A 56,552-nucleotide genomic window follows, 5' to 3' on the forward strand; every position below is an offset into this window, starting at 1 on the left:
CTATAGTAATAGGCGATCGCGCCGGGAGTGGGATCTTGGTAACCGCTTCCATCGAAGACATAGACCCAGACCCTGCCGGTTTTTGTCTTGCCCCGTCCGGGGTCGAGAACATCGACCGGGGTATCGTCCGTATGTATTCGGTCGACCGCGGCGATATGGGCTCTGATCAGCAAGATAAGAGGAGCCAGTAGAACGGAGACGCGGCCGACCCAGTCCGCCATGACAGAGCGGGAGATGTCTATGCCCAACCGGTCGTACATCTCGGACAGGCGGTAGAGGGGGATGTGATCGTCGAACTTGGCGACCATGATATGGGCCAGCAATCCCGGTCCGGGTTTGCCGCGCTCGATCGGCAGGGTCGGCATCTCGCCAGCCACTGTCGTATCGCATTCCCTGCAGATCATGCGCTTTTCGACATGGCGGACAATCTTCACCGACGCCGGCACGTGCTCCAGCACCTGGACCACCCTGTCGGCCGCCTTCAGGAACGAGGTGCCACCACAGGTCGGGCAATTGCAGGGCGCCGCATAGACCAGCTCTTCAGTGGCGAGACCATCTGGCAATGGCTTGCGCTTCGGCTTGTCCGACGCGTCATCCAACTCCGGCAGAGGAGCTTTCCCGGAGCGCATCTCAGCCTCGGCACGGGAGGCCTCGATCTCCTCCAGCATCAGCTCAAACTGCTCGATCTTCCGGTCGATCTTTTCCGAAGAAGCGCCATGCTGCCGATGGCGGAGCAGCTCCAGTTGCGCGCGCAGGAGCCCGATAATGGAGTCGCGCTTGCTGACTTCGGCTTCCTGGCTCTCAAGTTTCGCCGCCTGTTCCGCGACGAGTGCGCGCAAAACAGATAGCTCGTTCTGACTGTCCAGCGGCGTTGTTTCCATGCCCCTAAACGTAGCAGATTTGCCTCTGGAGCGCCAGAATTTTGCCCCGGATCTCCCTGCAAAATATAGCTTTTATCCCGTTCGACCGGGAGCGGAAGTCCACGCCGGGGGGCGCCAGTCGATCCCTTCCACAAGCATCGAAAGCTGCGCTTGCGTCAGGTGCGCAACGCCTTCCTTCGCCGTCGGCCAGGGAAAGTATCCGCGCTCCAGCACCTTGTAAAACAGGCAGAACCCTTGGCCATCCCACCATAAAAGTTTGATCCGGTCGGCGCGCTTCCCACGGAAGCCGAAGATCGCACCCGAGCCCGGTGCCTCCTTAACCGCCGTCTCGACCAGCGCCGATAGACCATCAATGCCACGCCGCATGTCGGTCACTCCGCAGGCCAAATAGACCCGCACATTCCCAGAAGGCCCGATCATGCCGCCTCCACGCAAGCGATCAACGACCCGAGCATTCTTAGCTCCACGTCAGCCGGAACCCTCAAACACCGACCGTTTCGTAGCGAGATCTCGATGACCGCTGGCGTCGGTGGCGTGTCAGGTGCTTGGGTAGCGCTCGCCTCCTCGGTGATTTCCACCGGAAGGAACATCGCTGGTCGACCGACATAGCTGAAGGACTGCCGCCACAAACGGATTTGGCCAGGATGAATGTCATGCCGGCGAGCCACATCACCAATGCGAACACCACGTTGATCCGCTTCTGCCAATATCCTCAGTTTCGCCTCGTCCGACCAACGCCTTCTGCGCTCAGTCCCGGACATGATCTCAATTCGAGCCATGAAACCTCTTTGATCTGGAATTAATGTCAGCACTAATGCTGGTTCTAATGCCAGAACATCGCCTGATTTGGCCGATCAGAGAAATCTGCTCGCCGGACGCTTACGTTTGATCGTGGCTCGCGCGAGGCTCAGGCTTGAAGGATCTCCAGCCCGGCTTCGCGATAAAGCGAGAGTGTCGTGTCGTCGATATCGGCGGAAACCACAAGACCGGTCAGGTCGGCAAGCGGCAGGATGCGGTGCGGCGACACCGCGCCGAGCTTGTCGCCTGCCGCAAGGATGAAGGTTTCCGCGGACTGGCGGGCGATGGCGCGCTTGATCGCGGCCTCCTCGAAATCGCCCGTGGTGGCGCCATGCGTTGGATGAAGGGCGGTTGCGCCGAGGAAGAACAGGTCGAAACGCATCGTCTCGATGGCAGCAAGCGCTGCCGATCCGGTGGCTACCATCGAGTGCTTGTAGAGCCGGCCGCCGATCAGGATCACCTCGGCATCGTGGCCGGCGAGCGCTGCGGCGATTGTCGGGCTGTGCGTGGCGATGGTGATCCGCAGATCGCGGGGCAGGGCCCGGGCCAGCGTCTCGTTCGTGCTGCCGCCGTCGAGGAAGACGAACTGGCCCGCGGCGATCCGCTCGACCGCCCGCAGCGCGAGTGCGTGCTTCGTCGCCTTGGCGGTCTGCGTTCGCGCGCCGAGATCGGGCAAGGGCGGGGCCACCGGCAGGGCGCCGCCATGGACGCGCTGCAGCTTGCCGGCGCCCGCCAGCTCCCGCAAATCGCGGCGGATCGTGTCCTCCGACAGGCCGAGTTCACCGGCAAGGGCGGTCGCGACGATCTGCCCGTCGCGGCGTAGGCGATCGAGGATGAGGGCGTGCCGCTGGCTGGTGAGCATCGAAATCTCCTTCTTGACTCTTCTGGATACTACGTGATCAAACAAGAATTAGCAAGAAAATACCAGCAGAACCATGAAGGCGTTTCCCATGTTGATTTTGATTGCCGGCCCCTATCGTTCCGGTACGAATGACGATCCTGCGAAGATGGCAGCCAATCTGAAGGTGCTCGAGGCGCCGTCGCACGCGTTGTTTCAGGCAGGGCATGTGCCGATGATCGGGGAGTGGGTGGCGCTGCCGATCTGGCATGCGGCTGGCGGAAAGACGGTTGGGGATGCGCTCTATGAGGAGATCTTCCACCCGGTCGCCGGCCGGCTGCTCGCGCTCTGCGATGCCGTGCTCCGCCTGCCCGGCGCCTCGAAAGGGGCCGACAATGACGTGCGGATCGCGCGCGAGCGCGGCATTCCGGTCTATGAGAGGCTGGAGGATGTGCCGGGCTGCGCAGCCTTCGCGAAGGGCGCGCTCCCGGCCTGATCCTGTATCGGCTCCCGCCTTTAGGCGGGCTCGGCTTCACGCACTCGCATCATCTCGCGGAACGCCGGGCGCGACTGGCAACGCTCGATCCAGGCCTTGATGCCAGGATGCCTGTCGAACAGGGCCGTCTGGCTCTGGGCGTAGCGGAGCACTTCCGCAAGGTTGAGGTCTGCCACGGTGAAACGGTCGCCGACAACGTGGGCATGTTGCGAAAGGCGGGTTTCCAGAACGCCGAAGCGCGTTTCCAGTGCCTGTGTCGCGGCGTCCACGATGGCCCGGCCGCGCGCCGGGCCGTTCGGTTCGGCGTCATAGGCCAGCACGATCTTGACCGCGTGGGGCTCGATTTCCGTTGCGGCCCACAGCGTCCAGTCGAGGATCTGCCCTTCCTCGGCGGCATCCGCGCCGGCGAGCGGCCCGCCATATGTGCGCGCAAGATAAAGGTTGTTGGCAAGCGAATCCGCCAGCACCAGCCCGTTATCCTCGATCGCGGGGATCTTGCCCCGGGGATTGATGGCAAGGAAGGCCGGCGACTGCGTGTTGAGCGGCGCCGTCTTCGCCAGCGGGTCGACCAGCCGGCGCGCCTGTATGACCGGCACAGCGCGGAACGCTATGCCGAGTTCGCCGGCCATCCAGTAATTGCGCGATGCCCGCGACCGATAGACCCCGTAGATGGTCAGCATGATAGTCTCCAGACCTTGATGTTGCAGACGAGCCTTAACGTTTCGGCCGGGGGATGGAAGACCGGCGCGCTGATGCAAGGCATGAAGTTTGCTGATGGTTTGCGCGTCACACGCGGCGGTTTCCCGTCACCGTCAGATGCGGGAACGCTTCCGCCGTTCCGTCCACGAGGTCTGCGCTGGCCTTCTCCGTCCAGCGGTAGCCGAGGATGGCGTCTCCGACGTTTTCGAAGAGATTGTCGGTGATGAAGGCCGTGCCGGCGCCTTCCGCAACAGACACGCCGCAACCGAGTTGGGCGACGCGGATGATGTTGCCGGTGACGGAAACGTTGCGTAGATACGGCCCCCAACCCAGCACCAGTGCCCAGCGCGCCACCTGCTCGATGACGTTGCCGGTCACGACCGTGTCGGCCTCGGCCGAAATGCCGAAACCGAAGCCCGCGCCGTCGGAGACATAGGGAGCGATGCCGGTGATGTTGCGGATGACGTTCTGCCCCACCGTCGCGAGCCTTCCGCCGACGTCGAAATTGACGATGGAAATGCCGTTGGCGGCAGTGTCGATGACGTTGCCGGTGACGATGGCGCCCTGAAAGCCGAATTCGGAGTAGATGGCGGTCTCGCCGGAGCGCAGGCACTGGTTGGCCGAGATTAGCACGTTGTTTGCGGCATTGGCGCGGATGGCGGACAGGGCGCAATCGGATACGTGGTTGCCGGAGACCATGACGTCGCCGGCGCGAAAGATGTTGATGCCGTTGCCGTTCTGACCGGTTCCGCCATCGCGGGAAGCAATGCGGGAGATGCGATTGCCCGAGACCAGCGTTCCGTCGGAGCCCGCTTCCGACCTGTGAACGAGGATGCCGCCATTGCCGCAGTCGGCGACGGTGTTGCCCGTGATCGAGAGGCCTCGGCTATCGACGGCGAAGATGCCGACACCCTGGGCGCCCGAAATGTCGTTGTCGCGGATGCGGCCACTGCTGCGCCTGAGGTTCAGGCCATGACCTGCCGTGCGGCCCGATATCACGCAGTTGTCGATCGTCAGCCGCTCGATGCCGTCGAGGTCCACGAGACCGCGGCCGGGGTCGCTCGTCTGTCCGTCGCCGTCGAGGGTCAGTCCGGTCAGCGTGAGCCGGGCCAGGTTTTCGGCTGTCAGGAGCGGGCCTTCACCCGAGGCGATCAGCCGTGTCGCGCCGGGCGTGCCGGCCAGCGTCAGGCCGTCGGGCAGGGTGATCCCGGAGAGCCTGTAGTCGCCGGGTGGCAGCATGACGGGCAGGCGGCGGTCGACGGCCTCGGCAAGGAGAGCCCGGAACGCCTTCGACTGGTTGGCACGCCTGCCGGGCCGGACGCCGAAGTCGGCCGCGTCGAGCGCGCCGCGAAAGCCGTCCGGCAGGGACGCCGCGCTTGTCTGCCTGCTGCCGAGGGCAACCGGCAGGCTCGCCAGGGCGAAAAGAAGGGTGCGGCGGGTCGTCATGTCGTGTTCGCTGAAGGGGGCTGGTGATCGGGCATCTTTAGGGAAGAATAACTTCTTTCCGTTAGCACTTCGTATCGGACAGCGCACGCCAATGACTGGCGGGAGAAAGCCTTGAGCAAAACGACCCCACGCGGACGTAGCACGATCTCCGAAAGTTCTTCGGGCAGCGACCACACGCAGCGCCTGATCGAGGCGACGCGCCGGCTCGCCAGTGAAGCCGCCCGCCTCTACGGCCCGCGCACCGACATCGCCGAACGCCATTACTGGCTGGAAACGATGGTCAACCATATTCCGGATTACATCTACGCCAAGGATCTGCAAGGCCGGTTTCTCATCGCCAACGAGGCGACCGTGCGGGACAACGGCTTTGCCGAGATGCACCAGATCGTCGGGCTGACCGATTTCGATCTGCACGACGAGGCGGTCGCCGCCCGGATCACCGAGGGCGAACGGCAGGTCATTGCGAGCGGTGAGCCGATCATCGGAATGGAAGAGCGCGCGGCTGTCGAGAAGGGTTGCGAGCGCTGGCTGATGACGTCGAAGGTGCCGCTGCGCGACAAGCTCGGCCGGACGATCGGCACCGTCGGCGTCTCCCGCGATATCACCGACCGCAAGCGTGCCGAACAGCTGATGATCGGGCAGACGCGTGTGCTGGAGATGATCGCCAAGGACACGCCGCTGCCGGATCTCTTCCACGAGCTGATCCTGATGATCGAGGCGCATGTGCCGGGCGTGCAGGGCGCCGTATACATGCTGACCGAGGACGGGCAGCGGCTCCTGAAGGGCGTGGCGCCCGGTCTTGATCCCACCTATGCGGCCGCGCTCGAAGGCTTTCCGATCGGACCGAACAACGGTTCCTGCGGCACCGCCGCTTTTCTCGGCGAGTCCGTCTTCGTCGGCGATATCCTGAACGACCCGCTATGGGCGCCCTATGTCGATTTCGTGAGGCCTTTCGGGTATCGCGCCTGCTGGGCGGCGCCGCTTCTGTCGTTCCATGGCAAGGTGCTCGGCACCTTCGCGCTCTATTCGAAGACGGTCGGCCTGCCGGCAGATCCAGTCCGTGACCTCATCGCCATGGCCGCGCGTCTGGCCGGGATCGCGATCGAGCGTCGCGAGGCGGCCGAACGCATCCATTTCATGGCGCATCACGATGCTTTGACCGGATTGCCGAACCGCATCATGCTCGACGGGCACATGGAAAAGGCCATGACGGATGCGCGGGAGAAAGGCGAGTGGGTGGCGCTTGCCTTCCTCGATCTCGACAATTTCAAGCTCGTCAATGACAGCCTCGGCCACAATGCCGGAGACGAACTGCTGCGCAACGTCGCGCAGCGCATGAGCCTGTGCGTGCGCAAGGGCGACATGATCATCCGCGTCGGCGGCGACGAGTTCATCATTCTTCTTACCGGCCTCCAGGCCGACCGGGAGGTCGTGCTCGCGCGCTTCGAAGGCATCCGCAGCGCGATCGCCCGCCCGATGACGCTGGCCGGGCAGACCTTGCAGGTCACCTGCAGCATGGGCGTCGTGTGCTATCCGGAGCAGGGGGAAAGCACCGGCGAGCTGCTCGCCAATGCGGATGCTGCCATGTACCGGGCCAAGGCGCTCGGGCGCAACAACCTCAAGCTCTTCTCGTCCGAGATGGCGGATGCCGCGCATGCGAAGCTGCTTCGGGTCGAGGCCCTGCGGAAGGCGCTGGAACAGAACGAATTCGTGCTTCACTACCAGCCGCAGCTCAATCTTGCATCGGGCCGCATCTTTGCGGCCGAGGCGCTGCTGCGCTGGAACCATCCCCAGCAGGGTCTGATATCTCCGTGCGAATTCGTGCCGCTCGCGGAAGAGACGGGGCTGATCGTGGAGATCGGCGAATGGGTGCTGGATGCCGCCTGTCGCCAGAACCGGGCATGGCAGGATGCCGGGTTGCCGAGCCTGATCGTCAGCGTCAACGTGTCGGCGCGCCAGTTCGCGGAGAAGGCCTGGGTCTCCCGCGTGGCCCGGACGCTGACAGAGACCGGCCTCGACCCGCAGTTTCTGGAGCTCGAGCTGACCGAAAGCCTGATCATGCAGGACGTGCCGCAGGCGATCGCCACCATGCACGAGCTGGAAGCACTCGGCGTACGGCTCGCCATCGACGATTTCGGCACCGGCTATTCCAGCCTCAGCGCGCTCAAGCGCTTTCCCGTCCGCCGCCTGAAGATCGATCGCTCCTTCGTCAAGGACATCCCGGATGACGAGGACGACATGGCGATCACGGCGGCGATCATCTCGCTGGCGCAGAAGCTCAAGCTCGATGTGATCGCCGAGGGCGTCGAGACGCAGGAACAGCTCGATTTCCTGCGCGATGCCGGCTGTAACGAGATCCAGGGCTACTGGGTCAGCCGTCCGCTGCCGCCGGCCGCGTTCGTGACGCAGCTCGACAGGGGCAGGATTCTCGACGCCGTGTGTGCCTGATCCGGCAATCGACCTGATGCCGGTTGCTCCGCCATACTCCCGTCGCGCGGCAAGCCTCGCGCCAGCACGTCTCTGCCATAAAGGGTGACAACCGCCGGCAGCGGATGGATGCAAAGTTGCAACGGTCGTCAAAAACCCGGTGGAGCCTGCTTTTCCTCCGTTTGCCGCGCACTAGCTTGGCTGTTGTGCTCGTTGAAGCCGAATGCGCGGGCCCGTCCTTCCAACGGACCGGCGCGATCGGCAAAACGGATCATGATCGTCGCGTCAACCGGAAGTCCGCCCCTTATGAGCCCGCTCAAGCCTCCGACGTCCCCTCTGTCTCGCCGTCAGTTTCTGAACCTGACCGGCGTGGCCGCCGCAACGGCTGCGCTGTCGGCCTGCAACAGCACGTCCAACACCCCCAGCTTCAATTCCGAAACCCGGCCCTATTTCCGCAACCCGGAATTCGACAACCGCTTTGCGCCGGCCAACGGCAGCTATCCGCCCTTCGGTCAGCCGCAGAACGCCGCCTATATGACCGGCCTGCCGCCGCGCTCGGCCTATGCCGCCAGCATTTACGGCCCGGTCGTCGATGGTGGCTATGCCATTCCCGCCGTGCCCTTTCAGGAGATCGATCCGCGCTTCTACCGCCAGGAAGTCGCCGATCCCTTCGGCGAAGCGCCTGGCACGATCATCGTGGATACGCAGGACCGGTTTCTCTATCTGACCGAGCCGGGCGGACGTGCCATGCGCTACGGCGTCGGCATCGGCCGCGAAGGCTTTGCCTGGTCCGGCCGGGGCGTCATCCAGTGGAAGCAGAAATGGCCGCGGTGGAAGCCGCCGAACGAGATGGTCGCGCGCCAGCCGCATCTCGCCGCCTATTCCATCGAGAACGGCGGCATGGAACCGGGCCTGTCAAACCCGCTCGGCGCGCGCGCCATGTACATCTTCAAGGACGGGCAGGACACGCTCTACCGCCTGCACGGCTCGCCGGAATGGCAGTCGATCGGCAAGGCGGTATCGTCAGGCTGCGTCCGCCTGATCAATCAGGACGTCATCGATCTCTACGATCGTGTGCGGACGAAGTCGCCGATCCTCGTCGTCTGACATTCGACGGATGTCTTGCGAAAAGCATGGCCGGCGGTTTCCGCCGGCTTTTTGCTGTGCGTCGGTGCCAGATGTCAGTGCCGGCCTGTCTCGATGATCTCGGCCAGCGCTTTCAGATTGTCCGATGTCAGCGGCTTTTCGAAATAACGCTTCACGAAATCATATTGCAGCGCCTTGCGCCGGTCGGCGCCGAGGTGCGAGCTGGTGAGCATGACGACCAGCGGGACGGGATCGCTGAATTGGCGGGCGAAATCGCGGGCGTAGCTTTCGAGAAATTCGAAGCCGTTCATGACCGGCATGTTGATGTCGAGAATGATCGCGTCCGGCCGCTCCCGGCGCAGCATATCCAGGCCCTCGCGGCCGTTCAGCGCCTGCACGACCTTGATGTCGGGGTCGAAGCGCTGGATGGTATAGCCGCAGATGAAGAGATCCGTCTCATCGTCGTCGATGATCAGGAGTGAGCCGATGGTCATGCGTCGTTCCTCTGGGGCAAGCGTATGACGAACCGGCTGCCCTTGTCGAGCCGAACGTAAGCCACGGTGCCGCCGAGATGCTCGACGCTCGTCTTGACGATGTAGAGACCGAGGCCGCTACTATCGGCCTTTGACGGGTGGAAGCGCTTGAACATCTGAAACAGGCCGCTTTCGTCACCCTGTCCGAGACCGAGGCCATTGTCGGACACGCAAAGTTCCAGCCATCCGTCGCCGGTAAGCGCGGCATCCACGATCACACGGCGCGTCTCCTCGTCGGGATCGGCATATTTGATGGCGTTCGAGATGAGATTGTCGAGGATCATCCGGAGACGGGCCGGCTTGGTCCGGATGACGAGCGTTTCGGGAATGTCGACCGCTAAGGAGACCTGCCGTCCCGGGTCGATGAAGCGCAGTCGCTCGATGGTCTCCTGCACCGTGGAGGCCAGCGGTACGGAGGTCGTCGCCTCGTCCAGCAGGCGGCTGCGTTTCAGCTGGATGATGTTCTCGATCAGCCCGTCGAGCTTCTGCAGCCCGCGTTCGAGCCGTCCGATGACAGGGACGAGCTGCGTCGTGGGGGCCTGCAGGCCGATCATGTCGCGCATGATGGCGGTGAGGCCGATGGAGGACGCGATGGGCGCGCGCAGGTCGTGGGAGGTGCGCCAGGCGAATTCTTCGAGTTCCGCATTGACGTCCAGGATCTCCTGCTCGTGCTGCTTTCGCTGGGAGATATCGCGGATGATGCCACTGTAGAGCACGGTGTGGTCGAGTTCGATCCGGGCGACGGAGAGGTCGAGGGGAAAGCGGATGCCGTTGCGGCGCGTGCCTTCGACCTCCCGCGCGGCGCAGGCGATGTCCGCGATGTGATCGTCGTTTCCCGCTGCCGGCAGAAGGTCCGGAATGAGCGTGCTGACGTCGCGTCCGAGCATGTCCTCGCTGCGATAGCCGAAGATCGTTTCCATGGCGCGGTTTGCCGAGAGAATCGTGCCGCGGGCATCGATGGTGACGATCCCGTCCGCCGCGGTGTCGATGATCGCACTCATGCGTTCCTGGCTCTCGCGCAGCTGCAGGGCGATGGCGCGAGAGCGCTGTGCGCTGCGAAAGGCGTAGACGATGAGGCCGGCATAGACGATGCCGGAGACCACGAGCAGGCCGGCGAGGATCGCCTGCGATGCCGGCTTGCCGTCTGGATCGATGCTGACCGGGGGGCTGCTGCCCTCGAAGGCGTTCTGCAGGTCGAGCAGCGTGAGAGCCAGGAGCAGGAGATAGCTTGCGGCACCGAGCATGGCGGCGATGGTCGAGGCGTCGTAGTCCAGCTCCTCCACGCGCAGGAAGATCAGGGGGAGGGCGAGTGCCGCAAAACAAAGGGCGGTGTGCGGCGACATGTGTCCGTAGCGCGGCCAGTCGCTCTCCGCGACGAGTTGCAGGCCGTAACCGATCAGCGTGGCAGCGGCCGCCATGAACACGGTGGCGGCGAGAACGACTCGCAGGAGCGTCGGCCTGCCTGTCACGGCGCTGACGAGGATGCAGACCCCGATCAGGAGGAAAGAGAGCGCCGTGCCGCTCGCCAGATGCCCGGGATGGGGCGACGTCTGGCGGAAGGGGTCGATCAGCAGCGTGTCGAGCGGGTGCCCGGCATGAAAGAGCGGCTCCAGCAGGAAGGCGAGGCCGATGAGCATGACGGCGATCGAGAGGCCGGTCGCGATCCGCCCCGCACCGGAAAGGAGAGCGGTCACGGCAAGGCCGGTCAGAACGAAGTTGACGGCGGTGTTGAACTGCATGCGGAAGAGAATGGGCAGCGTGTCGGCGACGTGCCCGGACTTCAGGAGCCAGAGACTGCCGATGCCGGTGCCGACGAGGACGCAGAACCAGGCCGCCGCCATGCCAGCCTTGTGCCAGCTCATGCGGGCCGGCGTCGAACGAGATCGGTTTCCGTCGTGCATCTGCGCACCCGCGCTTTGTCGGGTCTTCTGTTCTTCCTTCGCTGGCGCGCGAACCATTCCCTTGGGGCACCCTCCGCTTCGTCCCTCCTGAGCGAGGAGATCACGGCATGCAGGTGGCGTCAACGCATCATCACGCAACGGGCTGCGCGCGGCAGGCTTTGTCAGCCGGCGTCGACTGTCTCTTCCGGATCGGAAAGCTCCGGTTGGGAAAGTCTCTGGGTCAGCGCTTCCAGCACGCGCCGCAACGCGCGTGCCTCATCGGTGCTGCAGCCAATCGCGCTGCCGATGGCCGTTTGCACATGGCCGGCCTCCGCCTGCAGGGCCTTGCCCTTTTCGGTCAGGGCGATGTTGACCTGCCGCTCGTCCTTGCGGTCGCGCGTGCGGCTGACGAGGCCGGCGGTATCCAGGCGCTTGAGAAGAGGGGAGAGCGTGCCGGAATCGAGCCCCAACTGTTCCCCGATCTGCTTCACCGTCATCACCTTGTGTTCCCACAATGCGAGAAGGACGAGATATTGCGGATAGGTGAGGCCGAAGCGGTCGAGCAATGGCTTGTAGGTCCGGTTGAACGCGTGGGTGAGGGAATAGACCGCGAAGCAGAGCTGGTCGTCCACCGGCAAGGGGACAGCAAAGGGCGCCGTTTGCACCGCATCTCCGTTCGCCATCGCCTTCATCTTTTCCATGTCCGCACCTTACACGGTTTGGCCGGAAATGCAATTTGCGAAATTCAGTTGCGTACAATTGAATTTTGCGATATGAAGGTGGGGAAGACAGCAGATCTTCTTCATGAAACGCGTCGAAAGCGACGACAGGAGACCCCAATGGCTATTCTCTACACCACCAAAGCTTCTGCCACCGGCGGCCGCGCAGGTCGCGCCGTGTCCGAGAACGGCGTGCTCGACGTCGTTCTGACCGTTCCGAAGGAACTCGGCGGCGATGGCGCTACGGGCACGAACCCCGAGCAGCTCTTCGCAGCCGGCTATTCCGCCTGCTTCCTCGGTGCCTTGAAGAATGTAGCGGGCAAGGAAAAGATCAAGGTTCCTGAAGAAACCAAGGTCACCGCGACAGTTGGCATCGGCCCGCGTGATGACGGCACCGGCTTCGGCATTGAGGTCTCGCTCCTCGTCGACATCCCCGGCCTCGACCGCGAAACCGCGGAAAAGCTAGTGGCTGCCGCTCACATCGTCTGCCCCTACAGCCACGCCATGCGCACCTCGACGGAAGTGCCGGTCAAGGTCGCCTGATAGGGCCATCCAGCATTATCGTCTGACATTTCAGAGGGTGGAGACGGCGCGTCCGTCTCCACCCTTTTTTATGCTTCGGATCCCGCTTTCCCGCCATGCGTGCGCATTTGATCGTGACCGCGAAGGATGGCATGATGTGCGCGAAAGACGACCATTGCGGGGAGGCAGGATGTCGGAAGAACACGGAAAATTCATTTGGACGGAACTGATGACGACCGACCGGGCGGCGGCTGGGGCGTTCTACAGCGCCGTGGTCGGCTGGACCACGGTCGAGATGGCAGCCTTTGATTACACCGTCTTCGAGACCGCACGGCCCGAAGGCGATGGCCGGGTCGGCATTGCCGGGATGATGTCCATCCCGCCGGAGCTGTTGGCGGAGAAGGTGCCGCCGAACTGGACGGCCTATGTCTCCGTGTCCGACTGCGATGCCACGGTGGCGAAGGTCGAGGCTCTGGGTGGGACGGTCCGCCGTCCGCCGGAGGATATTCCGGAGATCGGCCGCTTCGCCGTCATCGCCGATCCGCATGGGGCCGTGCTCTGTATCATGACGCCGCTGCCGATGGACGTGCCGCCACGCGCCGTTCCCTCCACGATACCGGGACAGTTCGGCTGGTACGAGCTCAATGCCGACGATTGCGAGGCGGCGTTTGCCTTTTATGCGGACGTCTTCGGCTGGACGGTCGATCACGACATGGATATGGGCGACCTCGGCATCTATCGGATCTTCGCCCATGACGGACAGGCGGTCGGCGGCATGATGACGCGCCTGCCGCAGATGCCGAAGGCACACTGGGCCACTTACATCACGGTCGACAGGCTCAACGACGCCATCTCCCGCCTCACGGCAGGCGGCGGCAGCGTCATCAACGGTCCGATGGAGGTCCCGGGGCCCGCCTATATCGTCAACGCCCGCGATCCGCAGGGCGCGTTCTTCTCGCTCGTGGCATCGGAGCATTAGGCAGCGCCCGTCGCTCGCCATGCCCTCGAGCAAGGATGAAAACATGCCTGCAATGGGCGCCCTCTGGCGGGCGGAAATCGACGCCGTCGAGTTTCACGTCGATGGCGGATACCGCTTCGTGGTGCACCGGAATGTGTTCCGAACACTCCGAGGATCTCCCGCCGCGCCTGAGGTTTGCGTCGCGTTCGTCGAGGCCAATGCGGAGGCGTTTGTCGTTGCGGCACGCGCGCGCATCGCGGAGGCCGCCTCGGCCTCGACACGGGCGTTTCACCTCAATAGCCGGCAGGTGCGACGCGCGATGACCATCGCGTCGCAACAGGGTGTGGATATCACAGAACCTGTGCCGCGCTGATCGAGGAGACGAACTGACGGGTGCGCTGGTGTTGCGGCGTATCGAAGACGGTTCGCGCGGGGCCTGCCTCGACGATATCGCCGGCCTGTAGGAAGATGACCTGATCGGCGAGTTTGGAGGCCAGACGCAGGTCATGCGTTGCCATGACCATGGTGGTGCCTTCGCGGGCCAGCGTGCCGAGCACGTCCACCACTTCGGCTGCAAGCTCCGGATCGAGCGCCGAGGTCGGCTCGTCGCAGAGGAGAACGCGGGGTGAGGGCGCCAAGGCCCGGGCGATGGCCACGCGCTGCTGCTGCCCGCCCGAAAGCGTCGCCGGCCAGGCCGAAGCCTTCTCCGCCATGCCAACCTTGGTCAGCAGTTCCATTGCGCGGGTTCGGGCCTTCTCGGCCGGCCATTTCAGCACGGTCGTCAGGCTTTCCATCACGTTCTCGATGGCCGTGCGATGCGGGAAGAGCTGGAAGTTCTGGAACACCATGCCGGTCTGCTGGCGGATCTTCTGGATGTCGTTCCAACCCGGCTTTTTGCCCTTCGCGAACACCGTCTCCTCGCTGCCGATGCGGATGGTGCCGGCGCTCGGGATCTCGAGCAGGTTGATGCAGCGCAGCAGCGTGCTCTTGCCGCCGCCGGACGGGCCGATCAGCGCGGTGACGCTGCCTTCGGGAATGGTGAGGTTGATATCCTTGAGGATCACGGCATCGCCGAAGCGCTTTTCGATGTGGCGAAGCTCGATCATCGGTTGGCCTCCATCATGCCGCCATAGCGCGCGAAGCGTCGCTCCAGCCGCACCTGCACCGAGGAGAGGACGGAACTGAGCGCGAGATAGATCAACGCCGCCTCGATATAGAGGATCAGGGGCTCATAGGTCGTGGCGACGATCCGCTGGGCCGACTGGAAAAGCTCGGGAACGGTAATGGCGGCTGCGAGCGATGTGTCCTTCACGAGCGAGATGAAGGTGTTCGACAGCGGTGGCACCGCGACGCGCGCTGCCTGCGGCAGGATGGTGCGTCGCATCGCCTGGTTCCAGGTCATGCCGATCGAATAGGCCGCCTCCCACTGCCCCTTGGGCACGGAGGAAATGACCGCGCGGATGATTTCGGAACTGTAGGCGCCGACATTCAGCGTGAAGCCGATCAGGGCTGCGGAAAAGGCATCGAGCAGGATGCCGACGCTCGGCAGTCCGTAGAAGATAACGAAGAGCTGAACGAGAAGCGGCGTACCCCGGATAACCCAGACGTAGAACCGGGCGATCAGCGCCAGCGGCGTCGGCGCGAACAGGCGTGTCACCGCGGTGATCAGGCCGAGGATCGCGCCAAGAAAGAAGGAGAGGAGCGTCAGGGGGACCGTGAACTTCGCTCCTGCCCATAACAGGGCCGGAAGCGAGTCGATCATGAGTTGCAGCCAGTGCGGCACGGTATCTCCTCAGCTTGCGCGATGCCGAAACAGAGCATTTGCCGTGAAACTCTGTTCACCGCAAATGCTCTGTCTCATCGTTACGACCGCATCATCCGGCAGCGGAGCCAAGACGCCCCGCCTGGAAATGCTACTGCATTCAGCGCGATACGTCCTGGCCGAAATATTTGTCCGAGATCGTCTTGTATGTGCCGTCGGCCTTGATGTCCGCCAAGGCCTTGTTGATCGCGGCCAAGAGTTCCGGCTCGCCCTTGCGGATGATGATACCGGAATAATCGGCATTGTCCTGCTCGGCAGCGATCTTTACCGGCGCATCCGGCTTCTGCTTCTTGAAGTCGAGGAAGGACAAGCTGTCGTTCACCGTCGCATCCGCCCGGCGCGTCAGCACGAGCTGGATCGACTGATCGAAGCCATCGGTGCCGACCAGTTCGGCGCCGGCGCTCTCTGCGATCTTGCCGAAATTGCTGCTCAGCGACTGCGCCGAGGTCTTGCCCTTGAGATCGGCGAAGCCCTTGATGTCGTCATTGTCCTGCCGGACGATCAGCACGGCCTTGGAGGCGATGTAGGGCTCGGAGAAGTCATACTTCTGCTTGCGCGCCTCGGTGATGCCGACCTGATTGATGACCGCATCGTAGCGGCCTGCGTCGATGCCGGCGATCAGTCCGTCCCACTTGCCCTCGATGAACTCCGCCTTGACGCCCAGCTTGGCGGCAACGGCTTCGCCGATCTCGACGTCGAAGCCGACCAGCTTGCCGCTGGCATCATGGAAGGTGAAGGGCGCATAGGTGCCCTCGGTGCCGATCTTCAGCACGCCGGCCGTGGTGATGGCCGACAGGTTCTCGCCGGCCAGTGCCGGTGCGATGGCGGCGGCGTGGAGGATGGCGGCAGTGGCGATGGTCTTGAGCCAGTTCATGGTCTTCTCGTCCTTCTGAGGCGGGGTCTGTTCTGTCGGCATATCGGCCGGTCGGAACTGTCATCGCAGGAAATAGGCGCCAGGGATTGAAAGAAAACTGCAAATGAAAGCGGCAAATGCGAAAATCTTGCTCTTGTCCACAGTGCAATTTTCGTCAGCAGGTAGCGAAGTTTCGCCATGCCTCTATGTTAGGCAAAGCTTCCTTTACGTTTATGTCCGATCCTGACGAGCCACCGGACCAGAGCGGCCGGGACGGCACTTCGGAGAAGCACATGCGCAGTTTGTCTCAATCACTCGGGTTTGATGCGAAGTCCGTCCTTCAGGCCATCAGTCAGTCGCAGGCGATCATCGAGTTCGACCTGACGGGCAGAATCCTCGACGCGAACGAGAATTTCTGCAAGGCGCTCGGCTATGGCCTCTCCGAAATCGTCGGCCGTCATCACAGCATGTTCGTGTCGCCGCAGGAAGCCGCATCCGCGGATTACAAGGCTTTCTGGGCAGGGCTTGCGGGCGGCGCGTTTCAGCGCCAGCAGTACAAGCGCTTCGGCAAGGGCGGCCGCGAGGTCTGGATCGAGGCGTCCTACAATCCGGTCATGCGCAACGGCAAGCCTTACAAGGTGGTGAAGTTCGCGACCGATATCACCGCGAGCAAGATGCAGAGTGCGGAGGATGGCGGCAAGCTTCTGGCCTTGTCGCGGGCACAGGCCATTATCGAGTTTACGCCGCAAGGCGAGATCATCCGAGCGAACGACAATTTTCTGGCTGCCCTTGGCTATGATCACGCCGAGATCGCCGGACGGCATCACTCCATGTTCTGCGACTCCTCCTATACGGCCTCGCCCGACTACCAGACCTTCTGGGAGAACCTGCGCCAGGGCAAGTTCGTGACCGACCAGTTCATGCGCATCGGCAAGGGCGGCAAGCGGGTCTTCATCCAGGCCTCCTACAACCCGATCTTCGACGATGCCGGCCGCGTCTTCAAGGTGGTGAAGTTCGCAATCGACGTGACCGATCGGATGCACGCCGTCGAGGAACTCGGCGCCGCGCTCGAGCGCCTGTCCCAGTGCAATATCCGCATGTCGCTCGATGAGCCCTTCGTCGGCGAGTTCGAGAGGCTTCGCCTCGATTTCAACACGTCGATTGCCGAGTTCCAGAAGACGCTGACGAACGTGCTCAGCCAGACCAGCGCGCTGAACGACAGCAGCCAGGAAATGCGCCAGGCTGCCGAGCAGCTGGCCGAGCGGTCGCAGCAGCAGGCGGCGGCGCTCGAGGAGACCTCGGCGGCGCTGGACGAGGTGACGGCGACCGTCAACTCCTCGACAGAGAACACCCAGGAGACGCGCACGCTCGTGCAGAACGCGCGCCTCTCGACCGGCGCTTCCGCCGCGGTCGTGGAGGAGACGGTGACGGCCATGCACCGGATCGAGCAGGCCTCGCGCGAGATCAGCCAGATCATCGGCGTGATCGACGAGATCGCCTTCCAGACCAATCTTCTGGCCCTCAATGCCGGCGTCGAAGCGGCACGGGCGGGGGAGGCCGGCAAGGGCTTTGCCGTCGTGGCGCAGGAGGTTCGCGAGCTTGCCCAGCGTTCGGCCAAGGCTGCAAAAGAGATCAAGGTCCTGATCACCAATTCCGGCAAGGAAGTGATGGAGGGTGTGCGCCTCGTCGGTAAGACGGGGGCGGCTCTGCAGGAGATCGACGTTTTCGTGCGCCGGATCGACCAGAACGTGGATGCGATCGCCACCGCGGCGAAGGAACAGTCGATCGGCCTGCGCGAGATCAACAAGGCGGTCAACGATCTCGACCGGATGACACAGGAAAACGCCGCCATGAGCGAGCGGACGACGGATATCAGCCGGGCGCTGGCCGAAGGCGCGGATTCGCTGGCGGCACTGGTCAGCCTGTTCAAGCTCAACCGGCGCACCGCCCCGCGCGGGCCGGACACATTGGATCAGTCGCGCCATCATGCGCGCGTCGTGGCCACACCCGGGCGAAGGAGCTTTGCCGCCTGAGGCCCTGACGTCGGCGCATGTCGTTCTCCCGAACCGCTGCAGGGTTTCCGGCGACATGCTTCGGCGCAATGCCGCCCTTGGGCGGGAAAGGACATATCATGCAGGAAGACCGGCGCAGGACGGTGCTGTCACGGCGCCTCATTCCAGACAACGAGATCGATCGTCTCGCCGCCGTCCGCTCGATCGGGATCCGTGCCATCGAAACGATGCCCGAACTGAAGGATCTCGCCTTTCTTGCCCGCGACGTGTTCGAGTGTGCCTTTGCCGCGGTCAATATCGTGGATCAGGACTGGCTGCGCATTGCCGCGCAATCCGGCATCCAAGTCGAAAAATGCTCGCGCGACGAATCCATCTGCCAGTACGTCGTCCATGAGGGCAATGTCGTCGTCGTTCCCGATCTGACGCTGGAACCCGATATGGCGACCTTGCCCTACGTGGTAGGCGAGCCGCACCTGCGCTCCTATGCCGGTGCGCCGATCGAGCTGGAGCCGGGGCTGACGGTCGGTTCGTTCTGCATCATGCATACGGATCCGCGCGATCTCGGCACGCGCCAGCGTCGTCAGCTCAGCGAGTTCGCCCGGATCGCCAGCGCGCTTTTCCGACTGCAGCGGTCCAATCTCCTCATGGTGAAGGGCGAGAAGGCGCTGCGGCTGGCGGCGATGACGGACCCGATGACCGGCTTCTACAATCGGCAGGCTCTGCCGGAACTCGTGGATAGCGAAATGCGCGAGACGCTTGCCGCGGGGCGTCCGTTCGGCGCCGCCTATCTCGACATGGACGGCTTCAAGGGTATCAACGACCGGCACGGGCACCAGACGGGAGACGAGGTGTTGCGGCAGGCGGCCGTGCGCATTCGTTCCGTCATCCGTTCCGGCGATATTCCGCTGCGCATGGGCGGAGACGAATTTGCGATCTTCTTCCCCGATTGCGGCTGCGAAAATTCCCTGACGACCATCGCCGCCCGTCTGGTCGATGCCTTTCGGGCGCCGTTCTCCATCGGCGGCATCGAGGTGATGGCGCATCTGAGCGTCGGCGCGGCTGCCGCACCGGAGGGCGGCACCAGCCGGGAAAAGCTGCTGGAGACCGTCGACAGGGCGCTCTACGAGGCCAAGGCGAACGGGCGGGATCGGTATGTCGTGCGGGTGGACAGCGCTGTTCTCTAGGTCCTATCCGTCGCCGGCCGACGGAAGACGAGGAGGCTCGCGCTCAGCGTCTGCACGACAGCGCCATCCTGGTTCAGCGTCCGGCTGCGCATGACCACGATGCCGCGGTCGGGCTTTGATCTTGACGGGTTGATTTCGGCGATCTCGCCTTCCGCATGCAGCCGGTCCCCCGGACGGGTCGGTAGCGGCCAGGTGAGCTCGCAGCGCGTGCCGATCAGCCCGCCGTCGAAGGGCAGGCTGTCCACGATCAGGCGCATGGTCAGGGCTGCGGTATGCCAGCCACTGGCGGCCAGCCCGCCAAACAGCGTGGACCGTGCGGCTTCATCATCGAGATGGAACGGCTGTGGATCGAACTGACTGGCGAAACTGCGGATCTCGTCGGCGGTGATGTCCACGGTGCCGCTCTTGAACGGCATGCCGACGACGAGGTCGTCCAGAAACAGGCGCGTCTTCTGCTGGTCCATGTTCACCCTCCCGAGGCTCGGCGTCCGCATATGAGCGATCGCTACGGGAAAGGCTACCAGCGCCGGGCGGCAAGGGCAATCCTTGACGCCCGGCGCTTGTTTCAAAGCTTTGCGTCTATGGCCGAACCCGCATCAGGGGATCAGGCGCTCGCTCCGCAGCTCGTCGAAGAGGCCCGTGAAGGCATCGTCGGTCGGTTGGTAGACGGTGAAGCCCATGCGGCGGCTCTTCGACATGTCGGTGACGACCTCGATCGGCCGGCCGAGATCGGCATCCGTGTGCCAGGGCGAAATCAGCCGGTCGATGTCGGGCTCCACGAGGTTTTCGCGCTCGGCGATCTCACGCCAGATCGCGGCGTCATCCGCCATCTGCTCCTCCAGCGGGCGAACCGTGCCATCGAAGGGCGCGGCCTCGATGCCGAAATAGGCGGCGATGCGCTGCCACATCCAGCTCCAGCGGAAGATGTCGCCATTGACGACGTTGAAGGCCTCGTTTGCCGCTTCCGGCGTCGTGGAGGCCCACAGCATGTGATGTGCGAGCACGTTGGCGCTCGTCATGTCGGTCAGGCCGTTCCATTGGGTTTCCACGCCCGGGAACCGGAACGGGCGGCCGGTCTCGCGGCAGATCGCGGCGTAGACGGCCAGTGTCGTTCCCATGTTCATCGCATTGCCGACGGCCTTGCCAATGATGGTGTGGGGGCGGTGGACGCTCCAGTTGAAGCCGTCTCGGCTGGCAGCGGAGAAGACCTCGTCTTCCTGCGCGTAGTAGAAGTTCTCGATGTCGAGGCGGTCCTGCTCCTCGCGAAACGGCGTCTGCGGCAGCGTGCCCTTTCCGTAGGCCTCGAACGGACCGAGATAGTGCTTCAGCCCGGTGACGAGCGCGACGTGGCGCACGCTGGCAGCGGGGCGCAGGGCATCGAGCAGGTTGCGCACCATGGCGCCGTTGACGCGGATGTTCTCCGCCTCCGTCGGCTGACGCAGCCAGCTTGCGATGAAGACATGGGTCGGCGCGACATCCGCCAGCGCCGTGCCGAGCGAGGCGGGATCGAGAAGGTCGGCGACCAGCGGCGTCACGTTCTCCTGCCGGCCCGGCTTGCGCGCCAGCCCTGTGACGTCCCACCCGGCCTCTGCCAGCACTTTGGCGGTGGCGCTGCCGACCACGCCGCTGGCGCCTACGATCAAAGCCTTGTTTTGCATTTGCATTCTCCTTGCGTTCATGGCGGACATAGGCATCCCTTTCTTTCTGTCCACCCGCTCTATCTTGTGGGTCAGTGCCGGGACGGCGGCATGGGCTCATCGCGGGAACATTCCCCGCAGGGCTTGGTTACCTGTCGTCCCGGACGTCGGCCGTGGCGCCGGGCGTCCTGTCCGTCAAATGCGTTTCTTCCTCAACCGTCGAGTTCCGGTGTTTTCATGACAGTCAAAATTGCGATCATCGGGTCTGGTCCGACCGGCATCTACACGCTTCACGGCCTCGTCGCCTCGCCGCGTCCGCTCGACATCACCGTGTTCGAAAGCGAAGCCGATCCGGGCAAGGGAACGCCCTATCATCCCGATATCAACGACCAGGCCATGCTCGCCAATATCGCCAGCATCGAGCTGCCGCCGATCTACGAAACGCTCGTCACATGGCTGCGCCGCCAGCCGGATGCAGAGCTCGAGCGGATGAACGTCACGCGCAGTGCGATTGCCGAGCGCGCCTTCTATCCGCGCATCGTGCTGGGCGAGTTCTTCCAGGACCAGTTTCGCCAATGCGTCACCCAGGGCCGGAAGGCGGGCCATGTGATCGAGATCAAGGCGCTGCATCGGGTCGATGATATCGACCTGCATGCAAGCGACATCGCCGTGAAGGCCACAGGGCCGGACGGGGAGAAACATTACGCGTTCGACCACGTCGTCATGGCGACCGGCCACGACTGGCCGGAGACGACGGAAACACGTCCGGGATATTTCATGTCGCCTTGGCCGGCGCCGGTGCTGAAGACCATTCCGCCGGGTCGAGTCGGTATTCTCGGCACATCGCTCAGCGCTATCGATGCGCTGATCTCGGTCGCGACGGCTCACGGCGCCTTCTATCTCGATGCGGCGGGATCGCTCGAATATTTCCCGTCGCCCGGCAGCGAAGCCTTCGCCGCGGCGCTGATGTCGCGCAAGGGCGTGCTGCCGGAGGCCGACTTCTATTGTCCCTATCCCTATCTGCCTCTCTCCATCTGCACGCCGGAAGCGGTGGACGCGCTGGTGGCCAGCGGCCGTGGCGATCTGCTCGATCCGATCTTCGACCTGTTCCGCGCCGAACTGCTCGCCGCCGATCCCGCCTATGCCGGGCGGATCGGGTTGGCGATGCTGACAGTGGAGACGCTGGCGCCGGCCTATTTCGCGGATCGCGAGGCGGCGGATGCCTTCGTCTGGGCGGCCGCAAACCTTGCGGAGGCCGAGAAAAACGAGATTGAACAGCGCACCATTGGTTGGCGCTACGCCATCCTGCGGATGCACGAGGTCATCGCTCGGGCGGTGCCGCATTTCAACGAGGACGATCTGAAGCGTTTCCACAAGCACTTCAAGACCGTGTTCATCGACGATTACGCAACGGTGCCGCACCAGTCGATCCGGCGTCTGCTCGCTCTCCGCCGCGCGGGCAAGCTGGAGGTTCTGCGTCTTGGCAGGGATTCCGATATCGACAATGAGAGCGTTGAGCGTGGGGCCGTCGTGACCTTCGACGGGCGGAAGGAGGTCTTCGACTCCTTCATCGACGCGACCGGGCAGCATACGTTGTCGGCACGCGACATCCCGTTTCCGAGCCTCGTCAACCGCGGTTTCGTGCGCAAGGCGAAGACACCGGTCTCTTCCGTGCTGATCGACATGCCGGACGAGCCGGCAACGGTCCGCACCGGTGGCGTGGATCTCGACGATGCCTTTCGGCCGAAGTTCGAGGCGCCGGTCACGCGCCGTCTCTATTGCGTGTCGATTGCGTTCCTGCTGCACAAGCTGCCCTTCATCCAAGGCATCACCAGCGCCCACGAACTCGGCGGCGTCGTCTCATCCGCGATCCTGCGTGATATCGGCGGCGAGCGATCTGACGGAATTATCGGCTTCGACGTGAACGCCGCCTGATCGGCAGCGGTCAGGTCTCGATCCAGACCTCGTCGCCCAGGGAAATGCGACCCGGGGCGGCGATGTCGGCGTAGATGCCGAGGTTGCGCCGGTTGCCGCGCAGGATGCTGCGCAGCACATCCGGCTGCTCCGGCACGCCCGGTTGCGAAATCATCGTCATCCCGCAACGCTTCGTGCCTTCGGTCGCGGTGATCTCCAGCGAGCCGATGACGATCCTGCGGCCGATCCAGTCATTTTCGATGAAACCCGACGCCGCCTCCGTTTCCACCAGAATATCCGGGCGGAACCGTCGCGAATCGAGCATCAGCGCCGGGTCGCTCGCACCGATGGCATTCATTGATGCCGTCGTAAGCAGGTGGAGCGGGCTTGCGGCATAACGCGGCGCGATCACAGGCCAGCTTTGTCCCGTTCCGCGCGTTTCGCCGAGGCCGACGGGAAAGCCGAAATGGGTGGTGAGGCGCTCTTCCACATCCGGCGCATCGACCGGCAGCCATGTTCCGTCGGGAAAGCCGATTTCCGCCATACCATCCGGCCTCAGCCGTGCAACGAGATGTAGCGCCTTGCGCCAGCGCTCGGCTGATTCCGGTGATGCCGGCGCGCGCGTTTCCGGATCGAACAAAAGGAAGGCCCGGTTGCCGGCAATACCGCTTTCGGCGGCTCCGGCTTGCGCGATGTCGAGGTGATCGACCTTCTCCCCACCGAGCGAGCTGACGGGGTAGCGCCAGAGTTCGGCAATACGTCCAACGGATTTCAAGGAAGTCGTCTCCCGGCAGGGGTGGGGTGGCGCAGGGCAAGAGAGGCCTGCCGGTGGAAATACCACCATGGAATGCGCCTGTCTTCCGGAGGTTCCCTTCGACATGGTCTCGCCGGGCAAATCGGCGCCGGTCTTCACGTTGCGGCTTGCGCGTTGCACAAACTTGCGGCGTGTGCATAAACTTTAGACGAAACTATCATTTTGTTTTCATTCAGCTTTTCTTGTTATCGTCAGGTCTTCGCGACACGTTTCAGGGTCTCTCGATGGTAAGCGCTTTACGAGCATCCGCACGCCTGCCTGTGCAGACGGATGATTTCCGCATGTTGTTCCAGACCCATCCGTCGCCGATGTGGATCTACGACCCGCTGACCTATCGCTTCCTCATCGTCAACGATGCCGCCGTCGCGCTTTATGGCTACAGCCGCCGAGCCTACGAGCGGATGACCGTTCTCGACATCCGGCCCCCGTCGGAGCGCAGGCGGATGATCGAGGCCGTGACGCTGCGCAGCGATGTGGACCGGGCCGAGCGGTGGACGCATCTGAAGGCCGACGGGACGGCGCTCGATGTTCTCACCTATGGGCGTGAACTTCAGTTCGAGGGGCGGCAGGCTATACTCGCGATCGTTCAGGACCGGACGGAGGTGAACGCCGCCCGCCAGCAGGTCAGCGAAACCCAGACCCTGCTCGACAGCATTATCGAGAACCTGCCGGTAGCGGTTTTCGTGAAAGACATGGACGAGGATGGCCGGTATGTGCTGTTCAACGCCGCCTGCGGCGGCATCTTTGGTACGACGCCGGAGGAAATCGCCGGTGGTACGGACCGGACCATGTTTCCTGCACGGCAGATGGAGTTGTTTCGCGAGCAGGACCAGCGGGCGCTCGAAATGGATGGGACGCTCAGTTTCGAGGAAACGATCGAGGATCTCTCCGGCACGCGGCGCATCCTGCGCACGGCCAAGCGGGTGTTGCCGGCCCGTAATGGCGAGCGGCTGCGGTATATTCTCGGTATTTCCCAGGACGTGACGGAAGAGCGGGAATCGGAGGCGCGGTTTGCCTTCATGGCCATGCACGATGCGCTGACGGGCCTCGCGAACCGAGCGTATTTCAGCGATCATATCCGGCGTGCGGCGCTCCTGGCAACCGAGGAAGCGCCGGTGGCGCTGCTCTATCTCGACATCGACCACTTCAAGACCATCAACGACAGCAAAGGACATGCGGCGGGCGATGCGCTGCTCTGCCAGGTCGGCGACCGGCTCCTCTCTATCGTGCGGCAGGGCGACCTCGTAGCCCGGCTCGGCGGTGACGAGTTTGCCATCGTGCTGCAGCTTCAGGACGGACGCTCGGCGGAGGACGTGGCCGACCGGCTGCTGGCTGCCCTGCGTGTCCCGTTCGATCTCGACGGCATTGCCGAGCACGTAACCTGCAGCATCGGCATCGCGCGCGCTCCGGAGCATTCGACGGATGACGACGGGCTGATGCGGGATGCCGACCTCGCGCTCTACGCCGCGAAGGAAGGCGGCCGCTCGACCTTCCGGATCTATCGTCCCGAAATGCGCCTGGAAGCCGAGCGCCGCCACGAGATGAAGCTGGCGCTGCACCATGCGCTCGAGGAGGGGCAGTTCGAGCTCTATTACCAGCCGATCTACCGGATAGACGGCCCGGACCTTGCGGGTTTCGAGGCGCTGATCCGCTGGAACCACCCGGAGCAGGGGCTGGTGGCCCCGCTGGACTTCATTCCCGTGGCCGAGGAAACCGGGCTTATCGTGCCGATCGGCGAATGGGCGCTGAACGAGGCCTGCCGGACGGCGGCCCGGTGGCCTGCCCATCTGCGGATTGCCGTCAATCTCTCGGTCTCCCAGTTTCGCGATGCGGGCCTTCTGGATACGGTGCGCCGGGCGATCGAGAGCAACGGACTTGCGCCCGAACGGCTGGAGATCGAGATCACGGAATCCGTGTTTCTCACCGATGTCGGCCAGAGCCTGCCGCTTTTGCGGGCGATGAAGGCGCTGGGCCTGCGGATCGCCATCGATGATTTCGGCACCGGCTATTCATCGCTGTCCTATCTGCGCTCCTTCGCGTTCGACAAAATCAAGCTCGACCAGAGCTTCGTCTCCGGCATCGAGACGGATGCGGGCAGTCTTGCCATCATCCGCGCGGTGGTGGGCATCGGCTCGGGCTTCAACGCCACGACGCTCGCCGAGGGCGTGGAGACCGAGGAACAGCTGCAGGCGCTCCGCCGGGAAGGTTTCGCCGAGGTGCAGGGCTACCTTCTCGGCCGGCCTCGTCCGGTCGGTGATACCGAGGCGATGATCGCGGCGTTGACGGATCCTCAGAGCGCGCCGTTCCGGTTGAGGGCGACCACGTAGAGGCTCGTCGTCGCCGTGATGAACAGGCGGTGCCGGGCGCGACCACCGAAGCAGAGATTGGAGGCGCGCTCCGGAAGCAGGATGCGCCCCATCAGATGGCCGTCCGGCGCGATGCAGTGAACGCCGTCTCCGGCGGACGACCACACATTACCCTCGCTATCCAGCCGGATACCGTCGGCCGCACCGGGCGAAATGACGTGGAAGACATCGCCGCCCGAAAGCCGGCCATCGTCTGCGACATCGAACGCGCGGATATGGCGGGGATCGTCGCTGTCCGGCAGGCCCGTATCGGCCACGTAGAGCCGGCGCTCGTCCGGGCTGAAGGCGAGGCCGTTCGGCGAGCCGAAATCGGTGAGCATCGCGCGAATGCTGCCCGAAGGATCGACCCGGTAGACGTTGCAGGGCAGTTCCTGTTCGCCGCGGTGTCCTTCATAGTCGCTGAAGATGCCGTAGATCGGGTCGGTGAACCAGATGGCGCCGTCGGAGGCGACGATGACGTCGTTCGGGGAGTTCAGGCGTTTGCCCTCGAAGCTGTCGGCGATGACGGTGATGGTGCCGTCATATTCCGTCCGCGTCACCCGGCGCGTTCCGTGCTCGCAGGTGACGAGGCGGCCTTGGCGGTCGCGGGTCTGGCCGTTGGAGAAGTTCGATGGCGCGCGAAAGGTGGAGAGCCCGCCATCCGGCGACCAGCGCAGGATGCGATCGTTGGGGATATCGGAAAACAAAAGGCAGTTGAGGTCGCCGAACCAGACGGGCCCCTCGACCCAGTCGAAGCCGGTGGCCAGTTGCTTTACCGGCGCATTGCCAAGGACATAGGTCGAAAACACGGGATCGACGGCTTCGAAAAACGACATGGTGCTCTAACTCCTCTGGCACGTGGGCGCGCTCGTTCTCTCGTCCCCGGCCGCGTCTCCCTATTTGGAGCGAAGAGGAGATTTGTCATGGCGAGCACGGAGCTTTCCCGACTGTATCGCGACTATATCGATTGTCTCAACCAGCAGGACTGGGATGCGCTGCCGAATTTCGTCGGCGAGGATGTCGGCCACAACGGCCGCCGGATCGGCGTGTCCGGATATCGTGCCATGCTGGAGAAGGATTTCCGGGAGATTCCGGATCTCGCCTTTCGGATCGTCCTTGTCGTTGCAGACCCGCCCGTCATCGCCAGCCGGCTCTCGTTCGATTGCACGCCTATCGGCGACTTCCTCGGGCTGCCCGTCAATGGACGGAAGGTGCAGTTCACCGAGAACGTGTTCTATACCTATCGTGAGGGCAAGATACGGGACGTCTGGTCGGTGGTCGACAAGGCGGCGATCGAGGCGCAGCTTTATCCGAAGCGGATCGAGGCCGAAGCTGCGCCTTAACCTTTTCTATCTCATCGGGAGTCATGCTCTGGCGTGCGGGCTGCAGGCCAATCTCTGCCGCGACGTGCGTCTAGAGGAAAAATAACGGGATCTGCCGAAGATTGCCGCATTGTTGGGGATGTCTGGCGCCAGCATCGGCCTATGTCCGTTCCGTCACCTCCGGAGATTTCCCCTGTGTCCCATATCCGCATCGTCCTGCCCGCCATCGTTTTCGGTGTGCTCCTTTCGCTTGCCGGATGCAGCGAGAATGCCGAGCAGAAGCCCGCCAATGCACCGGCGGTGAAGCCGGAGGTCAGCGTGATGACGCTGCATCCGACCTCCGTCGCGATTACGGCGCTGTTGCCGGGGCGCACGGCTGCCTCGCTCATTGCCGAGGTCCGGCCGCAGGTCGGCGGCATCGTGCGCAAGCGGAATTTCCAGGAGGGCGGATCGGTTCGGGAAGGGGACGTGCTCTACGAGATCGACCCGGCCACCTATCAGGCCGCCTATGACAGCGCCGTTGCTGCGGTCGCCAAGGCCAATGGCGCGGTGCCGAGCGCGCAGGCGAGGGTCGACCGCTACCGGGGCCTCAGCCGCAACGATGCGGTCAGCCAGCAGGATCTGGACGAGGCGCTGGGCACGCTGGCGCAGGCCAATGCCGACGTCGCCTCGGCCAAGGCCGCGCTCGAGACCGCCCGCATCAATCTCGACTACACCAAGATCCGTGCGCCGATCGGTGGCCGGGTCGGAGCGTCCACCGTAACGGTCGGGGCGCTGGTGACCGCCGACCAGACGACATCGCTGACCACGATCCGCCAGATCGACCCGATCAATGTGGACGTGACGCAATCGAGTGCGAACCTGCTGAAGCTGCGCCGGGCGATCGAGGATGGCCGCCTGAAGACGACGGGTGCGAATGTCAGCGTCAAGCTGAAGCTCGAGGACGGCTCCGACTACGATCGCACGGGACGGATCGAGTTTCTGGATGCCGCGGTCGAGGAGACCACCGGTTCGGTCACGGTCCGGGCGGAGTTCCCCAACCCCAAGCAACTGCTTCTGCCTGGCGTCTATGTCCGCGCCGTGATCCAGGAGGGCATTCGCCAGAACAGTTACCTCGTGCCGCAGCGGGCCGTCTCGCGCAACACCAAGGGAGAGGCGACCGCGAAATTCGTCATGCCCGACGGCAAGATCGACGAGCGCGTGCTGATCGTCGATCGCAGCATCGGCAACAGCTGGCTGGTGGCCGATGGGATCAAGGATGGCGAGCGGGTGGTCGTGGAGGGCAACCAGCGCGTCCGGGCGGGACAGGACGTGACGACGTCGGACGTGATCGTCAACGATGCGACGGGCGAGCTGGAACAGGCCGCGAAGGAGACCGGCGGGGCTGCAAAGTCTGTCGATGTCTCCGCCGCCGGGCCGGCGGCCGCGTCGGCTTCTCCCGCGGCCAAGAACTGAGGTCGCCCCATGTCGCGTTTCTTCATCGACAGGCCGATCTTCGCCTGGGTCATCTCCATCTGCATCATGCTGGCGGGGCTTCTTGCCATCACCACGCTGTCGATCTCGCAATATCCGCAGATCGCGCCGACGACGGTTCGCATCAGCGCGAGCTATCCCGGTGCGGACGCGCAGACGGTCGAGAACTCGGTGACCAAGGTCATCGAACAGGGCATGACCGGCATCGACAATCTCGACTACATGACCTCGACCTCGCAGGCGACGGGTGCCGCGTCGATCTCGCTCACCTTCACCAACAATGCTGATCCCGACGTCGCGCAGATGCAGGTGCAGAACAAGCTGCAGCTGGTGGAATCCAACCTGCCGCAATCGGTGCAGTCCAGCGGCATCACGGTGGCGAAGTCCGCATCCAGCTTCCTGATGGTCGTCGCCTTCGTATCGACCGACAACAGGCTCTCCTCGCTCGACCTGTCCGACTATATCGACAGCACGCTGAACGACACGATCAAGCGCGTGGCCGGCGTCGGCGATACCCGCATCTTCGGCTCCGGCTATGCCATGCGCATCTGGCTCGATCCGGAGAAGCTGGTGAAATACAGCCTGATGGCAAGCGACGTGGCAAGCGCCATCGAGGCGCAGAACACGCAGGTGTCCGCCGGCCAGCTCGGCGGCCTGCCGCAGCGCAAGGGTCAGCAGCTGAACGCAACGGTGACGGCGAAGAGCCGGCTGCAGACGCCCGAGCAGTTCGAAAACATCATCATCAAGAGCCAGCCGGACGGATCGCTGGTGCGGCTGAACGATATCGCCCGCGTGGAGCTTGGCGCCGAGAGCTATGATACGTCGGGTCTCTACAACGGCAAGAACGCCGCCGGTCTCGGCATCAACCTCGCCTCAAACGCCAATGCGCTGGATACGGCCGAGGCGGTCGTCGCGGCGATCGACGGGCTCAAGGAAACGCTGCCGGCGAATGTCGAGGTCGTCTACCCCTACGACACGACGCCCTTCGTCAAGCTCTCCATCGAGGACGTGGTGAAGACGCTGATCGAGGCGATCGTGCTCGTCTTCGTGGTCATGCTGGTCTTCCTGCAAAACCTGCGCGCCACGATCATTCCGACGCTTGCCGTGCCCGTGGTGTTGCTCGGCACGTTCGGGGTTCTTTCGCTGTTCGGCTACTCCATTAACACGCTGACCATGTTCGCCATGGTGCTCGCCATCGGCCTTCTGGTCGACGACGCGATCGTGGTGGTGGAGAACGTCGAGCGCGTGATGGAGGAGGAAGGGCTCGATCCGCGCGAGGCGACGATCAAGTCAATGCAGGAGATCACCGGCGCGCTGGTCGGCATCGCCACCGTGCTCTCGGCCGTGTTCATTCCCATGGCGTTCTTCTCCGGTTCGGTCGGCATCATCTACCGGCAGTTCTCCATCACCATCGTCTCCGCCATGATCCTCTCGGTCATCGTGGCGCTGATCCTGACGCCGGCTCTTTGCGCGACGATCCTCAAGAAGCCGAAGCACGGGGCGAAGCAGAAGGGCCTTTCCGGCTATTTCAACCGCGGTTTCGACCGCACGACCCACGGATACCAGCGCAGCGTGTCGGGCATGATCCGGCGGCCTTTCGTCTTCCTCATCGGCTTCGCGCTCATCGTCGCGGCCGTCGGCTATCTCTTCAACCGCCTGCCGAGCTCGTTTCTCCCCGAAGAGGACCAGGGCATCCTGATCACCAGCGTGCAGATGCCGCCGGGGGCGACGCAGGATCGCACGGTGAAGATGCTGAAGCAGGTGACCGACTACTATCTGACGAACGAGAAGGACAATGTCGCCGGCGTCTTCGGCGCCGTCGGCTTCGGCTTCGGCGGTGCCGGGCAGAATGTGGGCCTCGCCTTCGTCAAGCTCAAGCCGTTCGAGGAGCGGACCACGGCGGAAGCCGGTGCCAGCGCCATCGCGGGACGGGCGATGAAGACGTTCTCGAAATACAAGGACGGCAATGCCTTCGCGCTCGCTCCGCCCGCCATTCAGGGCTTCGGCAATTCCAGCGGCTTCGATTTCTACCTGCAGGACGTGAACGGCGAGGGGCACGAGGCGCTGATCGCCACGCGCAACAAGCTGCTCGGCGAGGCTGGCAAGAATCCGCTTCTGACCGGAACGCGACCGAACGGGCAGGAAGACCAGACGCAATATTCCGTCAACATCGACCAGGAGAAGGCGAGCGCGCTCAACCTCAGCCTCGCCGACATCGACACCACCATCTCCACCGCCTGGGGTGGGCGCTACATCAACGACTTTATCGACCGCGGTCGCATCAAGCCCGTCTACGTGCAGGGCGATCAGCACTTTCGCATGCAGCCGGAGGATTTCGACCGCTGGTATGTGCGCAATTCCGACGATGCCATGGTGCCGTTCTCGGCCTTTGCCAGCGGCGACTGGTCGTTCGGCTCGCCGCGTCTGGAGCGCTACAACGGCGCGTCGGCCGTCGAGATCCAGGGCGCTGCGGCCAGCGGCGTCAGCTCCGGCGTGGCGATGGACGAGATCGACAAGATCATGGGCAGTGTCGGTGCCGGCTACAATCACGAGTGGACAGGCCTTTCGGCGCAGGAGCGTCTCTCCGGCAGTCAGGCGACGCAGCTTTATCTGATCTCCGCGCTCGTCGTGTTCCTGGCGCTGGCCGCGCTCTACGAAAGCTGGTCGATCCCGTTCTCGGTCATGCTGGCGGTGCCGATCGGCATCTTTGGCGCGCTTCTGGCCGCGACCGTCATGGGGGAGTCTAACGACGTCTACTTCAAGGTCGGTCTGCTGACGACGATCGGGCTTGCGGCGAAGAATGCGATCCTGATCGTGGAATTTGCGATCGAGCAGCAGAACAGCGGCAAGGATCTGGTCTCCGCCACCGTGGAGGCGGCACGCCAGCGCCTGCGGCCGATCCTCATGACCTCGCTCGCCTTCATCCTCGGGGTAACGCCGCTCGCGACCGCCAGTGGTGCCGGCTCCGGCGCGCAGAACTCGATCGGTATCGGCGTCATGGGCGGCATGATCGCGGCGACCTTCATCGGGATCTTCTTCATCCCGCTGCTGTTCGTCACCGTTCGCCGCATTTTCAAGGGCCGTCAGCCGAAGCCGCGCGAGGAAACGGGTGTTCCCGAAGCGGCGCAGTAGGAGCGAACGTCTTTCCGGTCAGTGACCCGCCTTGCCGGCCCGCCGCAGAGCGTCGAGCGCGATAACAAGGAGCAGGAGGCTTGCCGCTAGAAGCAGCACGCCGCCGACCGACTGATAGACCAGCACGCCGGCAACGCCACCGCTGCAGAAGGCGGCGATGGTGTAAAGATGGAGGCGAAGCTTCGCGCGGTTGCTGATCGCCTCGCCCGACACGTCGCGACCCCGCAGGATGTCGATGGCCACGGCGATCTCGATGCCGATATCGGTCGCCATGCCGGAGACATGGGTGGTGCGTACGCGGGCATCGGAGATGCGCGTCACCGTCGCGTTCTGCAGCCCCATGAGAAAAGCGAGGCCGAGGATCAGGATCTCGACGCGCCACGGTGCGGTGATGAAGAGGTCCGCGAGGCCGAGCGGGGCGAGCAGCAGTGCCTCCAGCAGGATGCACCAGGCATAGATGCCGCCGATGCCCCGCCTGCGGCCGGCATTGATGATCAGCGACGAGACCGTCGAGCCCAGAATGAAGACGAGCACGATCGACAGGTAGAACAGGCTGGCCCGTCCCTGAAGCGTCGCGACGTGATCGGACAGGGCCGAGACGTTGCCGGTCATGTTGGCGGCAAAGAAGCCTATGGCATAGAAGGCCGCCGCGTTGAGAGCGCCGGCGATGCCGGCCAGCCAGCAGGCGAGAAAGACGTCGATACGTTCGTTGCGGGCCGCGCCCTGATGAATCAGCATGCGGAAGCTTATGCCGCCACCGCCTTGTGCGAAAGCGGCAAGGCCGCAGAGCGGCTGCAACCTCCCGCGTGCGGTGCGGCATTTTCCCGTTGTGCGGCGCCGTTCAAGCTGACACACTCCCGACATGATGGCCTGGGCAAGGCTTTGGCAGGGGGACGGACATGATGCGTTTCGACATGAGCACAGCCCGACGGATCCGCGCGATCCTCAGTGGCGCAGCCCTTTCCACGGCGCTGCTCTTCTCATCCCACGGCGCATTTGCCGCCAAGACATCGCTGGTGCTCGGGATGACGATCGAGCCGCAGGGGCTGGACCCGACCGCGGCCGCACCCGTCGCCATCGGGCAGGTCACCTGGCAGAATGTGTTCGAGGGTCTGGTCGCGATCGACCGGGAGGGCAAGGTCGTGCCGCAGCTTGCCCGCAGCTGGGCGATCTCGCCGGACGGGCTGACCTATACGTTCAAGCTGCAGGAGGGCGTGACCTTTCATGATGGCGAGGCGTTCGACAGCGGGGTCGCGAAATTCTCGCTCGATCGCGCCCGCGGGCCGGATTCGACCAATGGGCAGAAGCGCTTCTTCGCCGCGATCGACACGATCGAGACGCCGGACAAGACGACGCTGGTTCTGAAGCTGAAGAAGCCGCAGGGAAGCCTTCTCTACTGGCTCGGCTGGCCGGCCTCGGTCATGGTCGGCACGAAGAGTGCGGCGGACGACAAGACCAAGCCCGTGGGAACCGGGCCCTTCACCTTCGTCAGCTGGACGAAGGGCGACCGGGTGGAACTGGCCGCCAACCCGAACTACTGGAACAGGCAAGTCAAGGTTCGGCTGGAGACCGTGACCTTCCGCTTCATTCCCGATGCGCAAGCACAGGCGGCGGCGATCACCACCGGCGGCGTCGATGCCTTTCCCGAGTTTGCCGCGCCCGAGCTGATCGAGAGCTTCAAGGACAAGCCCGACCTCGTGACTGTCATCGGCAATACCGAGCTGAAGGTCGTCGCCGGCATGAACAATGCGCGCAAGCCCTTCGACGACAAGCGCGTGCGGCAGGCGCTGATGATGGCGATCGACCGTCAGACCGTGATCGACGGCGCCTGGTCCGGCCTCGGCACGGCCATCGGCAGCCATTACACGCCGAACGATCGCGGCTATATCGACCTCACGGCCAAGCATCCCTATGACGTGGCGAAAGCCAAGGCGCTGCTGGCGGAGGCGGGCTATCCCGACGGCTTCGCCTTCACGATCAAGACGCCGCAGATGGCCTATGCGCCGCGCAGCGCCGAGGTGATGCAGGCGATGCTGGCCGAGATCGGCGTGACCATGACCATCGAGCCGACCGAATTTCCGGCCAAATGGGTGCAGGACGTCTTCAAGGGTGGGGACTACGACATCACCATCGTCGCCCATGCGGAGCCGATGGACATCGATATCTTCGCCCGCGACCCCTACTACTTCAACTACAAGAACCCGGCCTTCTCTGAGATCATCGACAAGGTCGAGGCGACGGCCGATCCGGCGGAGCAGGACGCGCTCTACCAGGACGCGCAGAAGATCCTCGCCGAGGACGTGCCGGCCCTGTTCCTGTTCGTCATGCCGAAGCTCGGCGTGTGGAACGCCAAGCTCAAGGGGCTCTGGGAGAACGAACCGATCCCGTCCAACGTGCTGAGCGAGGTCTATTGGGAGGAATGAGAGCGAGCGTGCCTTGCCTGATGGCGGCAGTGGAGGCGAGGGGGGGCCGTCGCCCCAGGTCCCTTCTCCCCGTCAGGACGGGGAGAAGGTCGCGGCAGCGGGATGAGGGGCGGGCTAAACGCATGCTCCCAGCTTTGTGGCAGCCCCTCACCCTAACCCTCTCCCCGCCTGCGGGGAGAGGGGACGTGGCAGGCTCGCCGTTTGCGCGTGTGGCAGAGCTTAACCCCAGGTGCCTTCTCCCCATCTCGATGGGGAGAAGGTGGCGGCAGCCGGATGAGGGGCTGGCCACAGGCGCAACGGCCCAGATCGAGCCAACAACATCATCACACCTTGTTCCGCGTCGGGCCACCTCATGACCGGCCTGCTTCTGCGGCGCTTCACCAGCCTCTTCCTGACGCTCTTGGCCGTCTCCGCGCTGATCTTTCTCGTCATGGACGTGCTGCCGGGCGATCCCGCGGCGATCATGCTGGGGACGTCGGCGACGCCGGAGACGTTGGAGGCGCTCCGGCGGGAGCTGGGGCTCGATCAGCCGCTGGTGCTGCGCTATCTGTCGTGGCTCGCCGGTGTCGCGACCGGCGATCTCGGTACGTCCTACACCTATGGCGTGCCCGTGGCCGGGCTGATCGCCGAGCGACTGGCGGTGACACTGCCGCTCGCCTTCTTCGCCATCCTCCTTTCGGTCGCCATCGCCATTCCGCTCGGCGTCGCCTCGGCCGCCCGGCGCAACGGCGCGGTGGATTATGCGGCGGGGCTGTTGTCGCAGATGTTCATCGCCGTGCCCGGCTTTTGGGTGGGGCTGCTGCTGGTGATGGTGTTTTCCGTGTCGCTTGGCTGGGTGCCCTCCGGCGGCTTTCCCGGCTGGCAGGCGGGGCTGATGCCGGCGCTGGGCGCGCTGGTGCTGCCGGCCATCGCGCTCGCTCTGCCGCAGGCGGGCGTGCTCACGCGGGTCACGCGCTCGGCGGTCATCGAGGTGATGAACGAGGATTTCGTGCGCACCGCGCGTGCCAAGGGCCTGCCACGCCGCACGGCGCTGTGGCGGCATGCGGTGCCGAATGCGCTGGTGCCGGTGGTCACCATTCTCGGGCTGCAGTTCACCTTCCTGATCGCTGGTGCGGTGCTGGTGGAAAACGTGTTCAACCTGCCGGGCCTTGGACGTCTTGCCTTGCAGGCCCTGTCCCAGCGCGACATCATCGTCATGCAGGATGTCGTCCTGTTCTTCGCCGCGCTGGTCATCGTCATGAATTTTCTGGTCGATCTCTCCTATCTCGCGCTCGACCCCCGCCTGCGGAAGCGCGCATGAGCGTGTTGGCGCCCTCCGATACACGCCAAGCTGCACCGTCCGCGGGCCGGCTGCGGCGCGCGGTGTCACGCGGCAATCTCCTGATCGGCAGCCTGCTGATCGGGCTCATCGGCGCGGTCGCCCTGCTATCGCTCGTCTGGACGCCGTTGCCGCCGGGCAAGCTGCAGATCGTACAGAAGCTCAAACCCCCGCTCATGCAAGGCTTGCTCGGCACCGACCATCTCGGCCGCGACGTCGCCTCCATGCTGATGGTCGGCGCGTGGAACTCCCTATCGATCGCGGTGCTGGCGGTGGCGATGGGTGCCTTCGCCGGGACGCTCGTCGGCGTTACCGTCGCGGCGCGGCGCGGCTGGTTCGAGGCGATCATGATGCGGGCGAACGACGTGATCTTCGCGCTGCCGCCCATCCTCTCGGCCATGATGCTCGGGGCGCTGCTCGGCACCGGCCGGCGGACCGCCATCATCGCCATCGCCGTGTTCATGGTGCCGGTCTTCGCCCGGGTGACGGCCAGTGCCGCGTTGCAGGTCTGGTCGCGGGACTATGTGCTGGCGGCGCGCGGCGCGGGCAAGGGCGGTATCCGGATCACGGTCGATCATGTCCTGCCCAATATCGCCAACCAGATCATCGTGCAGGTGACGATCCAGCTCGGCCTTGCCATCCTCACAGAGGCGGGCCTCAGCTTCCTCGGTCTCGGCATGGCGCCGCCGGCGCCGACCTGGGGGCGGATGCTGGCTGACGCGCAGACCTATCTCGGCCGCGCGCCCTGGCTCGCCATCCTGCCCGGCCTCGCCATTGCCCTCACCGTGCTCGGCTTCAACATGCTCGGCGATGGCCTGCGCGATCTGTTCGACCCGCGCGAGAAGGGCCGCTGATGACACCGCCGCTGCTTCGGATCGAAGATCTCGCCATCTCCATCGACTCGGCCCATGGCGGGCGGCAGCCGATCCTGACCGATATCGATGTCACCCTTCACGCCGGGGAGACGCTCGGCATTGTCGGTGAAAGCGGTTCCGGCAAGTCACTCTTGTCGCTCGCCATCATGGGTCTGCTGCCCCCGGTCGCGCATGCGACAGGCCGCATTCTGCTGGAGGGTCGCGATCTTCTCGCGATGGACGAGGACGCGCTCTGCACCGTCCGCGGCCGCAGCATCGGCATGATCTTTCAGGAGCCGCTGACGGCGCTCAATCCCGCGATGACGGTCGGCGACCAGATCGCCGAGGGGCTGGTGGTTCAGGAGGGTCTTTCCTGGCGGGCGGCGCGACGGGAGGCGGTCACGCTTCTCGACCGCGTGCGGATGCCGGATGCCCCGCGGCTGTCCCGAGCTTATCCCCACGCGCTTTCCGGCGGGCAGCGGCAGCGGGTCGGCATCGCCATCGCGCTCGCCATGAAGCCCGCCTTGATGATCGCGGACGAGCCGACGACCGCGCTCGACGTGACGGTGCAGGCCGAGGTGCTCGACATCCTCGACGATCTCACCCGCGATGCCGGCATGGCGCTGATCCTCGTCAGCCACGACTTCGGCGTCATCGCCCGCATGTGCGCCCGCACCCTCGTCCTCTATGCCGGCCGGCGCATGGAGGAGGGGGCGACGCGTGAGGTGCTGACGGCGCCGCTGAACCCTTACACGCGCGGCCTGCTGCGGGCCGTTCCCCGGCGACAGGCGCAGGGCGGGCGCCTTTCGACCATTCCCGGCACGGTGCCGTCCTTCGCAGCGCTTCCGCCCGGCTGCTGTTTTTCCGACCGCTGTCCCGACGTCATAGCCGCCTGCCATGCAGGCGAGCCGGCATGGACTCCAGCCGCACCCGGCCGCGGCGTCCGCTGCATCCGCGCGCACGGGGAGGCCGTGTCATGAGCCGGGCGCCGCTTCTCGATATCCGCCGCCTGTCGCGCAATTACGCCAGCGGCGGGCTCTTTGGTGGCAAGCACGTGAACCGGGCGCTGGACGATCTCAGCATGACGGTTGCGCCGGGAACGATCCATGGGATCGTCGGCGAGTCCGGCTGCGGGAAATCGACGCTTGCCCGGCTGGTCATGGCGCTCGACCGTCCGACATCGGGGAGCGTTCATTTCGACGGCGAGGACCTGTTCCGCCTCTCGGCGCGTGACCTGAAGCGCAAGCGGCGGGATTTCCAGATGGTGTTCCAGGACCCGTTCGGCTCGCTCGACCCGCGCCAGACGGTCGGACGCATCGTCGCCGAGCCGCTGCATGTGCTGGAGGGAAAACCGGGCAGGGCCGAGCGCCGCGACAGGGTGGCGGCGATGCTGGAGGCCGTGGGCCTCGCGCCCGACCATGCGGAGCGCTACCCGCATGCGTTTTCGGGTGGTCAGCGCCAGCGCATCGCCATTGCACGGGCGCTGATCACGGAGCCGAAGCTGGTCGTGGCCGACGAGGCGGTGTCCGCACTCGACCTTTCGGTGCAGGCGCAGGTGCTGAACCTGCTGATGGACCTGCGCGACCGGCGCGGGGTGACGTTCCTGTTCATCACCCACAATCTCGCCGTCGTCGATGCCGTGGCCGACCGGGTGGGCGTGATGTATCGCGGGCGGCTGGTGGAGAGCGGCCCGGCACAGGCCGTCTTCGCACGCCCGTTGCATCCCTATACGAGGCTGCTCGCCGATGCCGAGCCGGATGTGACCCGCTTCGGCCGACCGGACCGCCCGCCCGCCCGTGTGGCGGAGGCGATCGATGTCGGCGTCGGCTGCAGCTTCCGCAACCGCTGTCCGCTGGCCGTGGCGCGGTGTACGGCCGAGCGGCCGGAGTTGCGCGAGCTTGAGGGCGGGCCGGAGATGCGCGAACGGCAGACCGCCTGCCACCGCGCCGAGATGCTGCTGGAAACGAACACACCGGGATGATGGAGACGATATGACCGACCTTCTCGACACCACCATCCCGCAGCTGCGCGCCCGTTTCGCGGATCGCTCTTTGTCGCCTTCCGAGTATTGGCTGGCGGTCGAGGCGCGCATCGCGGCCTTCGAGCCGTCCGTGGCGGCGCTTTATGCCTATGATCCAGACGACGCGCGCGTGCAGGCGGCGGCCTCCACCGTGCGCTGGCTGAAGGCCGAGCCGCTCGGGCCTCTCGACGGTATCCCCGTGACGCTGAAGGAATTGATCGCAACGAAGGGCACGCCCGTGCCGCTCGGCACGGCCGCGACGGTCTTGACGCCGGCGGAGGCGGATTCTCCCGTCGCTGCGCGGATGCGGGAGGACGGTGCGGTCATCTTCGCCAAGACCACCTGTCCTGACTACGGCATGCTCTCCTCCGGTCTGTCGAGCTTTCACCCTTTGAGCCGCAACCCGTGGAATACGGCCATGAATCCCGGCGGATCGAGCGCCGGTGCGGCCGCAGCCGGTGCCGCCGGCTATGGGCCGCTGCATATCGGCACGGATATCGGCGGCTCCGTTCGCCTGCCGGCCGGCTGGACGGGGCTGTTCGGCTTCAAGCCGAGCAATGGCCGCATCCCGATCGATCCCTATTATGTCGGGCGTTGCGCGGGGCCGATGACGCGGACGGTCGAGGATGCGGCCTTCGCCATGGCCACGCTGTCGCGGCCGGACGAGCGGGATGCCACGAGCCTGCCGCCAAACGCGATCGACTGGATGGATCTCGACATCGACGTCAAGGGCATGCGCATCGGCCTGATGCTCGATGCCGGCTGCGGGCTGGAAGCCGAGCCGGAGGTGAAGGCAGCGGTTGTCGCAGGCGCCCGACAGTTCGAAGCGGCGGGGGCCGAGATCGTCGAGGTCGGGCCGTTGATGACGCGGGCGATGCTGGACGGGCTCGATCATTTCTGGCGGGCGAAGTTCTGGGGCGATATCCGGAATTTGGCCGCCGAGCGCCGGGCGATGATCCTGCCCTATATCCATGCCTGGGCGGAAAAGGGCGCCGACGTTACCGGCGTGCAGGCTGTTGCGGGCTTCGGGCAGACGATGGAGATGCGCAAGGCTGCGGCACAGCTGTTTTCGACCGTGGATGCTGTCCTCTCGCCCACCAACCCGGTCGTGTCCTACCCGGCCGATTGGGCTTCGCCCACCAACGATCCGGAACGGCCGTTCGAGCACATCGCCTTCACCGTGCCGTGGAACATGTCGGAGCAGCCGGCAGCCTCGATCAATGCCGGCTTTTCCACCTCCGGCATGCCGATCGGCCTGCAGATCGTCGGCCCGCGCTTTGCGGACCTCACGGTGCTGAAACTCTCGAAGCTGTTCGAGACCCTGACGGGCGGGATCCGCCGCTGGCCGCGCCCAAGCTGAGCGGCTTTACTCGGCGGCCACGATATCCGGGCGTTCGAGATTGACGGCGATGTGCGGCCAGAGCGGTTCGGTGTCGGCGATCAGCGCCGTCGTGCCGGCCGCGATCCAGGGAATGTCGGTGCCGGATCGCGTGCCGATGCGCACCTCCAGCCCCGCCTCGCGGGCAATGACGGCGCCGCCGGCGATGTCCCACATGGTCGTATACATCTGCAGATGGCCATCATAGGTACCGCGTGCGGCAAAGAGCAGGCCGATCGAGGTGGAGCGGATCGACTGCACGACCCAGCCGGCATGGCGCAGGCCGACCGTGAGGGCGGCAACCTCGTCGGCCTCGTTCGGCGAGGCATCGCCCAGCGACATGACCCTGACATCCTCGAACGGCACGGTGCGGGTGAAGGGCTTGCCGTTGCGCAGCAGGCCGGTGCCGTCGGCTGCGGCATAGATCTCGCGGAACACCGGCATGGCGACGACGCCGAGATCGGGCCGGCCGTGGGTGACGTGGCCGAGCGAGATGCCCCAGAGCGGCGAGCCGCGCAGGAAGTTGGCCGTCCCGTCGATCGGGTCGATGATCCAGTAGGCATCGCCGCCCGAGCCGCCCATCTCCTCGCCGACCACGGCCTCGCCCGGAAAGGCTTCCGCCAGACGCGCGCGCACCAGTCGCTCGACACTCGTATCGGCCTCGGTCACGAAATCCTGAAAGCCTTTTCTTCCCGTGGCGATGGTGGCGCGGGCCTCGAAGAAGCCGAGCGCCATCTCCATCGCCTCCTCGATCACGGCAACGGCCTTCTCCAGACGGGTCTGCGTCGTCGTCATGTCGATCGTCCTTAATGTTTCGGGCCGTATGCACTGCGCCCCAAGCTGTTCCCGTCGTCTCTATCGCGGGGGCCGTGCCGTGTGCAAGAGCCTCGCAAGCCGCTGTTTCCGTTTGGTAACTTTGCGCTTTCGCAAGACGTGAGGCAAAAGCCTGCCACCGAAAGGGTCGCATTGACGTCGGTAACGCGAGCTTTGCGAAAAACCGGCGGATGGATTGACACGAAGGTCAAAAGCGTGGATTTTCCGCCCACTTCCGAGGGGGGCACCGAACGGTGCTGAGATGGGCGTTGAGCCTGGACCCTTGAACCTGATCCGGGTCATACCGGCGTAGGAACGGAAACAGGTGTCCGCCCACGGCCCTTTCTCTCTTCTCCGCTCGCCTGGATCTCCGTCGTCAATGTTGGAGATCGCTCATGCCGTTCCTCGTCCGCCCGCTATTCCCGCCGCGCGTTCGCTGCGTCTAGCCATGCGCGCCTTTCATGCGGCGCTCGGGCTCGGCGTGCTGGTCCTGCTGTGGCAGGCCGGGACGGTCGTGTTTTCGCCGCCGGCCTATCTGCTGCCGTCACCGCTGGCGGTCGCCAAAGTGTTCCGGGACCAGTGGGATTTCCTGCTGGGGCAAAGCCTCGTCACGCTGTCGGAAATCCTGATCGGGCTCGTGGCCGGGGCGGTGCTCGGTGCGGGGACGGCGTTCGTGCTGGCGGCGAGCCCGCGCATCGGGCCGTTCGTGTGGCCGACGATTCTCATCCTGCAGGCGCTGCCGGTCTTCGTGCTGGCGCCGATCCTCGTCGTCTGGCTCGGATTCGGCATGGCGTCGAAGGTTGCCATGACCGTGCTGATCATCTTCTTTCCCGTCGCCTCCGCCTTTGCAGATGGGCTGAACCGGACGGAGCGGGACATCGTGGACGCGGTATCCTTGACGCAGGCCTCGCACTGGCAGGCGCTGGTGTCGGTGCGTGCGCCTCTGGCGCTTCCGAGCCTCGTTTCCGGCCTGCGCGTCGCCGCACCTCTGGCGCCGCTCGGGGCTGTCGTCGGCGAGTGGGTCGGTGCGTCTGCCGGTCTCGGCTTCGTCATGGTGCAGGCCAATGCCCGCATGCAGACGGCCACCGTCTTTGCCGCCATGGTCGTGCTCGCCGTCATGACGTTGCTCCTGCGCCTGCTGGTCGATCTCCTCACCGCCCGCCTCGCGCCCTGGGCGCGGGACGGCGGGCGCCTTCATCCCGAACGTCGAACTTTTCAAACCATCTCATCCTGGAGATCTTCATGATCCGTCTTTTCATCGCGACGATGCTTGGCCTGTCCAGCCTTTTCGCCACCACATCCGCGCAGGCCGCCGACAAGCTGACCGTGCTGCTCGAATGGTTCGTCAACCCCGACCATGCACCCATGGTGATCGCGCAGGAAAAGGGCCTTTTCGCCAAAGCAGGGCTCGATGTCACACTCGTGCCGCCGGCCGACCCTTCCGTCGTGCCGCGGCTCGTGGCCGCCAAGCAGGCGGATATCGGCATCCACTACCAGCCCAATCTCTATCGCGACCATGAAGCCGGCCTGCCGCTCGTGCGCTTCGGCACGCTGGTGGAGACGCCGCTGAACACGGTGACGGTGCTTGCCGATGGGCCGATCAAGAGCTTGAAGGATTTGAAGGGCCGGAAGGTCGGTTATTCCGTTTCCGGTTTCGAGGATGTGCTGCTGCAGCGGATGCTGGCGTCCGAAGGACTTTCGAAAGGCGATGTCGAGCTCATCAACGTCAATTTCTCGCTGTCGCCCTCGCTGATTTCGGGTGCGGTGGATGCAACGATCGGCGGCTATCGCAATTTCGAACTGACGCAGATGAAGCTCGAGGGACATCCCGGCCGCGCCTTCTTTCTGGAGGAGCATGGTATCCCGGTCTATGACGAGCTTGTCTTCGTCACCCATCGCGACCTTGTGAACGATGCCCGCCTGCCGCGCTTCCTGTCGGCCGTCGAGGAGGCCTCGATCTTCCTCACCAATCACCCGCAAGAGGCCTGGGCGCTGTTTGCCAAGGCCTATCCGAACCTCGACGACGAACTGAACCGCACCGCCTTCTTCGACACGCTGCCGCGCTTTGCCAAGCGTCCCTTCGCGCTCGATACCGGCCGCTACGCGCGGTTCGGCGCCTTTATGCAGGAGGAGGGGCTGATCGCGAAGGCGCCTGACGTTGCCGATATCGCGGTGGAGCTGAAATGAGTGAGATCACGCCACAGGCCGTGGCAGGCATGCTGGCGCGGGTACGGCAGGCGCGGCCGCGCGTGCATTGCCTCATGAACAGCGTGGTGCAGAAGTTCACCGCCGACGGCATCACGGTCATCGGCGGCATTCCCTCGATGACCGCATCGCTCGAAGAGGTGGAGAGCTTCGTCGGCCGCGCGGATGCGCTGACCGTCAATCTCGGCACGCTCGATGCGGAGCGCCGCGAGGCGATCCGGCTTGGCGTCGCGGTCGCGCGGGGACAGGGCAAGCCGTGGATCGTCGATCCCGTCCATTGCGATTATTCGCCGTCACGGCTCGCCTTTGCGCGGGAACTGATCGCGCTGCAGCCGACCGTCGTGCGCGGCAATCGTGCCGAGATGGTTCTGATCGGTGAGACGCCCGGAATCTTGCGGATCGTCACCGGCCCGGTCGATCTGCTGCAACTCGGAGATGCCTCCGTCGAGATCGGCAACGGGCATCCCTTCATGGCGCAGGTGACCGGCACCGGCTGCCTCTCGGGCGGCGTCATCGCCGCGTTTATGGCCGTCGAGCCGGATTCGCTTGCCGCAGCCGCCGCTGCCCTGACCGTCACCGGGATCGCGGCGGAACGGGCGGCGCCCCATGCGCGCGGGCCCGGCACGTTCGCTGCCGCCTTTCTCGATGCGCTGGCAACGGTCGGCGACACCGACATTCTTCATCACGCAAGGATCCGACATGACCATCCCGAACACGAGTAAGGTCGATGACCGCCTGAACGCGATCGTCGATGCATCGCTGGCGGATATCGCGCCGTTGCCCGAGCTGGCTCTGCTTGCCGCCCGCAATGGCGCAACGCTGATCCAGTACCGCGACAAGACTGCCTCCACGCGCCTCATGGTCGAACGCGCCACCGCCATCCGCGAGGCCCTTGCCGGCACCGGCGTTGCCTTCGTCGTCAACGATCGGGTGGACGTGGCGCTGGCAGCCGGCGCTGCCGGCGTGCATCTCGGGGCCGACGACATGGATGCGGAGACGGCGCGGCGGTTGCTGGGCGACGCCGCGATTATTGGCCTTACGGTGAAAACGGCTGAAGATGCGGAGCGTGCGGGTCGTGCGCCGGTGGACTATGCCTGCATCGGCGGCGTGTTCGAGACGCTCTCCAAGGTCAATCCGGACGCCCCGGTCGGCCTTCACGGGTTGCGCGCGCTGCGCGAGACGATACGCGTCCTTCGGCCGGATCTGCCCGTCAGCGCCATTGCCGGCATCGACCTGTCGCGTGTGCCGGAGGTGATCGCGGCCGGTGCCGACGGCGTGGCGGTGATCTCGGCGATCTTCCGGGCGAGCGATATCGCCGGGGCGACAGGCGCGTTCCGCACGGCGGTGGATGCCGCGCTGGAGGGCAGGGCATGACCGCGATTGCGCTCACCATTGCCGGCTCCGACAGCGGCGGCGGTGCCGGCATCCAGGCCGACATCAAGACCTTTTCCGCGCTCGAAACCTTCGCCACGAGCGTCATCACCGCCGTGACGGCGCAGAATACGACGGGCGTGACGGCGGTCGAGGATATCTCGTGCGGCCTGATCGCCGCGCAGATGGCGGCGGTGTTTTCCGACATGGATGTCCGGGCGCTGAAGATCGGCATGGTATCGCGGGTCGAGACCATCGAGACGATCGCGGCCGGCCTGGTGGGTTTTGCGGGGCCCGTCGTCCTCGACCCTGTCATGGTCGCGACATCGGGCGACCGGCTGCTGCGGGAAGAGGCGATCGATGCGCTCCGGACCGTGCTGGTGCCGCGGGCCGCGATCGTGACGCCGAACCTGCCGGAGGCATCCCTCCTGACGGGACTGCCGATCGCGCATGACCGCGCCGCCGTGACCAAGCAGGCGGAGGCCATTCTGAAGGCCGGGGCGGCGACCGTGCTCATCAAAGGCGGGCATGGTGACGGGCCCGAGAGCATCGACCTGCTGTTCGATGGCGAGAGCGTGCGGGCCTTCGCCGCACCGCGCATCGCCACGCGCAACGATCATGGCACGGGCTGCACGCTCGCTGCCGCCATCACCGCCCATCTCGCGCGCGGCTACGCGCTGGTCGAGGCCGTCAGCCTGTCGAAGACCTATCTCCATCAGGCGCTGGAAGCGGGGCGTGGTGTTGCGATCGGCAAGGGGCGGGGCCCCGTGCACCATTTCTACAGGTGGTGGACGACGTGACGGACGTGCCGGGCCAAGGGGATATCGAGACCTGCGTCCGCCACCTCGGCGCGCCGGCGCGCATCGCAGGTGCCATCCTGCGCGTGCTCGACCGTGTTCTCGGGACCTTGGCCGGCCTCGTTCTCGCGATCATGCTCGTGGTGGTGCTGGTCGGTGTCGTGCTGCGTTATGGGTTCGGAACCGGACTGATGGGCGCGGAGGATCTGGGGATCTGGCTGCATATCGCCCTCATCGCGCTCGGTGCACCGCTGGCGCTGAACGGGCCGCTGGCCATGCGGCTCGATATTCTGGTGTCGCGGCTGCCGCTTCTGGCGCAGCGGCTTGCCGGTATCAGCGCGGATGGTGTCTCGGTGCTCGCCGGCCTCGTGCTCGTCTTCGGCGGCGGGGCTGTCATGGAGATGGTTGGGGGCACGTCGCCGACGCTGGGCGTGCCGGAAGCCTTGCGCTTCGGCTTGCCCATGCTTGGCGGTGCGGTTTTGCTCGTGATGCTGGTTCTCACCCGCATTGCTAAGGGGGACATGTTGCGGGCAGTCGCGGGGCCGGTGCTGGGCGTGGCGGCGCATATTCTTGCGGGCCATGTTGTCATCGAGACGTCCTGGCCGCCGAGCTTCTGGCTGGCGCTCGTCGCCGGGCTCGGGCTTCTGTTGTCGGCGCCGCTGGCGCATGCGTTCCTGGCGGCGGCAGCGGTGGCGATCGCCTTCGGCAGCAGCCTGCCGGAGCCGGCGATCCTGTCCACGACCGTTGCCGGCCTGTCCAAATTCCTGCTGCTTGCCGTGCCGTTCTTCCTGCTCACCGGTGCGCTTCTGACGGCATCGGGTGCTGCCGACCGGCTGGTGCAGTTCGCGGCAAGCCTCGTCGGGCATCGCCGTGCCGGTCTTGCGCAGACGGTGCTTCTCACCGGCGTGCTGTTTTCAGGCGCTTCCGGTTCGTCGGTCGCGAACGCGGCCTTCGGCGCGGCGACGTTTCAGCCGGAACTGGTGCGCCATGGCTATCCACCGGCGCAGGCCGGCGCCATTGTCGCCGCGACCTCCGTGCTCGACAATGTTATCCCGCCCTCCATCGCCTTCCTGCTTCTCGCCGCTGCGACCAACCTGTCGATCGGCGCGCTGCTGACCGGCGGCTTCTTTGCCGGTGGGCTGATGGCGTTGTGCCTGGCAGTGGCGATTGCGTTCACGGCCGGCGATCACGGGCGCATGCCGCGCGTCGGTCGCCGCGTCCAGATGCGTGCGGCGCTGTCGGCCGTGCCTGCCTTCGGGCTCGGGCTCATCGTCGTCTTCGGCATCCGCATCGGCATCGTCACGACGACGGAAGCTGCGGCGCTGGCGGCGGCCTATACGCTCATTCTCGCGCTGGTGGCGCAGCGCGGTGTCGCCGGCATCGCCGGCGTATTCCGACAGGCCGCGGTGGAGGCGTCCGCCATCGGGCTCCTCATCGGCACGGCCGCGCCCTTCGCTTTTCTACTCGCGGTCGATGATATCGCGGGGGTGATGCAGTCCGTGGTGACGCTGCTTGGGGGCAGCGCGCTTGCTGTGCTTCTGCTGTCGAACCTCGTTCTTCTGGCGCTGGGGCTGATCCTCGATATCGGCGCAGCGATCCTCCTGATCGGGCCGGTGCTGCTACCGGCGGCCGTCGCTGCCGGAATCGATCCGGTGCATTTCGGTGTGATCCTCGTGGTCAACCTCATGATCCACGGGCTGACGCCGCCGCTCGGCCTGCTCGTCTATGTCGTCTCCGGCGTTACTGGCGTGCCGGCATCCGCTCTGTTCCGGGCCGTGCTTCCCTATCTCACCGCGCTTCTCGTCTCGCTTTTCATCCTGTCCGCGCTCGCGCTCGTCTTCCGTCCCTGAGGATATCAACGCCCATGTCCACCACCCGCCGTACCTTCCTCACGTCAACCTTGGCCGCCGGCCTGTTCGCCCCGGCGCTCATCCGCCCTGCGCTCGCAAAAACCACGAGCATCACGGTCGCCTCGCTGCTCGGGGAGGACAAGCCGGAAACGAAGATCTGGCGGCATATCGCCGAGCGGGTGGAAAGCCGGATGCCCGGCCGCTTCCGGTTCAACATCGTCGCGAATGGTGCGCTGGGTGGGGAGAAGGAGGTGGCCGAGGCGAGCCGGCTCGGAGCCGTGCAGGCGAGCCTGTCCACGGTCTCCTCGCTGTCCGGCTGGGTGCCGGAGCTGCAGATCCTCGACCTGCCGTTTCTCTATCGCGATGCCGCGCATGTGGCGCGCGTCGTGAATGGCGAGATCGGTGCCGACCTTCGGGCCAAACTGAAGGCCCAGAATTTCGTCGCTACAGGCTTCATCGATTACGGCGCACGGCATCTTCTGGCCAAGGAACCGATCCTGCGTCCGCAGGAGATGGTCGGGCGGAAGATCCGCGTGATCCAGAGCCCGCTGCACACCAAGCTCTGGTCCGGTTTCGGCGCGGTGCCGGTCGGCATTCCGATCACCGAAACCTACAACGCGTTATCCACCGGCGTCGCCGACGCAATGGACCTGACGAAGTCCGCCTATGCCGGTTTCAAGCTCTATGAGGTGGTGCCGGTGATGATGCTGACCGGCCATATCCGCGCCTCGGGCGTCGTCTATTTCGCCGGCAGTTTCTGGAACGGGCTCTCACCCGAGGAGCAGCAGGTGCTGTCGGATGCCTCGAAGGAGGGGGCGGCCACGTTCAATGCGCTGATCGTCGCCGATGAGGAGAAGAGCGTCGCGACCGCGCTCTCCCATGGCGGGCAGGTGCTGGAGGTGCCGGATATCGCAGAATGGCGGCAGGGCGCGCGCGGCGTCTGGGAGGCGTTCGCGCCTGTCGTCGGCGGGCAGGCGCGCATCGATGCGGTGGAGACGATCTGAAGCCGGTGGGGGCGAAGCGAGTGCTTCGCCCCCACCGGATACATTATGCGACCGGCTGGGTCGGGCCGGGGGCCGGCTCGGTAAACCATTTCGGGCCTGTCTCGGTCATGTAGATGTGGTCCTCGAGGCGAATGCCGAAGCGGTCGGGGAAGACGACCATCGGCTCGTTGGAGAACACCATGCCGGCGCTGAGGGCCAAGGTGTTGCCGCGCACGATATAGGGATGCTCGTGGATTTCGAGCCCGAGGCCGTGGCCGGCGCGGTGGGGCAGGCCAGGCAGCGTGTAGTCGGGGCCGAGGCCGTGGCGCATGAGCACCGCGCGGGCGGCATCGTCGAGGCTGTGGCAGGGCGCGCCGATGCGGGCGGCATCGAACACGGCCTGTTGTGCTTCCCGCTCAACGGCCCAGGCGCGCGCGAATTCCGGCGTCGCCTCGCCCAGCATATAGGTGCGGGTGAGGTCCGAGTGATAGCCGTCGATCCGCGTGCCCGTGTCCACGAGGATCGCATCGCCTTCCGAAAGCACCTGATCGCCATCCGCACCGTGCGGCAGGGAGGTCGCGGTGCCGAAGGAGACGATGCAGAAGGTGGACCCGGACCCGGCCAGAGTGCGATGCTCGCGGTCGATGAAGCGCACGATGTCGGATGCCCGCACGCCCGGCGCCATCTGCGCATGCGCACGCTTGTGTACCTCCAGCGTGATGTTCATCGCATGCTGGATGATGGCGATTTCGGCCGCGGACTTGACGATCCTGATGTCGCGAATGACGGGGCCGCCATCTACGAGGCGTTCCTGGCCGAATGCCGTTGCCAGCGGATGATAGATGGCGAGCGGCAGGGCATCATCGAGCGCGAGCGTACCGTCCGCACCGATGATGCGGCGGACGAGGTCGGCGGGGCTCTCCTCCTCCTGCCAGACAGCGATCTCCCCCGGCAGATGCGGCAGCGTCTCGACGCGGCTCTGCTCGAAACCGGGAACGATGTAGTGCAGCGCCGTCGGCGTGACCAAGGCGCCGAGCAGCCGCTCGCTCGCATGCCAGTGAAGGCCGGTGAAATATTGCAGGCTCTTCGAAGAACCGAGAAGGAGACCGGCAAGGCCCTGGGCGTCGAGGCTCGCGCGCAGTCGCTCGAGTCGCTCCCGCCGCTCGGCATCGGAAATGAACGCGGGAAGTCCGAGATCGGTGTGGGACATCATATGCTTTCTGTCTGTAGGGCGCGGTGAGAGGCGGGTCCAGCGTTGCCAGGCCGCTCAGAGGTTCTGGATGGCGGTCGCCTTGCCCATGTCGCGGGCGACGTATTCCTGGATCTGCCGCACGATCTGGGCTGCGTGAGCGATGGCCAGCCGGTCGCACTCTTCCACGTCGCCCGCCTCGATCGCGACGATGAATGCCTCGTGCTCATCGACATATTGCCGGGGAAGACGGTCATCGAAGGTCGAGTAATAGAGCCGCAGGATGCGTCGTCCCTCGTCCAGCAGGCGGCTGAAGAAGGTAACGTAATAGGGATTGCCGCCGAGCACGGCGATGGCGACATGGAATTCGCGGTTCGCCTCGATCATGCCATAGGCATCATGGGCTTCGACCGCTTCGGCAAACGCCCGCTGATGCCGGCGGATCTCGGCCATCTGCGCGGCATCGCGGCGGGAGGCGGCGGCGCGGGTGGTGACGCGGTACATGAGAGTGAGTGCGTCGAAATAGGTGGGAAGCTCGGCGAAATCGATGGTGGCGACGATGGTGTTGCGGTTCGGCAGCGTCGTCACGAGGCCGTCGGCGGACAGGCGCAGCAGCGCCTCGCGGATCGGCGTTCGGGACATGCCGAAGCGTTCGGACAGCCGGACCTCATCGAGCGGGCTGCCGGGCGACAGCGCCATGGAGAGGATTTCCGCACGCAAGGCCGCATAGACGCTCTGCGTTCCCGAGCCGCGGGCGCGAACCGTTTCGGGGGAGATCGCTTCCGTCATGAGACCCCTCTTAGAGTTTGTCAGGGATAAGTGGAATCCGGTTATCCCGAAGAGACAAACGACGATAAAGAAATCGAGAGCCTGGCTGGTTCAGAATGAACCTGACAGACTCTAACATTCCGATGCGCCCTGCGTCACCAAGGCCTGCGCCGATTCTACCACGGGGTAATACAGGATGTCGACATAATGGGCGCGTTTGGCACAACGAAAAACGGCGCGGCTGATGTGCCGCGCCGTTGATGCCTGAGCGGTTACGGGGAACCGATCAGAGATTGACCTTGGCGTTTTCGCCCATGTCGGGCTTGGTGTTCGAGACGGCGGCTGCGGCCATCTTGATGTAGCTGATGACTGTGCCCGGGCTATCCCAGTATTCGGCGAAGGACGGGGTGACGCGCAGGATGCGGATCTTCGAATCATCCGGGCTGTCCCACCAGGCCTTGGCCGGGGTGCCCCAGAGTTCCCTAATCTTCTCGCGGTCGTTCTCGACGGTAGCGGTGCCGGACAGCGAGACGTATTTCTGGCCCTTGGTATCGGCGAAGGCGAGGCAGACGTTCGGGTGGGCTTCGACTTCCTCGTCCTTGTGGCTGTCAGCATCCGTCAGGAAGTAGACGGAATTTTCCATGCGCTCCACATAGGCCGCCATTGGTCGCGCGCGAATGTCGTTGCCGGTTTCGGTCGCCAGCATGCAGAAGCCGATCTTGTCGATGAGGTCCCAGACCTTCGTCGTGTCATCGGTATGCGCCATGTGTCTCTCCTTGGGTTCGTTTCGCGAGGAGAACAGCGGAGACCGGCTTTCTGTTCCCTGACGGGTGGTGGTCTGCGGTATCAGGCCAGTTCCAGCAAACCCCGGGCGGCGGCCTCGTCGGTGATCAGCGTGTGACAGCCGGTGCGGGCCATGGTGGCGCGGATGGCCGCGACGCGCTTTCGACCGCCCGACGCGATGACGACGTGGCGGGCCTTGGCGACAGCCGAAAGACCAACGGACATGACGCGCCGGTTCAGCGGGTGATCGACGCTGTTTCCTGCCGCATCCAAAAAATGACAGAGCGTGTCGCAGACCGTGCCGGCGGCGAGCAGCGCCTTCAGGTCCTCCGGCAGCAGGAAGCCCGGGGAGAGCGAGGAGCCATTCGCGCTGAAGTCGCCGCAACTGACGACGGCGATGTCGAGCATTTCGGCGGTGGCGAACAGCCGGTCCAGTCCGCAGCGCTCGATCAGGCGCGCTTTGGTCTCCTCCGAGTCCACGATCAGCGGCGCCAGCATCAACATGCAATCCGCGCCGAGCGCGCTGGCCAGCCGCCAGGAATAATCGACAGGATTGAGCGTCGAGGTTTCCACCAGTCCGCCCAGCAGGGAGACGATCTTGGCCTTTTCCATGCGCGGCGGACGAAAGGTCTGGAGCGAGGCGCTGAGCGTACGGCCCCAGCCGACGCCCACGACATTGCCGTCGCGGATGACCTCCGACAGAAAGGTGCCGAGCGCCGCCCCGACATCGCGCGCGGTTTCATCCACATCGCCTTCACCCGGCACGACGATCGCCTCGTCGAGCCCCAGCTTTTCCTCCAGTCGGAGCGCAAGGCCGGTGCAGTCCTCCGGCGTCTCGTTGATCCAGATCTGTACCTCGGCGCGCTTTACCGCCTCGTCCAGCATGCGGATGACGGTCGCGCGGCTGATGCCGAGGTTTTCGGCGATGTCCTTCTGCGTCAGCCCCCTGTTGTAATAGAGCCAGGCCGCCCGCAGGCGCAGCGAGCGCGTGTCGAGCAGGATGTTGGGGTTGGTGCGGTCCAGTCTGGCCAAGGCGTCGATCCCTCCGCGTCAGCGGTTTGCCGCGTCAGCGGTCTGCTGCGCAAGCGGTCTCACGTGTCGTCACGATCCGTTTGATAGCCCCGAAATCCGAGGGTGGTGGCACAACTTTTGAATAAACGATTTGACAAAAGTCATCAAGCTACTCATATCCAGACGTGCCGGAAGCGGAACCCGAAGCTCGTATTCCCGTTCGGTCTCACGATCCGTCGCGCCGCGGCGGAGGTCCTATCGAGGGCAGCAACGACGCGCCGCAGAGGCCGCCTGCCGACCCTCCTGACGAAAAGATGACGAAAGGCGAAGATGATGTCCAAGCTGGAACAATTACGCGGCATCACGACCGTCGTGGCCGACACCGGTGATATCGAGGCCGTTGCCCGCCTCAAGCCGGTGGATTGCACGACCAATCCGACCATCGTGCTGAAGGCACTGGGTACACCGCTGTTCGACGAGATCAATGCGGAAGCCGTGACCTGGGCGAAGAGCCAGTCGACCTCGGGCGATGCGCTGGTGAGCGCCGTTGCCGACCGTCTGGCCGTGTCCGTCGGCGCCGAGCTTTCCAAGCTCGTTCCCGGCCGCGTGTCGACCGAAGTCGATGCCGACCTGTCCTTCGACACCGAAGGCTCGATCGCCAAGGGCCGCGCCATCATTGCCGCCTACAAGGAGCGTGGCATCGAACGCGACCGCATCCTGATCAAGCTCGCCTCCACCTGGGAAGGCATCCGCGCCGCGGAAGTGCTGCAGAAGGAAGGCATCGACTGCAACCTGACCCTGCTGTTCAGCATGGCCCAGGCGGTCGCCTGCGCCGACGCGAAGGCCTTCCTCATCTCGCCCTTCGTCGGCCGTATCCTCGACTGGTACGTCAAGTCCACGGGCGAAAAATACACGTCCGAAACCGATCCGGGCGTCGTCTCCGTTCGTGAGATCTACAACTACTACAAGGCCAACGACATCAAGACCGTCGTCATGGGCGCCTCGTTCCGCAATATCGGCGAGATCGAAGCCCTTGCCGGCTGCGACCGCCTGACGATCAGCCCGGCGCTGCTTGAAGAGCTGTCCAAGGATGAGGGCAAGCTGGAGCGCAAGCTTTCGCCGGAAAACATCACGCCGGTGGACAAGATCCACATGGACGAAAAGACGTTCCGCTGGATGCTGAACGAGGATGCGATGGCGACCGAAAAGCTGTCCGAAGGCATCCGCGCCTTCGCAAAGGACCTGCAGGCGCTTCGCGACCAGGTTTCCAAGCGTCTGGCTGTCTGAGCAGGCGGTAACGCTGATGGACGTTGAAGGAGGCCGGTGCATTTCGATGCATCGGCCTTCTCGCTGTCATGCTCTCGTGCCAATCTGCACGGGCTCCCGCAGGCCACATCACGTCCATGCGGAAAAGCGAACGTTCCCTGTTTACAAAAGTATTACAATATGATTTTTCTGTCCGCGCCGTTCGCGGAACGGCATTCTTCGGGAGGGGAATCAGGATATGGGTGCATGCGGGATCGGCGGCTTCAAGGCCGCTGGGATTGTCATGCACGATGGGCGTTGTCGATCCCAAGGTTTTGATCCGGCATCGTACCTGACATCTCTGCTGCGATCCCAGCGCGTGTCGGCACGACGCGTTGCGGTCGTAGCAGTCCGTGACATCTCGGCAGGCTGACATTCGCATTTTTCTGGAGCTTTCATGTTCACTCTCGGTATCGACTACGGCACCAACTCGGTTCGCGCCCTCATCGTGCGCGCGTCCGATGGCAAGGAATACGGCACGGGCGTCGTGGATTATCCGAGCGGGACGCAGGGCGTGCTGCTCGATCCCCGCGACCACAATGTCGCCCGCCAGAGCCCGGCCGATTATCTCTACGGCCTGCAGGAAAGCGTCGCGCGCGCCCTGAAACAGGCTGTTACCCAGCCGGATTTCGAGGTCTCCAAAGTTGCCGGCATCGGCGTGGACAGCACGGGTTCGAGCCCGCTTCCGGTGGATGCGACGAACCAGGCGCTCGGCATGCTGCCGGAGTTCCAGTCCAATCCGAATGCCCAGTGCTGGCTGTGGAAGGACCATACGAGCTGGCGCGAGGCGGCCCGCATCACGGAACTGGCCGGCGAACATCGCCCGCAATACATCGCCATGGTCGGCTCGACCTATTCGTCGGAATGGTGGTGGTCGAAGATCTGGCGCTGCCTGACGGTCGCCCCCGACGTGTTCGCAGCGGCGCATTCCTGGGTCGAACTGGCCGATTGGGTTCCCTCTGTATTGGCTGGCGTCAAGAACCCCAGCGACATCGTGCGCGGCGTCTGCGCGGCCGGTCACAAGGCGCTTTACAACAAGGCGTGGAACGGGCTGCCGGACAAGGAATTCCTGGCGATGCTCGATCCTGAGATTGCCGATCTGCGCGACCGGCTCTACGACAACGCCTATGACGCCGCGACGCCGGCTGGTGCGCTCTCCACGGAATGGGCCGAGAAACTGGGTCTGCCCGCGGGCATTCCCATCGCTGTCGGCGCTTTCGACGTTCATTACGGTGCGATCGGCTGCGGTGTCGAGGAGGGCACGCTGGTCAAGGTCATCGGCACGTCCACCTGCGACTGCGCCGTCGTGCCGGTGAAGACGCAGCCGGGCGACATCCCCGGCATCTGCGGCATCGTGGAAGGCTCGATCCTGCCCGGCTTCTTCGGCGTCGAGGCCGGACAGTCGGCCGTGGGCGATATCTTCAAGTGGTGGGTCGAGGGCGTCTGCGGCGGCTCCGGCGCGCTGCATGGCGAACTGACAGCGGAAGCCGAGCAGCTGAAGCCCGGCCAGACCGGCCTGCTGGCGCTCGACTGGAACAATGGCAACCGCACGATCCTCGTCGATCAGCGCCTGTCGGGCCTGATCCTCGGGCAGACGCTCTACACGACCCGTGCCGAGATCTATCGCGCCCTGGTCGAGGCAACGGCCTTCGGCGCGCGTGCCATCATCGAACGCATCCGGGAATACGGCGTCGCGGTCGACCGCGTCGTCTGCACGGGCGGCATTGCCGAGAAGAACCCGATGCTGATGCAGATCTATGCCGACGTCACCGGCTGCACTATGCTGGTCGCCGGCTCCAGCCAGACCTGCGCGCTTGGCGGCGCCATCGCCGCATCGGTTCTGGCCGGCGCGCACACCGATTTCGAAGCCGCACAGGCGGCCATGACCTCGCTGCGCGACGAGCGCTACACACCGATCGCCGAGAACCAGGCCGTCTACGACGACCTCTACAGGCTCTACCGCGATCTGCATGACAGTTTTGGCGGTCTCAACAAGCAGGCGGATCTCTCCGGCCTGATGAAGAGCCTGATCGACATCAAGTACGCCGCCAACAGCTGACAATTCCGCACCCTCAAAGGTGTGACAGGATAGACAACAAGGACTGATACGATGTTTGGTTTGAAGCCCGCTAAAATCTGGTTCGTCTGCGGATCGCAGCATCTCTATGGCCCGGAAGCGCTGCAGCAGGTCACGGCGCATGCCGAGGAAATCGCCAAGGCGCTCGACGCCACCGGCAATTTCCCGCTGGAGATCGTCTGCCGCCCGATCGTGACGACACCGGAACAGGCCGCGGATCTCTGCATCGAGGCCAATGCCGATGCGGAATGCGCCGGCCTGATCCTTTGGATGCATACCTTCTCGCCCGCCAAGATGTGGATCCGCGGCCTTGCGCAGCTGAACAAGCCGTTCCTGCACCTCCACACCCAGTACGATCGCGAACTGCCCTGGGCGACGATCGACATGGACTACATGAACCTCAACCAGTCGGCGCATGGCGACCGCGAAGCCGGCTTCCTGCACACCCGCCTGCGCCTCGGCCGCAAGGTCGTCGTCGGTCATTGGACGGACCCGGAAGTCCATCAGCGTATCGACGCCTGGATCCGCGCCGTTCGCGCCTGGCATGACTGGCAGGGCGCGCGCTTCTGCCGTTTCGGCGACAACATGCGCTTCGTCTCGGTTACGGACGGCGACAAGGTTTCGGCCGAAATGGCCTTCGGCTTCTCGGTCAACACCTACGGCATCGGCGATCTCGCCGCCCGGATGAACGCCGTCAGCGACGAAGACGTGAAGGCGCTCGCTGCCGAATACGTCAAGCTCTACAACGTCGTGCCGGAGCTTGCTGAAGGCGGCGCCCGTCATGAATCGCTCCTCTACAACGCCCGCCAGGAACTCGGCATCCGCGCCTTCCTCGAAGAAGGCGGCTTCAAGGGCTTCACCACCACCTTCGAAGACCTGCATGGCTTGACCCAGCTGCCCGGCATGGCGCCGCAGCGCCTGATGGCCGATGGCTACGGCTTTGCCGGCGAAGGCGACTGGAAGACGTCGGCTCTGCTGCGCGCGCTGAAGGTGATGGGCGAAGGCCTGACCGGCGCGACGTCCTTCATGGAAGACTACACCTACCACATGGCGCCCGGCTCCGAGCAGGTGCTCGGCTCGCACATGCTGGAAATCTGCCCGACGATCGCCAGCGGCACGCCGTCGGTCGAGATCCACGCGCTCGGCATCGGCGGCAAGGACGATCCGGTCCGCCTCGTGTTCGACGCCGTCAAGGGCCCGGCGCTGAACGCGTCGCTGATCGATCTCGGCAACCGCTTCCGCCTGCTCGTCAACGAAGTCACGTCCGTCGAGCATCCCGATCTGCCGAAGCTGCCGGTCGCCCGCGCCGTCTGGGAATGCAAGCCGGACTTCAAGACCGCCTGCACCTCCTGGATTCTCGCCGGCGGCGCGCACCACACGGTGTACAGCTACGACGTGACGACCGAAATGCTGGAAGACTTCGCCACCATCGCCGGCATCGAGCTTGCTCTCATCAACGACGACACGACGCTGCCCGCCTTCAAGCAGGACCTTCGCAACAACGAGGTGTACTACCACTTCGCCCGCGGCATCCGGGGCTGAGGGCGCCATGTCGGTCTTTACGGAACTGAAGCGCGAAGCCTACGAGGCCAATGTCTCGCTGCCGCGCCACGGCC

General features: G+C 64.8%; 52 protein-coding genes and 1 riboswitch (1 of these 53 running past the window's edge). Of the genes, 30 read left to right on the top strand and 22 right to left on the bottom strand.

Annotated elements, in window-relative coordinates; genetic code table 11:
• From C8J33_RS00005 to C8J33_RS00020, 4 genes are all read right to left on the bottom strand, one after another.
• The coding region (locus C8J33_RS00005) for an IS66 family transposase (RefSeq protein ID WP_165929690.1) at positions 1–881 on the bottom strand (881 nt) is incomplete at its 3' end.
• Between the two features lie 72 nt (positions 882–953).
• On the bottom strand, positions 954–1,301 hold the full coding sequence (tnpB, locus tag C8J33_RS00010; protein ID WP_132662588.1) for an IS66 family insertion sequence element accessory protein TnpB: 348 nt from the start codon (positions 1,299–1,301) through the stop codon (positions 954–956).
• Positions 1,298–1,660, bottom strand: coding sequence for an IS66-like element accessory protein TnpA (tnpA, locus tag C8J33_RS27855; protein ID WP_110803315.1), 363 nt, complete (start codon positions 1,658–1,660; stop codon positions 1,298–1,300). Before tnpA ends, tnpB begins: the two co-directional genes overlap by 4 nt.
• Positions 1,661–1,788: 128 nt before the next feature.
• Entirely contained in the window at positions 1,789–2,541 is a 753-nt protein-coding gene (locus C8J33_RS00020) for a DeoR/GlpR family DNA-binding transcription regulator (protein ID WP_132662589.1), read from the bottom strand.
• Between the two features lie 88 nt (positions 2,542–2,629).
• Between C8J33_RS00020 and C8J33_RS00025 the strand changes: the two genes are divergently transcribed.
• A complete protein-coding gene (locus C8J33_RS00025; RefSeq protein WP_110801891.1) occupies positions 2,630–3,013 on the top strand; it encodes a DUF4406 domain-containing protein in 384 nt (127 codons plus the stop codon).
• Between the two features lie 20 nt (positions 3,014–3,033).
• On the opposite strand, the gene C8J33_RS00030 is transcribed toward C8J33_RS00025, so the two are convergent.
• Both C8J33_RS00030 and C8J33_RS00035 read right to left on the bottom strand, forming a co-directional pair.
• Entirely contained in the window at positions 3,034–3,693 is a 660-nt protein-coding gene (locus tag C8J33_RS00030; RefSeq protein ID WP_132662590.1) for a glutathione S-transferase family protein, read from the bottom strand.
• A 106-nt stretch (positions 3,694–3,799) separates the two neighbouring features.
• Positions 3,800–5,158, bottom strand: a complete 1,359-nt coding sequence (locus C8J33_RS00035) for a TIGR03808 family TAT-translocated repetitive protein (RefSeq protein WP_132662591.1) — start codon at positions 5,156–5,158, stop codon at positions 3,800–3,802.
• A 111-nt stretch (positions 5,159–5,269) separates the two neighbouring features.
• On the opposite strand from C8J33_RS00035, the gene C8J33_RS00040 reads away from it, so the two are divergent.
• Both C8J33_RS00040 and C8J33_RS00045 read left to right on the top strand, forming a co-directional pair.
• The gene (locus C8J33_RS00040; protein ID WP_132662592.1) at positions 5,270–7,606 is read left to right on the top strand and encodes an EAL domain-containing protein; all 2,337 of its coding nucleotides are present in this window, start codon (positions 5,270–5,272) and stop codon (positions 7,604–7,606) included.
• A 285-nt stretch (positions 7,607–7,891) separates the two neighbouring features.
• Complete coding sequence (locus tag C8J33_RS00045) at positions 7,892–8,692, top strand: L,D-transpeptidase (protein WP_110801887.1); 801 nt, start codon at positions 7,892–7,894, stop codon at positions 8,690–8,692.
• A 74-nt stretch (positions 8,693–8,766) separates the two neighbouring features.
• On the opposite strand, the gene C8J33_RS00050 is transcribed toward C8J33_RS00045, so the two are convergent.
• From C8J33_RS00050 to C8J33_RS00060, 3 genes are all read right to left on the bottom strand, one after another.
• Positions 8,767–9,165, bottom strand: coding sequence for a response regulator (locus C8J33_RS00050; protein WP_110801886.1), 399 nt, complete (start codon positions 9,163–9,165; stop codon positions 8,767–8,769).
• Positions 9,162–11,066: a PAS domain-containing sensor histidine kinase gene (locus C8J33_RS00055; RefSeq protein ID WP_165929691.1), complete on the bottom strand. Its 1,905-nt coding sequence runs from the start codon at positions 11,064–11,066 to the stop codon at positions 9,162–9,164. Before C8J33_RS00055 ends, C8J33_RS00050 begins: the two co-directional genes overlap by 4 nt.
• 200 nt (positions 11,067–11,266) lie before the next feature.
• Positions 11,267–11,776, bottom strand: coding sequence for a MarR family winged helix-turn-helix transcriptional regulator (locus C8J33_RS00060; protein WP_422038002.1), 510 nt, complete (start codon positions 11,774–11,776; stop codon positions 11,267–11,269).
• Between the two features lie 147 nt (positions 11,777–11,923).
• Between C8J33_RS00060 and C8J33_RS00065 the strand changes: the two genes are divergently transcribed.
• The 3 genes from C8J33_RS00065 to C8J33_RS00075 all read left to right on the top strand — a co-directional run bounded on the left by C8J33_RS00065 (position 11,924) and on the right by C8J33_RS00075 (position 13,656).
• Positions 11,924–12,346, top strand: coding sequence for an organic hydroperoxide resistance protein (locus C8J33_RS00065; RefSeq protein ID WP_110730476.1), 423 nt, complete (start codon positions 11,924–11,926; stop codon positions 12,344–12,346).
• 169 nt (positions 12,347–12,515) lie between these two features.
• A complete protein-coding gene (locus C8J33_RS00070) occupies positions 12,516–13,304 on the top strand; it encodes a VOC family protein (protein WP_132662594.1) in 789 nt (262 codons plus the stop codon).
• A gap of 43 nt (positions 13,305–13,347) precedes the next feature.
• Complete coding sequence (locus C8J33_RS00075; protein WP_132662595.1) at positions 13,348–13,656, top strand: hypothetical protein; 309 nt, start codon at positions 13,348–13,350, stop codon at positions 13,654–13,656.
• Here C8J33_RS00075 and C8J33_RS00080 read toward each other — a convergent pair.
• The 3 genes from C8J33_RS00080 to C8J33_RS00090 form a co-directional block, all read right to left on the bottom strand.
• Positions 13,634–14,389: an amino acid ABC transporter ATP-binding protein gene (locus tag C8J33_RS00080; protein WP_110801882.1), complete on the bottom strand. Its 756-nt coding sequence runs from the start codon at positions 14,387–14,389 to the stop codon at positions 13,634–13,636. The genes C8J33_RS00075 and C8J33_RS00080 overlap by 23 nt on opposite strands.
• Positions 14,386–15,066, bottom strand: a complete 681-nt coding sequence (locus tag C8J33_RS00085; RefSeq protein ID WP_110730472.1) for an ABC transporter permease subunit — start codon at positions 15,064–15,066, stop codon at positions 14,386–14,388. Before C8J33_RS00085 ends, C8J33_RS00080 begins: the two co-directional genes overlap by 4 nt.
• Before the next feature lie 139 nt (positions 15,067–15,205).
• Entirely contained in the window at positions 15,206–15,979 is a 774-nt protein-coding gene (locus C8J33_RS00090) for an amino acid ABC transporter substrate-binding protein (protein ID WP_132662596.1), read from the bottom strand.
• A gap of 272 nt (positions 15,980–16,251) precedes the next feature.
• Between C8J33_RS00090 and C8J33_RS00095 the strand changes: the two genes are divergently transcribed.
• Both C8J33_RS00095 and C8J33_RS00100 read left to right on the top strand, forming a co-directional pair.
• Positions 16,252–17,991 (top strand): methyl-accepting chemotaxis protein, encoded by a 1,740-nt coding sequence (locus C8J33_RS00095; protein WP_132662597.1) that lies wholly within the window; start codon positions 16,252–16,254, stop codon positions 17,989–17,991.
• Positions 17,992–18,089: 98 nt separating this feature from the next.
• A complete protein-coding gene (locus tag C8J33_RS00100) occupies positions 18,090–19,154 on the top strand; it encodes a diguanylate cyclase domain-containing protein (protein WP_422037194.1) in 1,065 nt (354 codons plus the stop codon).
• Here C8J33_RS00100 and C8J33_RS00105 read toward each other — a convergent pair.
• Entirely contained in the window at positions 19,151–19,618 is a 468-nt protein-coding gene (locus C8J33_RS00105) for a MaoC family dehydratase (RefSeq protein ID WP_132447833.1), read from the bottom strand. The two genes, C8J33_RS00100 and C8J33_RS00105, sit on opposite strands and share 4 nt — an antisense overlap.
• 132 nt (positions 19,619–19,750) lie before the next feature.
• Positions 19,751–20,812 carry an SDR family oxidoreductase gene (locus C8J33_RS00110; RefSeq protein WP_132662598.1) on the bottom strand — a complete coding sequence of 354 codons (1,062 nt, stop codon included), beginning with the start codon at positions 20,810–20,812 and terminating at the stop codon, positions 19,751–19,753.
• Positions 20,813–21,028: 216 nt separating this feature from the next.
• Between C8J33_RS00110 and C8J33_RS00115 the strand changes: the two genes are divergently transcribed.
• Positions 21,029–22,726 carry an FAD/NAD(P)-binding protein gene (locus tag C8J33_RS00115; protein ID WP_132662599.1) on the top strand — a complete coding sequence of 566 codons (1,698 nt, stop codon included), beginning with the start codon at positions 21,029–21,031 and terminating at the stop codon, positions 22,724–22,726.
• A gap of 10 nt (positions 22,727–22,736) precedes the next feature.
• Here C8J33_RS00115 and C8J33_RS00120 read toward each other — a convergent pair whose 3' ends face one another.
• Positions 22,737–23,480, bottom strand: coding sequence for an MOSC domain-containing protein (locus C8J33_RS00120; RefSeq protein WP_245507021.1), 744 nt, complete (start codon positions 23,478–23,480; stop codon positions 22,737–22,739).
• A 263-nt stretch (positions 23,481–23,743) separates the two neighbouring features.
• Between C8J33_RS00120 and C8J33_RS00125 the strand changes: the two genes are divergently transcribed.
• Positions 23,744–25,846: a putative bifunctional diguanylate cyclase/phosphodiesterase gene (locus C8J33_RS00125; protein ID WP_132662601.1), complete on the top strand. Its 2,103-nt coding sequence runs from the start codon at positions 23,744–23,746 to the stop codon at positions 25,844–25,846.
• Here the strand turns inward: C8J33_RS00125 and C8J33_RS00130 are convergent.
• A complete protein-coding gene (locus C8J33_RS00130; RefSeq protein WP_132662602.1) occupies positions 25,810–26,700 on the bottom strand; it encodes an SMP-30/gluconolactonase/LRE family protein in 891 nt (296 codons plus the stop codon). The genes C8J33_RS00125 and C8J33_RS00130 overlap by 37 nt on opposite strands.
• A gap of 87 nt (positions 26,701–26,787) precedes the next feature.
• On the opposite strand from C8J33_RS00130, the gene C8J33_RS00135 reads away from it, so the two are divergent.
• The 3 genes from C8J33_RS00135 to C8J33_RS00145 all read left to right on the top strand — a co-directional run bounded on the left by C8J33_RS00135 (position 26,788) and on the right by C8J33_RS00145 (position 31,791).
• Positions 26,788–27,207 (top strand): ester cyclase, encoded by a 420-nt coding sequence (locus C8J33_RS00135; RefSeq protein WP_132662603.1) that lies wholly within the window; start codon positions 26,788–26,790, stop codon positions 27,205–27,207.
• A 141-nt stretch (positions 27,208–27,348) separates the two neighbouring features.
• On the top strand, positions 27,349–28,641 hold the full coding sequence (locus C8J33_RS00140; RefSeq protein WP_132662604.1) for an efflux RND transporter periplasmic adaptor subunit: 1,293 nt from the start codon (positions 27,349–27,351) through the stop codon (positions 28,639–28,641).
• A gap of 9 nt (positions 28,642–28,650) precedes the next feature.
• Positions 28,651–31,791: an efflux RND transporter permease subunit gene (locus C8J33_RS00145; protein WP_132662605.1), complete on the top strand. Its 3,141-nt coding sequence runs from the start codon at positions 28,651–28,653 to the stop codon at positions 31,789–31,791.
• Between the two features lie 18 nt (positions 31,792–31,809).
• Here C8J33_RS00145 and C8J33_RS00150 read toward each other — a convergent pair whose 3' ends face one another.
• Positions 31,810–32,529 carry a YoaK family protein gene (locus tag C8J33_RS00150; RefSeq protein WP_110801872.1) on the bottom strand — a complete coding sequence of 240 codons (720 nt, stop codon included), beginning with the start codon at positions 32,527–32,529 and terminating at the stop codon, positions 31,810–31,812.
• A gap of 161 nt (positions 32,530–32,690) precedes the next feature.
• Between C8J33_RS00150 and C8J33_RS00155 the strand changes: the two genes are divergently transcribed.
• The 6 genes from C8J33_RS00155 (at position 32,691) to C8J33_RS00180 (ending at position 39,766) form a co-directional block, all read left to right on the top strand.
• Complete coding sequence (locus tag C8J33_RS00155) at positions 32,691–34,214, top strand: ABC transporter substrate-binding protein (RefSeq protein WP_132662606.1); 1,524 nt, start codon at positions 32,691–32,693, stop codon at positions 34,212–34,214.
• A 352-nt stretch (positions 34,215–34,566) separates the two neighbouring features.
• Positions 34,567–35,514, top strand: coding sequence for an ABC transporter permease (locus tag C8J33_RS00160; RefSeq protein WP_132662607.1), 948 nt, complete (start codon positions 34,567–34,569; stop codon positions 35,512–35,514).
• Positions 35,511–36,386, top strand: coding sequence for an ABC transporter permease (locus tag C8J33_RS00165; RefSeq protein WP_132662608.1), 876 nt, complete (start codon positions 35,511–35,513; stop codon positions 36,384–36,386). Before C8J33_RS00160 ends, C8J33_RS00165 begins: the two co-directional genes overlap by 4 nt.
• Positions 36,386–37,366 (top strand): ABC transporter ATP-binding protein, encoded by a 981-nt coding sequence (locus C8J33_RS00170; RefSeq protein ID WP_165929692.1) that lies wholly within the window; start codon positions 36,386–36,388, stop codon positions 37,364–37,366. Before C8J33_RS00165 ends, C8J33_RS00170 begins: the two co-directional genes overlap by 1 nt.
• Positions 37,363–38,367 carry an ABC transporter ATP-binding protein gene (locus tag C8J33_RS00175; protein ID WP_132662610.1) on the top strand — a complete coding sequence of 335 codons (1,005 nt, stop codon included), beginning with the start codon at positions 37,363–37,365 and terminating at the stop codon, positions 38,365–38,367. The genes C8J33_RS00170 and C8J33_RS00175 overlap by 4 nt, the downstream gene beginning before the upstream one ends.
• Before the next feature lie 10 nt (positions 38,368–38,377).
• Complete coding sequence (locus C8J33_RS00180; RefSeq protein ID WP_132662611.1) at positions 38,378–39,766, top strand: amidase; 1,389 nt, start codon at positions 38,378–38,380, stop codon at positions 39,764–39,766.
• 6 nt (positions 39,767–39,772) lie between these two features.
• Here C8J33_RS00180 and C8J33_RS00185 read toward each other — a convergent pair whose 3' ends face one another.
• On the bottom strand, positions 39,773–40,579 hold the full coding sequence (locus tag C8J33_RS00185; protein ID WP_132662612.1) for an inositol monophosphatase family protein: 807 nt from the start codon (positions 40,577–40,579) through the stop codon (positions 39,773–39,775).
• A 246-nt stretch (positions 40,580–40,825) separates the two neighbouring features.
• Positions 40,826–40,930, top strand: a riboswitch (TPP riboswitch).
• A 115-nt stretch (positions 40,931–41,045) separates the two neighbouring features.
• Between C8J33_RS00185 and C8J33_RS00190 the strand changes: the two genes are divergently transcribed.
• From C8J33_RS00190 to C8J33_RS00220, 7 genes are read left to right on the top strand one after another with little or no spacing between them, the layout of a single operon-like run.
• Positions 41,046–41,843 carry an ABC transporter permease gene (locus tag C8J33_RS00190; RefSeq protein ID WP_132664393.1) on the top strand — a complete coding sequence of 266 codons (798 nt, stop codon included), beginning with the start codon at positions 41,046–41,048 and terminating at the stop codon, positions 41,841–41,843.
• Positions 41,840–42,784, top strand: coding sequence for an ABC transporter substrate-binding protein (locus C8J33_RS00195; RefSeq protein ID WP_132662613.1), 945 nt, complete (start codon positions 41,840–41,842; stop codon positions 42,782–42,784). Before C8J33_RS00190 ends, C8J33_RS00195 begins: the two co-directional genes overlap by 4 nt.
• Positions 42,781–43,524 carry a hydroxyethylthiazole kinase gene (locus C8J33_RS00200; RefSeq protein ID WP_132662614.1) on the top strand — a complete coding sequence of 248 codons (744 nt, stop codon included), beginning with the start codon at positions 42,781–42,783 and terminating at the stop codon, positions 43,522–43,524. The genes C8J33_RS00195 and C8J33_RS00200 overlap by 4 nt, the downstream gene beginning before the upstream one ends.
• Positions 43,502–44,176, top strand: coding sequence for a thiamine phosphate synthase (gene thiE / locus C8J33_RS00205; protein ID WP_132662615.1), 675 nt, complete (start codon positions 43,502–43,504; stop codon positions 44,174–44,176). Before C8J33_RS00200 ends, thiE begins: the two co-directional genes overlap by 23 nt.
• Complete coding sequence (gene thiD / locus C8J33_RS00210) at positions 44,173–44,973, top strand: bifunctional hydroxymethylpyrimidine kinase/phosphomethylpyrimidine kinase (protein ID WP_132662616.1); 801 nt, start codon at positions 44,173–44,175, stop codon at positions 44,971–44,973. Before thiE ends, thiD begins: the two co-directional genes overlap by 4 nt.
• Before the next feature lie 5 nt (positions 44,974–44,978).
• A complete protein-coding gene (locus C8J33_RS00215) occupies positions 44,979–46,820 on the top strand; it encodes a TRAP transporter large permease subunit (RefSeq protein WP_422038004.1) in 1,842 nt (613 codons plus the stop codon).
• A gap of 14 nt (positions 46,821–46,834) precedes the next feature.
• Positions 46,835–47,824 (top strand): TRAP transporter substrate-binding protein, encoded by a 990-nt coding sequence (locus C8J33_RS00220; RefSeq protein WP_132662617.1) that lies wholly within the window; start codon positions 46,835–46,837, stop codon positions 47,822–47,824.
• Positions 47,825–47,867: 43 nt separating this feature from the next.
• On the opposite strand, the gene C8J33_RS00225 is transcribed toward C8J33_RS00220, so the two are convergent.
• The 4 genes from C8J33_RS00225 to C8J33_RS00240 form a co-directional block, all read right to left on the bottom strand.
• Positions 47,868–49,013: a M24 family metallopeptidase gene (locus C8J33_RS00225; protein ID WP_132664395.1), complete on the bottom strand. Its 1,146-nt coding sequence runs from the start codon at positions 49,011–49,013 to the stop codon at positions 47,868–47,870.
• 57 nt (positions 49,014–49,070) lie between these two features.
• Complete coding sequence (locus C8J33_RS00230) at positions 49,071–49,781, bottom strand: GntR family transcriptional regulator (protein ID WP_110730452.1); 711 nt, start codon at positions 49,779–49,781, stop codon at positions 49,071–49,073.
• 265 nt (positions 49,782–50,046) lie between these two features.
• A complete protein-coding gene (locus C8J33_RS00235; protein WP_132662618.1) occupies positions 50,047–50,526 on the bottom strand; it encodes a pyridoxamine 5'-phosphate oxidase family protein in 480 nt (159 codons plus the stop codon).
• Between the two features lie 80 nt (positions 50,527–50,606).
• On the bottom strand, positions 50,607–51,575 hold the full coding sequence (locus tag C8J33_RS00240; protein ID WP_132662619.1) for a sugar-binding transcriptional regulator: 969 nt from the start codon (positions 51,573–51,575) through the stop codon (positions 50,607–50,609).
• 309 nt (positions 51,576–51,884) lie between these two features.
• Between C8J33_RS00240 and tal the strand changes: the two genes are divergently transcribed.
• The 4 genes from tal to araD form a co-directional block, all read left to right on the top strand.
• Positions 51,885–52,841: a transaldolase gene (tal, locus tag C8J33_RS00245; protein WP_110801856.1), complete on the top strand. Its 957-nt coding sequence runs from the start codon at positions 51,885–51,887 to the stop codon at positions 52,839–52,841.
• 415 nt (positions 52,842–53,256) lie between these two features.
• Positions 53,257–54,918, top strand: coding sequence for a ribulokinase (locus C8J33_RS00250; protein ID WP_132662620.1), 1,662 nt, complete (start codon positions 53,257–53,259; stop codon positions 54,916–54,918).
• A 51-nt stretch (positions 54,919–54,969) separates the two neighbouring features.
• Positions 54,970–56,478 carry an L-arabinose isomerase gene (gene araA / locus C8J33_RS00255; RefSeq protein WP_110801854.1) on the top strand — a complete coding sequence of 503 codons (1,509 nt, stop codon included), beginning with the start codon at positions 54,970–54,972 and terminating at the stop codon, positions 56,476–56,478.
• Between the two features lie 7 nt (positions 56,479–56,485).
• Positions 56,486–56,552, top strand: the 5' end (the start) of a protein-coding gene (gene araD, locus C8J33_RS00260; protein WP_110801853.1) for an L-ribulose-5-phosphate 4-epimerase AraD. 647 nt of this gene lie beyond the right edge of the window; only the first 67 of its 714 coding nucleotides appear in the window; the start codon lies at positions 56,486–56,488; its stop codon lies off the right edge, out of view.

The sequence above is a fragment of the Rhizobium sp. PP-CC-3G-465 genome (genome assembly GCF_004343445.1).
In the GTDB taxonomy this organism is placed as follows: Bacteria; Pseudomonadota; Alphaproteobacteria; order Rhizobiales; family Rhizobiaceae; genus Ferranicluibacter; species Ferranicluibacter rubi.

Coding starts and splice junctions, on each gene's coding strand:
- C8J33_RS00020 (WP_132662589.1), bottom strand. CDS start 2,541: ATGCTCACCAGCCAGCGGCACGCCCTCATCCTCGATCGCCTACGCCGC.
- C8J33_RS00170 (WP_165929692.1), top strand. CDS start 36,386: ATGACACCGCCGCTGCTTCGGATCGAAGATCTCGCCATCTCCATCGAC.
- C8J33_RS00060 (WP_422038002.1), bottom strand. CDS start 11,776: ATGAAGGCGATGGCGAACGGAGATGCGGTGCAAACGGCGCCCTTTGCT.
- C8J33_RS00220 (WP_132662617.1), top strand. CDS start 46,835: ATGTCCACCACCCGCCGTACCTTCCTCACGTCAACCTTGGCCGCCGGC.
- C8J33_RS00250 (WP_132662620.1), top strand. CDS start 53,257: ATGTTCACTCTCGGTATCGACTACGGCACCAACTCGGTTCGCGCCCTC.
- C8J33_RS00165 (WP_132662608.1), top strand. CDS start 35,511: ATGAGCGTGTTGGCGCCCTCCGATACACGCCAAGCTGCACCGTCCGCG.
- C8J33_RS00230 (WP_110730452.1), bottom strand. CDS start 49,781: ATGACGGAAGCGATCTCCCCCGAAACGGTTCGCGCCCGCGGCTCGGGA.
- C8J33_RS00235 (WP_132662618.1), bottom strand. CDS start 50,526: ATGGCGCATACCGATGACACGACGAAGGTCTGGGACCTCATCGACAAG.
- C8J33_RS00125 (WP_132662601.1), top strand. CDS start 23,744: ATGGTAAGCGCTTTACGAGCATCCGCACGCCTGCCTGTGCAGACGGAT.
- C8J33_RS00115 (WP_132662599.1), top strand. CDS start 21,029: ATGACAGTCAAAATTGCGATCATCGGGTCTGGTCCGACCGGCATCTAC.
- C8J33_RS00180 (WP_132662611.1), top strand. CDS start 38,378: ATGACCGACCTTCTCGACACCACCATCCCGCAGCTGCGCGCCCGTTTC.
- C8J33_RS00130 (WP_132662602.1), bottom strand. CDS start 26,700: ATGTCGTTTTTCGAAGCCGTCGATCCCGTGTTTTCGACCTATGTCCTT.
- C8J33_RS00175 (WP_132662610.1), top strand. CDS start 37,363: ATGAGCCGGGCGCCGCTTCTCGATATCCGCCGCCTGTCGCGCAATTAC.
- tnpA (WP_110803315.1), bottom strand. CDS start 1,660: ATGGCTCGAATTGAGATCATGTCCGGGACTGAGCGCAGAAGGCGTTGG.
- C8J33_RS00195 (WP_132662613.1), top strand. CDS start 41,840: ATGATCCGTCTTTTCATCGCGACGATGCTTGGCCTGTCCAGCCTTTTC.
- C8J33_RS00075 (WP_132662595.1), top strand. CDS start 13,348: ATGCCTGCAATGGGCGCCCTCTGGCGGGCGGAAATCGACGCCGTCGAG.
- C8J33_RS00055 (WP_165929691.1), bottom strand. CDS start 11,066: ATGAGCTGGCACAAGGCTGGCATGGCGGCGGCCTGGTTCTGCGTCCTC.
- C8J33_RS00150 (WP_110801872.1), bottom strand. CDS start 32,529: ATGCTGATTCATCAGGGCGCGGCCCGCAACGAACGTATCGACGTCTTT.
- C8J33_RS00030 (WP_132662590.1), bottom strand. CDS start 3,693: ATGCTGACCATCTACGGGGTCTATCGGTCGCGGGCATCGCGCAATTAC.
- C8J33_RS00025 (WP_110801891.1), top strand. CDS start 2,630: ATGTTGATTTTGATTGCCGGCCCCTATCGTTCCGGTACGAATGACGAT.
- C8J33_RS00155 (WP_132662606.1), top strand. CDS start 32,691: ATGATGCGTTTCGACATGAGCACAGCCCGACGGATCCGCGCGATCCTC.
- C8J33_RS00065 (WP_110730476.1), top strand. CDS start 11,924: ATGGCTATTCTCTACACCACCAAAGCTTCTGCCACCGGCGGCCGCGCA.
- araA (WP_110801854.1), top strand. CDS start 54,970: ATGTTTGGTTTGAAGCCCGCTAAAATCTGGTTCGTCTGCGGATCGCAG.
- tnpB (WP_132662588.1), bottom strand. CDS start 1,301: ATGATCGGGCCTTCTGGGAATGTGCGGGTCTATTTGGCCTGCGGAGTG.
- C8J33_RS00095 (WP_132662597.1), top strand. CDS start 16,252: ATGCGCAGTTTGTCTCAATCACTCGGGTTTGATGCGAAGTCCGTCCTT.
- C8J33_RS00070 (WP_132662594.1), top strand. CDS start 12,516: ATGTCGGAAGAACACGGAAAATTCATTTGGACGGAACTGATGACGACC.
- C8J33_RS00035 (WP_132662591.1), bottom strand. CDS start 5,158: ATGACGACCCGCCGCACCCTTCTTTTCGCCCTGGCGAGCCTGCCGGTT.
- thiE (WP_132662615.1), top strand. CDS start 43,502: ATGACCATCCCGAACACGAGTAAGGTCGATGACCGCCTGAACGCGATC.
- C8J33_RS00045 (WP_110801887.1), top strand. CDS start 7,892: ATGAGCCCGCTCAAGCCTCCGACGTCCCCTCTGTCTCGCCGTCAGTTT.
- C8J33_RS00090 (WP_132662596.1), bottom strand. CDS start 15,979: ATGAACTGGCTCAAGACCATCGCCACTGCCGCCATCCTCCACGCCGCC.
- C8J33_RS00050 (WP_110801886.1), bottom strand. CDS start 9,165: ATGACCATCGGCTCACTCCTGATCATCGACGACGATGAGACGGATCTC.
- tal (WP_110801856.1), top strand. CDS start 51,885: ATGATGTCCAAGCTGGAACAATTACGCGGCATCACGACCGTCGTGGCC.
- C8J33_RS00105 (WP_132447833.1), bottom strand. CDS start 19,618: ATGGACCAGCAGAAGACGCGCCTGTTTCTGGACGACCTCGTCGTCGGC.
- C8J33_RS00225 (WP_132664395.1), bottom strand. CDS start 49,013: ATGTCCCACACCGATCTCGGACTTCCCGCGTTCATTTCCGATGCCGAG.
- C8J33_RS00140 (WP_132662604.1), top strand. CDS start 27,349: ATGTCCGTTCCGTCACCTCCGGAGATTTCCCCTGTGTCCCATATCCGC.
- C8J33_RS00100 (WP_422037194.1), top strand. CDS start 18,090: ATGCAGGAAGACCGGCGCAGGACGGTGCTGTCACGGCGCCTCATTCCA.
- C8J33_RS00185 (WP_132662612.1), bottom strand. CDS start 40,579: ATGACGACGACGCAGACCCGTCTGGAGAAGGCCGTTGCCGTGATCGAG.
- C8J33_RS00110 (WP_132662598.1), bottom strand. CDS start 20,812: ATGCAAAACAAGGCTTTGATCGTAGGCGCCAGCGGCGTGGTCGGCAGC.
- thiD (WP_132662616.1), top strand. CDS start 44,173: ATGACCGCGATTGCGCTCACCATTGCCGGCTCCGACAGCGGCGGCGGT.
- C8J33_RS00080 (WP_110801882.1), bottom strand. CDS start 14,389: ATGATCGAGCTTCGCCACATCGAAAAGCGCTTCGGCGATGCCGTGATC.
- C8J33_RS00160 (WP_132662607.1), top strand. CDS start 34,567: ATGACCGGCCTGCTTCTGCGGCGCTTCACCAGCCTCTTCCTGACGCTC.
- C8J33_RS00135 (WP_132662603.1), top strand. CDS start 26,788: ATGGCGAGCACGGAGCTTTCCCGACTGTATCGCGACTATATCGATTGT.
- C8J33_RS00190 (WP_132664393.1), top strand. CDS start 41,046: ATGCGCGCCTTTCATGCGGCGCTCGGGCTCGGCGTGCTGGTCCTGCTG.
- C8J33_RS00145 (WP_132662605.1), top strand. CDS start 28,651: ATGTCGCGTTTCTTCATCGACAGGCCGATCTTCGCCTGGGTCATCTCC.
- C8J33_RS00200 (WP_132662614.1), top strand. CDS start 42,781: ATGAGTGAGATCACGCCACAGGCCGTGGCAGGCATGCTGGCGCGGGTA.